Consider the following 55,157-nt stretch of genomic DNA (forward strand, 5'->3'; position numbering starts at 1 on the left):
TCGAGATCGTGATGCCACGTGCCTTTTCTTCCGGCGCGGCGTCGATCGCGGAGTAATCCTTGAACTCGCCACCGAAGCGCTCGGCGCCGATCTTGGTCAGTGCGGCGGTCAGCGTGGTCTTGCCGTGGTCGACGTGACCGATGGTGCCGACGTTGACGTGCGGCTTGGTGCGCTCGAACTTACCCTTGGCCATGGCTGCTTATCTCGAATCGTCTGAAGTGTGGTGCACTAGATGGTGCTCACGAAAGGAATCGAACCTTCGACCTCCTCCTTACCAAGGAGGTGCTCTACCGACTGAGCTACGTGAGCGAGTTTTGTATTATGGCACGAATTTGAATATATTCAAACTCATTCAATGGAGCGGGAGACGGGGATCGAACCCGCACCATCAGCTTGGAAGGCTGAGGTTCTACCATTGAACTACTCCCGCATCGGAAGCTCTTGCCACAACATGAAACTGGTGGAGGGAGGTGGATTCGAACCACCGAAGGCGTAAGCCAGCAGATTTACAGTCTGCCCCCGTTGGCCGCTTGGGTATCCCTCCTTACCACCCTGTCCCGTTGCGCCGAAGCGTTTTCGGTGTGGGGTGGAAGAGCCGTGAATTTTGGGGGTGAACGAGGGTTCTGTCAACAACCTTTTTGAATTTTTTCACACGAATTTCGAATTGCCCTGCGATTGCAGGCTATTGGCCTGGCAGCGGCAGTGGTTCGTCGGCAAAGATCGCCACGTGCGGCACGCCGTCGGCGCCGATCCAGCCCCGGTACATGCCCTGCGTATTGAACGGCGTCGCGGCACGACCGTCGGCCGAGAGCACGATCGCGCCACCATCGCCGCCGAGCGCGGGAATGCGCTCATTGATCACCGCGCGCCCTGCCTCGTCCGGGCCCTGCTTGAGGTACTGCATGCGCGCACAGATGTCGTGGGCCGCCGCCGTACGGATGTAGAACTCGCCCCAGCCCGTACCCGACACCGCGCAGGTCGCGTTGGCGTATGTGCCGGCACCGATGATCGGCGAATCGCCGACCCGGCCATAGCGCTTGTTGGTCATGCCGCCGGTGGACGTGCCCGCCGCCAGACTGCCCTGGGCGTCCAGCGCCACGGCGCCGACGGTACCGAAGTGACGTGCGGTCTCCAGATCGGCATGCGCCTGGCCGGCCGCGTCCTCGCGGAGCGCCTTCTGCAGCTGCTGCCAGCGTTTTTCAGTGCGGAAGTACGACGGATCGACCAGTGCGATGTGCTGGGTGGCGGCGAAGGTCTCGGCGCCCTCGCCCACCATCATCACGTGGGGGGAATGCTGCATCACCGCGTTGGCCAGCAGGATCGGATTGCGTACCCGGTGCACGCCCGCGACGGCGCCGGCCTTGAGGGTGGCGCCGTCCATCAGCGAGGCGTCCAGCTCGTTGCGCCCGTCATGGGTGAACACGGCACCCTTGCCGGCGTTGAAGGTGGGGTCGTCCTCCAGCACCGTGATCGCGGCGGTGACCGCCTCCAGCGCCGGGCGACCCGCCGCGAGTGCCTGGTGTCCCTTCACAAGCGCCTGGCGCAGCGCCGTGCGCGCCGCCGCTTCCTCGGTGGGCGACAGATCCCCGCGCTCGACCCCTGCCCCACCGTGGATCACCAGGACAGGCTCGGCCGCCGATGCAAGCGGGCTCGACAGGCACAACGACAGCAGCAACGCGGTTCGGCGGGTCATGACAGGGTCTCCGGCAGGCAAGACCCCCATCATGGCGTCAGCGGGGCTGCAGTTCCAAGGCCCCGTCGCGGATATCGGCGGTGATCTGGAACGCCGGATCGTCGACCCGGAACCCGTCCAGGTGCAGACGGCTGGCACTGCCCACACCGGTGACGGGGATCGCGTGGAAGTCCAGCGGCTCGCCATCGCGCAGGCGGTCGGCGGTGTGGCGCGGCATGACCAGCCAGGCGTACCCGTCGTCGTTGCTGAACACACGGCCGCGACCATCGGCCTCGACGCACAGGGCGGTGTCTTCGTCCACGCCGATGCCGACCATGTCCGGCCGCCCGCTCTGCCGCGCGGCACGAGCGACGAAGACGATCAGGCGACCGAGCCGGTCACGCTTGCCGAAATGGGTGTCGGTGACCACGTTCGACAGGTACGGCATGGTCAGGAAATCGTTGTCCAGCGTCACCGCACTCCCCATCGGGTCCTGCAGCGCCCGGTCCGAAGTGATGCTGCCGCCATCCAGAGCGCCGTAGCTGTAGCCACCGAGAATGGCCAGGCCGGCACTGGTGCCGGCGATGGGACGGCCGGCGCGCACATGGGCGTTGAGGGCGTCATTGAGGGCGGTGCCCTTCCAGAAGCGGATGTAGCGCGACTGGTCGCCACCGGCGATGAAGATCGCATCGGCTGCGGCCACCACCTGCAGAACATTGGGGTCATCGGCGGCGCGGCGGCTGTCGAAGACCAGGGTCTGGACGGTGCTGACACCGCCGATGTCGCGGTAGAGGCGCTCCTGGAGCTCATCGCCGCCCGACGCGCGCAGGATCACCACCCGACCGTGGCCGGCGCGCTCCAGCCACCACGCGAAGGCGGCCGGCACCCACTCGCCGCCGCCCATGAGCATCATCGCCGGCTCGGTCCGGTCGGCCCGCGGCGCGTCCAGGTCACCGATCTCGTAGTAGCGGTAGCCCGGCTCCTGCAGGCTGCGTGACGACTGGCCCTGGGCCGGCAGCGCCAGGACAGCCAGCAGCAGCCAGAGGAGCGGTCTGAAACGGCGGAAAGCCTTGTGCACGTTGATCTCCCTGAACAGATCGGGGGTGTAAGCGCTTTCACTCTTTGCCAGAGAACATGGCAGTGGTCAACCCCATGAAAAAGGCGTTAAATGCGCGCCGTCCATTCGCGAAATGTGAATGGGGGACAGGCCTCCCTCGAGGCCGACACTTTCTTCTCGAGAATTCTCATGCGTAAACAGGCGATGGCGTGGTCGATCCAGCTGGCGTTGATGGGTGTGGCCGCGACTGCGGCGGCCCAGTCGGCCGCCCCCGGAGTGCAGCAACTGGACACGGTGCAGGTCACCGGCTCGCGCATTCCGCGCGCGCAGGTGGAAGGACCCGCACCGGTCACGGTGATCACCGCCGAGCAGATCCAGGCCAGCGGCTTCACCAGCGTGCCGGACGTGCTCCGTTCCATGACCCAGAACGGCGGTGAGACCCAGAGCCAGCAGTCCTCCAGCGGCGCGGACTTTTCGCCCGGCGCGCAGCAGGTCGATCTGCGCGGCCTCGGCCCCAACCACACCCTGGTGCTGGTCAACGGCCGCCGCATCGCCGACTTCCCGATGCCCTTCCAGGGCCGCAGCAACTTCACCGACGTCTCCAACATTCCGATCGGGATGATCGAGCGGATCGAAGTACTGACCGGCAGCGCCTCGGCGATCTACGGGTCGGACGCGATCGCCGGCGTGGTCAACTTCATCCTCAAGAAGCGGGTGGATGGCACCACGGTGGACGTGCGCATGGGCACGACCAGCGAAGGCGGCGGCGAGTCGTTCGACATGAGCATTGCCAGCGGCTTCGACGCCGGTCGCTTCAGCGCGGTGTACAGCCTGGAACTGCAGTCGCAGACACCGCTGTGGGCCTATGAGCGCGAGCAGCAGGACTCCACCCTGGACGCGCCGACCGACAGCGCCCGCGCCGCGCGCCGTGCCTACCTGCGCACCGACTGGAACGACGACTACCTGGACCCGGGCCAGGCCACCTGCGATGCACTGGCCGGCCAGAACAACGGCAGCACCCACTACGCCGAACGCGCGCGCTACGGCTTCTACTGCGGCAGCGACCGCTCGATCGGCTACGGCACGATCCTGAGCAAGCGTCGCGGCGCCAATGGCTACGCGTCGCTGAACTACGCCTTCGACAATGGCGCCAGCTGGTTTGCCGACGTGCAGATGGGCTACCACGACATCGCGCTGATGCGCGATGTGACCCAGTGGGGCCGCATGGCCGCCGACGGCAATGAGGACGGCTACTTCTACAACCAGGCCACCGACCAGGTCGAGTTCTGGCAGCGCCAGTTCTCGCCCGAAGAAATGGGCGGGCTGCGCAACGGCATGATCCGCAGCACGCAGAAGACCTTCAGCGTCACCACCGGCTTCAAAGGCAGCCTGAACGGGGCGTGGGACTACGAGGCCTCGTTGAGCCATTCGCAGTACCAGTCGTCGATCCGCTGGCCGCAGATCGTTGCGGCCAAGGCCAACGCGCTGTTCCTTGGCGAGCAGCTCGGCGAGTACACCGACGATGACGACAACGTCTTTCCGATCTTCAACGCCGACCCGGCACGTCTTTACCGCCCGCTGAGCCGCGCCGAATACGATTCGATTGCCGCGCGCACGACCTATACGCCGAAGTCGCGCACCGACACCGCCGCCCTGACGCTGACCAACGGCGAACTGTTCGAGCTGCCGGGCGGCAAGGCCGGTTTTGCGGCCACCGCGGAGTTCGGCAACCAGTCCTACGCCCTCAACCCCGATCCGCTGGCCACGCAGTACTACTACTACAGCTGGAAGGACTCCGACGGCCACGGCAGCCGCAACCGCTGGGCCACCGCTGCCGAACTGCGCCTGCCGCTGCACGACACGCTCAATGTGAGCGTGGCCGGTCGCTACGACCAGTACCGCTACTCGGGCAACAGCATCGGCAAGGCGACCTGGAGTGGCGGCATCGAGTGGCGCCCGATCGATACGCTGCTGGTGCGCGGCTCCTACGGCACGGCGTTCCGCGCGCCGGACCTGCACTACGTGTATGCCGGGCCGGGCAACGACGAGACCAGCAACAACGACTACTACACCTGCCAGCTGGACCAGGCCGACGACTGCTCGGACTACGAGGAAGACCTGATCCGCACGCGCGAGGGCAATCGCAGGCTCGACCCGGAAACCAGCACGTCGTGGAGTGCCGGCTTCGTGTGGTCGCCGGCCATCGGGCTGGATCTGTCGGTGGACTGGTTTGACATCGATATGCGCGACCAGGTGCAGGACATGGACGTGGGCACCATCCTGCGCGACGAGGCGGCCTGCCGTCTGGGCGGCGCGGACCCGACCTCGCCGACCTGCGTGGATGCGATCGCTCGGGTCACCCGCACCAGCGACGGCCGCCTGTACGGCGTGCACGTCAACCCGATCAACATCGCACGCGAAACCACCCGCGGTATCGATGTGGGCCTGCGCTACCGCCTGCCGACGTCCATCGGCGACTTCACCCTCAGTGGCAACCACACCTGGGTGAAGACGCACGATTTCCAGCAGTTCGACGGCGACGTGGTCGAAGACCAGTTCGCGGTCAACAGCGGCTTCGACATCCCGCGCACCAAGACCAGCGCCAGCATCACCTGGGAAAAGGACGCCTGGTCGGCCACCGTGTACGGCTCGCGCCTGGGCAGGCTGCCCACCTACGACAGCTACGATCAGAGCTTCGATCCGGACAGCGGCGACAGCCCGTGGATCGGCGCGACCTACCGCTACAACGTGTCGGTGCAGTACCGCTTCGACGACCACGCACGCCTGTCGCTGTCGGTGGTCAACGTGGGCAACAAGATGCCGCCCAAGGACGCGACCTACACCCCGTACCCGTATTACGACGTGTCCTGGTTCGACACCGTCGGCCGCACGATCAACCTGCAGTACACCCACAAGTTCGGCGGTACGCCGCTGTAAGGCGCCTGCCAGGGGACGCAGCAGGAAGGACGGAGGCACTGCCTCCGTCCTTTTTTTTGGGGGCGCTGGCCCCGAGTGGAGAACGTGCGCGGGTTTTCCACATGACACGTGGAGAGCCGTGGGGGTTTGCTGTGGACAAGCCGGTGCGAGCGTTGCGCCGCGGGCGTTTCCGCGGGTGGTCAATTATTGTCCAGCGCTGGCGCGACGTGATCGCCGTCCGGTCGAACACGTTTTCCACACGCGGCGTGGAAAGCCGTGGGAGTTTGTTGTGGACAACCCTGTGTGAGCGTTGCAGCGCAGCGGTTCTGGAGGGTGATCAATTATTGTCCAGGCCGGGCTCCGTGCCGACCAGCGGCCGGCGCCCGCCGGTTTGCCACGTCCAGCGCATCACCGAACGGGGTTCTCCACATGGCACGTGGAAAGCCGTGGGGGTTTGCTGTGGACAAGCTGGTGCGAGCGTTGCGCCGCAGGCGTTTCCACGGATGGTCAATTATTGTCCAGCACAGAAAGCGTGCCGGCCAATGGTCGGCACCTGCTGCTCCGGCACCACCTGCAAACGCAAACGCCCCGCACAAGGCGGGGCGTTTGCGGGCGTACAACGCAGATGCGATCAGACGTTGAAGCGGAAGTGCAGGATGTCGCCTTCCTGGACGCGGTATTCCTTGCCTTCCAGACGCAGGCGGCCGGCTTCCTTCGCACCGGCCTCGCCCTTGTACTTGATGAAGTCGTCATACGCGATGGTTTCGGCGCGGATGAAGCCCTTCTCGAAGTCGGTGTGGATGACGGCGGCCGCCTGCGGTGCGGTGGCGCCCTTGCGCACGGTCCACGCGCGGACTTCCTTCACGCCTGCGGTGAAATAGGTCTGCAGGCCGAGCAGGTTGTAGGCGGCGTTGATGACGCGGTTCAAGCCCGGCTCGGACAGGCCCAGGTCGGCCAGGAAGGTGTCGCGGTCGTCGTCGTCGAGCTGGGACAGCTCTTCTTCGATGGCGGCCGAGACCGGCACCACCTGTGCGCCTTCTTCGGCAGCGCGGGCGCGCACGGCGTCCAGGTGCGGGTTGTTCTCGAAGCCGTCTTCCAGCACGTTGGCGATGTACATCACCGGCTTGAGGGTGAGCAGGAACAGGTCGCGGACCAGCGCCTTCTCTTCCTCGTCCAGGCCGGCAGTGCGGCCGGCCTTGCCGTCGGACAGCGCGGCCTGCAGCTTGGCCAGCACCGGCTTGCGGGCAGCCGCGTCCTTGTCGCCGCCCTTGGCCGCGCGCTCGGCACGGTTCAACGCCTTCTCGACGCTGTCCAGATCGGCCAGGGCCAGCTCGGTGTCGATGGTGTCGATGTCCGAGATCGGGTCGACCTTGTTGTTGACGTGGATGACGTCGGCGTTCTCGAAGCAGCGCACGACGTGGGTGATCGCATCCACTTCGCGGATGTGGGCCAGGAACTTGTTGCCCAGGCCTTCACCACTGGCGGCACCGGCGACCAGGCCGGCGATGTCGACGAACTCCACGGCGGTCGGGATGACCTTCTGCGGGTTGATGATCGCCGCCAGTTCGTTCAGGCGCGGATCGGGCACCGGCACGATGCCGACGTTCGGTTCGATCGTGCAGAACGGGAAGTTGGCCGCCGCGATGCCCGCCTTGGTCAGCGCATTGAACAGGGTCGATTTGCCGACGTTGGGCAGACCGACGATGCCGCATTTGATACCCATCTTTGACAACCTCTGGGGTGAAAGTGATTGGTAAAAGGGCGCGCTGCCGGGCACCGTTTTACCGATCATTTTCCGTACCGACCAACGGTCGGTACCTACCGGATTGCTGCGTGCCTACCGGGCGATCATTTCGGGGTATGCAGGCGTTTCATGGCCTCGCTGTAGTCGCCCTTTACGGCCAGCGGCAGCACGTCGATGGCGTCGTTGATGGCATGGCCGATCAACACGTCGTCATCCTTGCCGGCGCGGCCGAGCACCCACGGAACCACGCGGTCCTTGTGACCGGGATGGCCGATGCCGATACGCAGGCGGTGGAATCTGCCATGCCCCAGCAGACGGATGGTGTCGCGCAGTCCGTTCTGGCCGCCGTGACCGCCATCGAACTTGAGCCGTGCCACGCCGGGCGGGAGGTCCAGCTCATCGTGCGCCAGCAGGGTTTCTTCGGGCTCGATCTTCCAGAAGCGCTGCGCGGCGGTAACCGACTTGCCGCTGAGGTTCATGAAGGTGGCGGGCTTGAGCAGCCACACCGGTTGCCCGGCGATGTCGACCTTGGCGGTCTCGCCGAACAGCTTGCTGTCCACGCTCCAGCGCGCGCCGGCCTGTTCGACCAGGGCGTCAATGAAACGAAACCCGGCGTTGTGCCGGGTCTGGGCGTGCTCGGGTCCGGGGTTGCCCAGACCAACGATCAATCGCAATCCTGTCATCACTCTTCTTCGTCGGTACCGACCCTGTGCCGGCACATACAGAAACGGCGCCTGCCCCGAAGGACAGGCGCCGCAACCACTTACTCTGCGGCCGGCGCTTCGTCGGCAACGTCTTCCTTGCCGTGCTTGGCGGTGACGATCGCGTCGTCGTGGTCCTTGCCCTGGGCCAGGGCCGGGATCTCGACGCCCTTCGGCAGCTTGATGTCCGACAGGTAGATCACGTCACCGGCCTTCAGGTCGGCCAGGTCGACGTCGATCGATTCCGGCAGGTCCTTCGGCAGGCAGGAGATGGTCACTTCCTTCAGTTCGTGGGTGACCACGACGTCGGCAGCCTTGCCAGCCGGCGAGGTGTCTTCGTTGATGAAGTGCAGCGGGACGTTGGCGGTCAGGGCCTCGTTCTCGTTCACGCGCAGGAAATCCAGGTGGATGATCAGCTGCTTGAACGGGTGGCGCTGCATGTCACGCAGCAGCACCTTGGTGACCTGGCCGTCCAGGTTCAGGTCCAGGATCGAGGAGTAGAACCACTCGTTCTGCTGGGCCAGCCAGATCTGGTTGTGGTCCAGGTTGATGTTGATCGGAGCGGCGCCGCCGCCGTACACAACGGCCGGGATCACGCCGGCGTGACGCAGGCGGCGGCTCGCACCCTTGCCCTGCACGTCACGAGCGGTGACCTTGATTTCATGAGTCTTCGACATGTTTGCACTACCAGTAGTTGCCTTGCCCGAAGGCGTGGCGGTTGAAGGTACGTCCGCGACCAGACGTACCCAGGACCCGACTGCCGTTGCCGGCAGCCGGAGATTTCATTGCGACAGCATCAATCCACGTACAGCGAGCTGACGGACTCGCCGAAGGCGATGCGGCGCATCGTTTCGGCCAGCATCTCCGCCACGCTGAGCTGACGGATCTTGCTGCACACCCGCGCCGCTTCATTGAGCGGAATGGTGTCGGTCACCACCAGCTCATCGAGCTGGGAGTTGTTGATGTTGTCCACCGCCGGGCCCGAAAGCACGGCGTGGGTGCAGTACGCGGCGACCTTGAGGGCGCCGCGCGCCTTCAGGGCAGCAGCGGCCGCACACAGGGTGCCGGCGGTATCGACGATGTCATCGACCATCACGCAGGTCTTGCCTTCGACGTCACCGATGATGTTCATCACGGTGGAGACGTTGGCGCGCGGACGGCGCTTGTCGATGATCGCCAGGTCGGCATCGTCCAGGCGCTTGGCGACGGCGCGCGCACGCACCACACCGCCCACGTCCGGGGACACCACGATCAGGTTTTCAGTGCCGTAGGCACGCCAGATATCGGCGAGCAGCAGCGGCGAGGCATACACGTTGTCGACCGGCATGTCGAAGAAACCCTGGATCTGGTCGGCATGCAGGTCCACCGTCAGGACCCGGTCGGCCCCCACGGCGCTGAACATCTTGGCGGCGACCTTGGCCGTGATCGGCACGCGCGAGGAGCGCATGCGGCGATCCTGGCGCGAGTAGCCGAAGTACGGCACCACCGCGGTGACGCTGTTGACCGAGGCGCGCTTGAGCGCATCGATCAGGACCAGCAGCTCCATCAGGTTCTCGGCGCTGGGGGCACAGGTCGGCTGGATCACGAAGACGTCCTGCTTGCGGACGTTCTCTTCGATTTCCACCTGCACTTCACCATCGGAGAAGCGCGAGACCAGTGCCTTGCCCGGTCGCACCCCCAGTTCCTTGCAGATGCTCTGCGCAAGGCGCTTGTTGGCGTTGCCGGAAAATACCAGCAGGTTGGGGGATTCTTGCATCATGGGACGGTCTCGGGCGGGAGCGATTGGCGGAGAACTCTGCCGCAGGCACCCGGAGGCGTCGGCGGTGACGACACTGCGGAGGTTCGACCGCGCCCGCGCAGATCGCGTGCGCAAGGGTTCGCGGCAAAACATCCGCAAGTGGCAGGGGCGGGAGGATTCGAACCTCCGAATGCCAGGATCAAAACCTGGTGCCTTGGGCCTCTTGGCGACGCCCCTGCATCAAAAATCAATAACGCTCGAGTACATCAAGCAGTGGCGAGCGCTCCACGCCCGCAGCCACCCATGCCCGCAGTCCTTCCGGCAACTCCGCCAACGCCTGCTCGGCGGCAGCGCGCGTGGTGAACTCGACGAAACAACCGCTTCCCGACCCGGTGAGTCGTGCCCGGCCGATACTGCTCAACGCCACCAGCGCCGCCTCTACGGCAGGCTCGTGACGGCGCAGGACCGGCTCGAACGCATTCCCGAGCAAAGACCCGGAAGCGAAGTCCTCTATTTTCGCCACTGGGGCATCGCGCGTCAAATCGGGTGATGCAAAAAGCGCAGCCGTCGGGACGTGAACGCCCGGATCGGCAAGCACATACCAGGCCGGCGGCAGGTCCATCGGGGTCAACTGCTCCCCCACTCCCTCCGCCCAGGCATTGTGGCCGCGCACAAACACCGGCACATCCGCACCAAGCTGCAGGCCCAGCGCGGCCAGCGCATCCACGTCCAGACCCGCCCTCCACAAGCGGTTCAGGGCCACCAGCACGGTGGCCGCGTCGGACGAACCGCCGCCGAAGCCACCGCCTGCCGGAATGCGCTTTTCGATGCCGATATCCGCACCTTGAGAGCTGTTGGTCGCACGTTTGAGCAACAACGCCGCGCGCACGGCAAGGTCGTCAGTCTCGGCCACACCCGCCACCGATGGCCCGTCACGACGCACCTGGCCATCCTCGCGTACCCGCAGGCGGAGCCGGTCGCCCCAGTCGAGCAGGCGGAACACGGTCTGCAGTTGGTGATAACCGTCAGCACGACGACCGGTGATGTGCAGGAACAGGTTCAGCTTGGCCGGGGCCGGCCAGTGCGACCAGCCTGCGTTCAGGTCCGGCGCGCTCATGGGGTGCCGACCACCCAGCTGTCGACCACCAGGCGCACTTTGGCGTCGCCGTTGACCGCTTCGATGCGCCGCGGCAGCACCGGGCGATCGCCCTCGGCCGGGTACCAGTCCAGGTACTGGATCTGCCAGCCCATCTGCTGCACGCGACGCGGGCGGCCGTCGCCATCGCGCTCGACCTGCTCGGCCGGGCCCGCCGCGTCGGCCACCAGGCCACGCACCCAGTCGGGCAGCTGGTTGACCGGAATGTCCCAGCCCGTCGCCTCCAGCAGCACCTGCTGGGCGTCGTCACCCTGGCGCGGTCCGCCGTCCAGCCCTTCCAGCCGCCCGCCGGCGTGCCGGGTATCGCCGGTCAGTTTCCAGCTCTGGCGGGTCACCGGCGCGCTCAGCTCGACCACGTACTGGCGGGCCTGCTGCTGCCAGTCGATGCGGCCATTGCCGCCGTTGCGGCCCTTGTTGATGGCTACCCGCCCTTGGAACGCCCACTGCGGCTGCGCCCGGACAGCGGCGACGCGATCGCTTTCTGCCTGCTGCGCTTCGACCGACACCGTGGTCACCACCGCCGGCGCCGACGGGGCCTTGCGCTCGTCCAGCGACACGCACGCCGACAGCGAGAGGGCCGCGACAAGGGCCGCGGCAGATTTCAGGAACTGCAGGTTCATACGCCGTATTTCTCGATCACGCGCTGCAGGGCGCGGTTGTCAGGGTCCAGCTTGCGGGCTTCGTCGAAGAACTGGCGGGCCTCGTCCTTGCGGCCGAGCACCCACAGCACTTCGCCGACATGGGCGGCGATCTCGGCATCCTTGGCCAGGCTCCAGGCGCGGCGCAGCTGCACCAGCGCCTGCTCGTTGCGCCCCAGGCGGTAGAGCACCCAGCCGTAGCTGTCGACGATGGCGGCGTTGTCCGGCTCGGCCACGCGGGCGCGGTCGATCAGTTCCAAGGCCTCCTGGTAGCGCTGGGTGCGATCGGCCAGGGTGTAGCCCAGCGCATTGAGCGCGGCCACGTTTTCCGGATCGGTCACCAGCACCTTGCGCAGGTCGGCCTCGGCGCGCGCGATGTCGTCGCGGCGCTCCCAGGCCAGCGCGCGGGCATACAGCAAGGCGTTCTCGTCGGGATAGGCGGCCAGGCCGCGGCCGAGTGCATCCAGTTCGCCGGCATCGTCGTTGCCGCGCTGGCGCAGCTCCGCTTCGAGCAGGTAGGCGTCGCGACGCGCTTCGTCATCGACGGTCGCGTCGGACTGGATCGCATGTACTTCAGCCAGCGCCTTGTCGGTGCGGCCCAGTTCGTACTGGGCGTTGGCGGCGCGCAGGCGGGCTTCGTCGCGTTCCGGACCACCAGGCACACCGTGGTACCACTCCACCGCTTCGGCCGGACGCTTGAGGTACTCGGCAATCTTGCCGAGCAGCAGGCGCTGGGCCGGATCGGGCTTGGTCGCCTTGCCGGAAAGTTCGGTGTAAAGCGCCAGCAGCGCTGCGGTGTCGTTCTGCTTGGCCAGCAGCGAGGCGCGCATGCCGTAGGTCTGCACGTCCTGCGGGCCGACCGACAGCACGCGCTCGGCGGCCCTGGATTCGCCCATCGCGTCGTAGGTGATCGCCACCGCGTTGCGCAGTTCCGGGTCCTGTGTGGTCCTGGGCTCCACGCCGCGCAACAGCGCCAGCGCCTCGTCGGTCTTGCCGGACTGGCTCAACTGGCTGGCATGCAGCAGGGCCACGCGCGGCTCATCAGGGAAGCGGCGGACCACTTCATCGACCATGCGTCGGGCCAATTCGGGCTTGTCCATGCGCAGCGCCAGGCGACCAAACTCCTGCCAGGCCTCCAGGGTGTCGGGGATCGCGTTGGCGTCCACCAGCCCGTCCAGCACCTGGGCCGGCACGGCCGGATCGCGGCCGCCCCCCACCAGGGCGGCGATGGCGAACTTCCAGCCCTGCGGATCCGGATCGCGCAGTATCGCCACCAGTTCGGCCTGGGCGGTCTTCACCTGGTTCTGGCGCATGGCCAGGGCCGCAGCACTGCTGCGCATGGCCAGCGAGCGCGGCGCGCGCGCCTCCCACAGCTTCAGCGCCCGGGCGGCACGGACATCATCGTTGGCCAGCATGGCGATGCGCGTGGCGCGCTCGGCCAGCCCGGCGTCGTCACGGCCGGCCTCGGCTGCATCCAGATACCAGCGCGCGGCGTCCTCCAGTTTGCCGGCCTGGAGGGCGAATTCGCCGGCCAGGACCGGGGTCAGCGAGGCAGGCTCGGCGGCGCGGTCCCTGCCCGCCGGAACCGTGGCAGGACGGGCTGCCAGGGCATTGGCGGTGAACAAAGACAGCAGCAGAACGCTGGAGATGCGAATCAATGCGGGCATCGGGGGCATCTGAGCCTTAAAATGACGACTTGAATGGCCAGCAGCTTATCGCAAGCAACTGAACAATGACCCTGTGGGTGCTCGGACTGAACCACCAGACCGCGCCAGTGGAACTGCGCGAACGCGCGTCCTTTGGCGGCGATGCGCTGCCGCGGGCGCTCGCCTCGCTGCGTGACACCCCGCAGGTGGCCGAAGCGGTGCTGCTGTCCACCTGCAACCGCACCGAACTGTATGCCATCGCCGAGTCCGGACAGGCCCTGGCCGACTGGCTGGAGGCGCACGCCGGCCAGCTCCAGGGTTACCTGTACCAGCATGCCGACGCGGACGCCGTACGCCACCTGTTCCGGGTCGCGACCGGGTTGGACTCCATGGTGCTGGGCGAACCGCAGATCCTGGGCCAGGTGAAGGACGCCTGGGCCACCTCGCGCGATCACGGGCTGCTCGGCCAGCGCCTGGACCGCCTGTTCCAGCAGACCTTCTCGGTGGCCAAGCGGGCCCGTACCGATACCCGCGTCGGCGCCAATCCGGTGTCGGTGGCCTCCACGGCGGTGCGCCTGGCGCAGAACTCGTTCGCCCGGCTGGAAGATTCCACCGTGCTGCTGGTTGGCGCCGGCGAGACCATCGAGCTGGCGGCGCGGCATCTCAGCGAGGGGCGCGTGCGCCGGCTGCTGATCGCCAACCGCACCCTCGCCCACGCCCAGGACCTGGCCAGCCGCCACGGCGGCGTCGCCCTGCCCCTGACCGAGCTGGAGCGCCACCTCGGCGAGGCCGACGTGGTGTTTTCGGCCACCGCCGCGCGCGAGCCGGTGATCGCCAAGGCACATGTCGCCGCCGCGCTGCGGGCGCGCCGGCACAAGCCGATGCTGCTGTTCGACCTGGCCGTGCCGCGCGATATCGAATCGGGCGTGGGCGACCTCAGCGATGCCTTCCTGTACACCGTGGACGATCTTGAGCGGGCGGTCGAGGACAATCGCCGCAGCCGCCGCGAAGCCGCCGCCGAGGCCGAGGCGATCATCGACCTGCAGGTTGCCCGGTTCGTGGAGACCCTCCACGCCGGCGCGCACCAGGCGCCGCTGCTGCAGCTGCGCGCCTACGGCGATGCGACGCGGACGGAGATGCTGGAAAAAGCCCGACAGCAGCTGGCCAACGGCAAGCCGGCCGAGGACGTACTGGAACTGCTCGCGCACGGCTTGACCAACCGCCTGCTGCACCCGCCAACGGCCGCGCTGCGCGCGGCGGCGTTGAGCGGCGATACTGAACTGACCCGCGCCGCCGAGCGCCTGTTCCCGGCCAAGCCCGGCTACCAGCACCCTGTTGTGAGGAATGATGACGCCGACCCTGCGCCGTAAGCTGGAAGCGCTGGCCGAGCGCCGCGAAGAACTTGAACGCCTGCTTGCCGATCCGGGTGTGGTCGGCGACAACGAACGCTTCCGCGCGTTCTCGCGCGAGTTCTCGCAGCTGCAGCCGATCGCCACCGCACTGGCCGACGAAGCCCGGGCCAAGGCCGACCTGGCCGCCGCCGAGGCGATGCGCGCCGAGCCGGACCTGCGCGAGCTGGCCGAAGAGGAAATCACTGCGGCCCAGCAACGCCTGGAACAGCTTGACCAGGACCTGGCGCTGCTGCTGGTGCCGCGCGACCCGCGCGACGACGGCAACCTGTTCCTGGAAGTACGCGCCGGCACCGGCGGCGACGAGGCGGCGATCTTCGCCGGCGACCTGTTCCGGATGTACGCGCGTTATGCCGAGCGCCAGGGCTGGAAGGTGGAGGTCGAATCGGACAGCCCCGGCGAACATGGCGGCTACAAGGAAATCGTGGCCCGGGTGGTCGGTCGCGGTGCCTACTCGAAGCTGAAGTTCGAATCGGGCACGCACCGCGTGCAGCGCGTGCCGGCGACCGAATCGCAGGGACGCATCCACACCTCGGCGGCCACCGTGGCGATCATTCCCGAAGCCGACGATGTGGACGAAGTGACGATCAACCCGGCCGACCTGCGGGTGGATACGTTCCGCTCGTCCGGCGCCGGCGGCCAGCACGTCAACAAGACCGAATCGGCGATCCGCATCACCCACCTGCCGACCGGCGTGGTGGTGGAGTGCCAGACCGAGCGCAGCCAGCATGCCAACCGCGACAAGGCCATGAAGCGCCTGAAGGCGCAGCTGCTCGACGCCGAACGCAGCCGGCAGGCCGCCGCCACCGCCGAGAGCCGCCGCCTGCAGGTGGGCAGCGGCGACCGCAGCCAGCGCATCCGCACCTACAGCTTCCCGCAGGGCCGGATCACCGACCACCGCGTGGAAGGACTGACGCTGTACGACCTGCCCAACATCATTGCCGGCGAGCTCGATCCGCTGGTCGAACGGCTGATACACGAACATCAGGCCGACGAACTGGCGCAGCTGGCTGCCGGACCCTGAGCGTGGGCGCACCGGACCAGGAACGCCGGCAGCTGCGCGAGGCCGTGCAGCGCCAGCCGAGCGACTTCATCGCGTGGGTCATGCTGGCAGACGCCGAACTGGAAGCCGGCGACGTCGCCCGTGGCGCGGCCGCCGCCACGCAGGCGCTGCAGTTGCGCGACGATCATCCCGAAGCCCTGGCCCGGCTCGGGCGTGCCCGCTGGATGCAGGGCCAGCCCGGCCACGCAGCCGTCCTGCTGCGCCGTGCGGCTGAGCAGGTACCGCAGCATCCCGGCATCGCCCTGTGGCTCGGCCATGCGCTGGAGGATGCCGGCCAGCCCGAGGCCGCCGCCGATGCCTATCGCCATGCGCACCGGCTGCTGCCGGGTGAGCCCTACATCACCGCGCAACTGCTCAACTGGCAGCGCCGCCTGTGCGACTGGCGCGATCTGGACCGGCTGTCGGCGCTGGTCCGTCGGGCCGTGGCGCAAGGCCAGGCGGTGGTCGAGCCGTTCGCCTTCCTCAGTGAAGATGCCAGCGCCACCGAGCAGCTGACCTGTGCGCGGCAACGCGCGGCAGCGATCGGGACGGATCTGCCCGCCCTGCCCCCGACAACCGTGCGGGACCACGGAAGACTCCGCGTCGGCTTCCTCTCCAATGGCTTCGGCGCGCATCCGACCGGGCTGCTGACGGTGGCCCTGTTCGAGCAGCTGGCCCTCGCCGATCGGCTGGACCTGCATCTGTTCGCGCTCAACGGCGATGACGGCAGCGACATCCGCGTCCGCCTCCAGGCGGCGGCCAGCGTGCTGCACGAGGTGGGCGGACAGCCGCACGACCGTGTTGCCGCGCGCATCCGCGACGCCGGCATCGATGTGCTGTTCGACCTGCGCGGCTGGGGCGGCGGCGGCACGCCGCAGGTGCTGGCGATGCGTCCGGCACCGATACAGGTGAATTGGCTGGCGTATCCGGGCACGTCCGGGGCGCCGTGGATCGACCACGTGCTGGCCGATGCCTTCGTGCTGCCAGATGCGCTGGCATCGGCCTTCAGCGAGCGCATCTGGCGCCTGCCACGCGCGTTCCAGCCGTCGGACAACACGCGCGAGGTTGCGACGCCACCGTCGCGCGTCGCCTGCGGCCTGCCGGCGCAGGGGGTGGTGCTGTGCTGTTTCAACAACAGCTACAAGCTCACCCCGCGCAGCATGCAGCGCCTGTTCGCGGTCCTGCAGGGCGTACCGGGCAGCGTGCTGTGGCTGTTGTCCGGCCCGGGCAACGCCGATGCGCGGCTCCGTGCGGCGGCCCGCCAGGCAGGGCTGGAGCCGGCGCGCCTGGTGTTCATGCCGCGCCTGCCCCACGCCGAGTACCTGGCCCGGTACCAGCACGCTGATCTGTTCCTTGATACACACCCCTACAACGCCCACACCACCGCCTCCGACGCGCTGTGGGCCGGCTGCCCCGTACTGACCTGCCCGGGCACCACGTTTGCCGCGCGCGTGGCCGGCAGCCTCAATCACCATCTGGGACTCACCCGGATGAATGCTGCCGATGACCGTGCCTTCATCGCCACGGCAATCCGGCTCGGCAACGATGCCCCGGCGCTGCAGGCGCTGCGCGCCGAACTGGCCGTGCAACGCACGCGCAGCGGGCTGTTCGACATGGCGGCGTTCGCCGTCGATTTCACTGCTGCGGTCGAGGGCATGGCGCACGAGCGCGGCTGGCAGGTCGCACACACGCCCTGATCCTGCCATGCGCTAGGCTCGAGCCTCCACGACAGAACCGGGGCGGCGGATGGGCAAGCTCAAGCGCAAGGCATACCAGGAACAGCTGGAACCGATGCAGTTGGAACTCGCGGCAATGGCGCGCTGGGTGCAGCACACCGGCCAGCGCGTGCTCGTGCTGTTCGAAGGCCGCGACACCGCCGGGAAGGGCGGCGCGATCCAGGCGATCGCCGAACACCTCAATCCCCGCCAATGCAGGGTAGTGGCACTGCCCAAGCCCACCGACCGCGAAAGCACCCAATGGTATTTCCAGCGCTACGTGTCGCATCTGCCGGCCGCTGGCGAGATCGTGCTGATGGATCGCAGCTGGTACAACCGCGCCGGCGTCGAGCATGTGATGGGCTACTGCACCGAAGCGCAGTACCGCGCGTTTCTGGCGCAGACGCCGGTGTTCGAAACGCTGCTGGTGGACGACGGCATCCTGCTGTTCAAGTACTGGCTGACGGTGGACCAGGCGCAGCAGGAGAAGCGTTTCGCCGAGCGCCACCTCGATCCGCTCAAGGGCTGGAAACTGTCACCGGTGGACCTGAAGTCGCGCAGCAAGTACAGCGCCTACACCGAAGCGCGCGAAGCGATGCTGCGCGCCACCCACCGCGAAGCAGCGCCCTGGACGCTGGTTGATTTCAATGACCAGAAGCGCGGGCGGCTGGGATTGATCCGCAATCTGCTGGACCGCCTGCCCGACACCCGCGTGGACGAGCCCGTGCTGGCACTGCCACCGCTGAAAGGCAAGCTGCACACAGAGCATTTCGGCGTTCTGAAACCGATCGAAGACATCGACACCCCGTAGTGCCGGGCTCTGCCCGGCAACGGGCGCTTGCGCGGTACAGGCCGCGTGCGCGGGCGGGAGGTACGGGGGCGGATCGGCGAGCAGCCGGGCAGAGCCCGGCTCTACGAGGTGCGGTGTGATGATCGACGCATGTCCAACGCGATGCGGCGGTCAACGACACGTAGTGCCGGGCTCTGCCCGGCAACAGGCGCTTGCGCGGTACAGGCCGCGTGCGCGGGCGGGAGGTGCGGGGGCGGATCGGCGAGCAGCCGGGCAGAGCCCGGCTCTACGAGGTGCGGTGCGATGATCGACGCATGTCCAACGCGATGCGGCGGTCAACGACACGTAGTGCCGGGCTCTGCCCGGCAACAGGCGCTTGCACGGCAAAGGCCACGCGCGCGGGCGGGGGGTACGGGGGCGGATCGGAGAGCAGCCGGGCAGAGCCCGGCTCTACGAGGTGCGGTGCGATGATCAACGCATGTCCAACGCGATGCGGTGACCGACACGTAGTGCCGGGCTCTGCCCGGCAACAGGCGCTGGCGCGGTACAGGCCGCGCGCGCGGGCGGGAGGTGCGGGGTCGGATCGGCGAGCAGCCGGGCAGAGCCCGGCTCTACGGGACCTGCGTGACATGGTCATCAACGCCGGTCCAACGCGATGCGGTGTTGATCAACGCATGTCCAACGCGATGCGGTGACCGACACGTAGTGCCGGGCTCTGCCCGGCAACAGGCGCTTGCGCGGTACAGGCCGCGTGCGCGGGCGGGAGGTGCGGGGTCGGATCGGCGAGCAGCCGGGCAGAGCCCGGCTCTACGGGACCTGCGTGACATGGTCATCAACGCATGTCCAACGCGATGCGGTGTTGATCGACGCATGTCCAACGCGATGCGGTGACCGACACGTAGTGCCGGGCTCTGCCCGGCAACAGGCGCTGGCGCGGTGCCGCGCGCGCGGCTATTTGGCGGCAATGCGCTGTTCGATGTCGGCGGCGGTGACCGGGCCGAGGTACTCCTTGGCGACCGTGCCATCGGGTGCGATCAGGTAGGTCAACGGCAGGCCACGCGGAATCGCGAAGTCTTCCGGCGGGTTGTACGTATCGACGATGACGATCGGATAGGTTACCGGTCGCTTCTCCAGGAACGCCTTCATCTCGGCCGGTTCGATGTCTTCATAGGCCAGGCCCACCACCTCGATTTCGTCGCGCATGGCATGCAGCGCGGACAGTTCCGGCATTTCCTTGCGGCACGGCGCACACCAGGTCGCCCAGAAGTTCACTACCACCCATTTGCCACGATGCGCGGCCAGATCGTAGTCGCTGCCGTCCAGCGCCTTGAGTTTGAGCGTGGGGCGCTCCACGGTACGCCGGTCCGTATCGGGCGCGGCCGCAGGCGCGGGGGCCGCAGGGGCCGCAGGGGCTGGCGACGGCGTGGCGGCGGGCTCAGGCTGCGCGGTCGGGGCGGGCTTGTTGCACGCAGCCAGCGCCAGCAGGCCCAGCGCAAGCAGCAGGGGCTTGGCAGTCATGGTTTGTCTCCGAGGTTTGTATAGATGTCGCTGACGCGTCGCTTGAGCAGTTCGCGCAGCGGCAGGCGCAGCGCGTCCAGCGCGGCCACCGAGGCATCGCCCAGGCTGTCGTCGCGGTAAGGCAGGTACGCTTCCTTGACCGGGATGCGCATCTGGGTGGTTTCGTACAGATCCGACAGCGTCAGCTTGTCCAGGTCGCGCGCCAGCAGCCATTCGCCCTGTTCGTCGCGCCGCACCACGCGGATCGCTTCCAGGTCGCACAGCATGGTCTGCAGGAGCGAGTCGGTCAGCATCGGCTCCAGCCTGAGGATCTCGTCGTCATCCAGGCTGCGTCCGCTCTGCCGCGCCTGCTGGAACCGCCCGATCAATCGCAGCAGGCCGTAGAGCTCGTAGCCGGTGGGCAGGCGCAGGTCCGCCGGCTGGTAGCGGAAGGCGGCGATCGAGGACGCCAGCGACGCGCCCAGCAGCACCGACACCCAGCACAGGTAGATCCACAGCAGCAGGATCGGCACGAAGGCCACGGTGCCGTACAGCTTCTGGTAGGACTGGAAGCTGCCCAGGTAGGCGCCCATGCCCCACTTCACCAGCTCCAGCATCACCGCGGCCAGGATCGCGCCGGGGATGGCATGCCGCCATTTGACGGTGTGGTGCGGAACCACGCGGTAGACCAGCATGATGCAGACGAATTCGATCAGTACCGGTGCCAGCCCCAACGACAGATTGGCCAGCCATCGGCCTTCGCTGGTGCCGAACAGCGGCAACGCGAACACCCGCGCCGAGACCGCGAGCGAGGCGGCCGCCAGCATCGCGCCCAGGGTCAGCACCGTCCAGTAGACCAGGAAACGGGTCAGCTTGGGTCGCGCCGAGCTGACCCGCCAGATCTGGTTGAAGGTCTGCTCGACGCTGTTGAGCGTGATCAGCAGCGACACCACCAGCGCGATGAAGCCGGCGGCGGTGAGCTGGCCGGCACTGGCCGAGAACTGGCGCAGGTAGCCTTCGGCCGCGCGCGCCGCGTTGGGCACGAAGTTGGAGAACACGTAGTCGCTGAGCTGGTCGCTCCAGCGGTCGAACACCGGGAATGCCGAGAGCACCCCGAACACCACGATCGCCAGTGGCACCAGCGCGAACACGGTCGTGTAAGCCAGCGACGCGGCCGCCTGGAACAGACGGTCGTCGAGGAAGCGGTGCCACAGGAAGCGGCCGAAACTGGCGGCGCGCGCGCGATCCCGCACACGTTCCATCCACAGGTTGAGGGTGTCCAGAGGTTCCATCGGCGCAAGGGTACCCGATGCGGCGAAACGTGCACGCATCGGCCGCGCTCGCCCTGCGCCCGCCGCATCGCCATACTGGCCCCTGGCCCCAAGATGAGATGAAGGCGCGATGGCGGAGATTCTGGTGCTGTACTACAGCCGCGGCGGTTCGGTGGCCCGGCTTGCCCGCCAGATTGCGCGGGGCATCGGCGAAGTGCCCGGCATGGGCGCGCGTCTGCGCACGGTGCCGCCAGTGGCGGCGATCACCCAGACCGCGCGGCCGCCGGTGCCCGAGGAAGGCGCGCCGTACGTGAGCGTGGAGGATCTGGCCGAGTGCGACGGCCTGATCCTGGGCAGCCCGACCCGCTTCGGCAACATGGCCGCTCCGGTGAAGCACTTCCTGGATGGGCTGGGCGCCGAGTGGGTCAACGGCACACTCGCGGGCAAGCCGGCGGCAGTGTTCACCTCGACCGCGTCGCTGCACGGCGGCCAGGAGTCGACGCTGCTGTCGATGCAGGTGCCGCTGCTCCACCACGGCTGCCTGATCGTCGGCATTCCCTTCACCGAACCGGCCTTGAGCCACACCACCACCGGTGGCACGCCTTATGGCGCCAGCCATGTGGCCGGCGCCAACGATGACCCGACGCCCAGCGAGGACGAAGCGATCCTGGCCCGTGCGCTGGGCCGGCGCGTGGCCGACATCGCACGGCGGCTGGCATGAGCACGCGCGCGACCGCGGTCGTTCTCGCGCTGCTGCTGGCGGCGCTGGCCGCGCTGTATGCGCTGTGGTTCGCGCATGACAGGCACTGGCTGGCCACGCAACTGGTGTTCACCGCTCCGCCGCTGCTGCTGGCCGTGGGCGTGCTGGTGCGCCGGGGCAAGGCCGCGTTCTGGGCCGGCGTACTGGCGTTGTTCTGGTTCAGCCACGGGGTGATGAGCGCCTGGAGCCATCCGGAGATCGCGGTGTGGGCCTGGACCGAGCTGGTGCTGGCGCTGGCGGTGATTGCCGTGGCCAGCGCGCCGGGCCTGCGCCGGCGGTTCGGGAAGAAGCGCTGACGGCAGACGGGCGACGCACGGCTCTCCGGGATCGCGCGGTATCATGGCGCCAGGGCGCGGCGACGCCGCCCAGCTCACCGTCAACCCAGGATTGCTGCAATGGACGAACTACTGATCATCACCACCGGCGGGACGATCGACAAGATCTACTTCGACGACAAGTCGGACTACCAGATCGGCGATCCCCAGATCGGGATGATCCTGCGCGAACTGGGCGTGACCTTCCGTTTCAACGTGATTCCGATCCTGCGCAAGGATTCGTTGCACATCACCGATGACGACCGCGAACTGATCCGCGCGACCATCGCCGCCCAACCGACCCGCCACGTGCTGGTCACCCACGGTACGGACTCGATGGTGCAGACCGGCAAGGTGCTCAAGTCGATTGCCGACAAGACCATCGTCATGACCGGCGCGCTGAGCCCGGCGCGCTTCCGCGGCTCGGATGCGGAGTTCAACATCGGCTGTGCGATCGGTGCGGTGCAGTCGCTCGCCAGCGGCGTGTACATCGCCATGAACGGCCGCATCTGGAATCCCGAGCAGGTGCGCAAGAACGTGGCGGCCAACCGGTTCGAGGAAGCCTGACGCGCCACCGCCTGGCGGACATGAAGACGCCCCGGCATGCCGGGGCGTCTTTGTTGCAGCTCCCGATCAGTACTGCGCGGTCAGGCTCAGGCCGGAGAAGGTCGTGTAGGCCTTCACCCGCACGTGCCAGGTGCCCGCAGCCGGGGCATTGATGGTGCAGGTTTCATTGTTGCCGCTCAGGTACGGGCGGCAGTTGTACACGGTGTCGGTCGGAGCGCTGCCCGAGCGCACGTACAGGTCCGCATCGCCGCTGCCGCCGGCAATCGTGACCTTCAGCTGCGCGCTGCCCGAGGGCACGTTCACGGTGTAGGCCAGCGATGCACCGCTGGCGGCGCCGAGGCCGGTGACCGGAACGTTGTTCTGCAGCACCGTGCCGGTGCCCGGGCCGGGGCCGGTCCCGTTGAGCGCTGCGGTGACCGCGGCATCGGCATCGACGATGCCCGCGCCGCACCCGCCGGTGCAGGCACCCGGCAGTGCACGCGCGGTGTTCTTGAGCAGGGTCTCGACCGCGGCCGGCGACAGCGCCGTCGGTGCCACCGACTGCACCAGCGCGACCACGCCCGCCACGTGCGGCGCCGCCATCGAGGTGCCGTTGTAGGACGCGTAGGAGGCTGCGCCCGGCACCGTGGTGCCGCTGTTGAGGGTGGACAGAATCGCCTGGCCCGGTGCCGAGATGTCGATGCCGGCGCCATAGTTGGAGAAGCTGGCGCGGGCACCGGCCGAGGTGGTGGCGGCCACCGCGATCACGTTGGCGCAGTTGGCCGGCACCGACGAGGACACGTTGGTGTTGCTGTTGCCCGCGGCCACCACGACGGTGGTGCCGCGCGACACCGCGCCATTGATCGCGTTCTGGTAGGTGGTCGAGCAGCTGCCACCGCCCCCCAGCGACATGTTGATCACTTCGGCCGGGTTGGCATTGGCCGGAACGCCGCTGACGGTGCCGCCCGAGGCCCACACGATCGCATCGGCGATGTCGGAGGTGTAACCGCCGCACTTGCCGAGCACGCGCACCGGCACGACCTTGGCATTGAAGGCGGTACCGGCCACGCCGGTGCTGTTGTTGGTCACTGCGGCGATGGTGCCGGCCACATGGGTGCCATGCCAGCTCGAGTTGGATGCCGGGATGCCGGAGCCGCACTCGTTGGCGCCGTACCAGTCGCCTTCATCGTTGGCGTTGTTGTCGCGCCCGCCGCCATCGCGCGCCATCGCGGCGTCGCTGATGAAGTCGTAGCCCGGCAGGATGTTCGCGTTGAGGTCGGGATGGCTGGTGATGCCGGTATCGATCACCGCCACGACCACGCCGGCGCCGGTGGCCTTGTCCCAGGCCGGGCGCACGTTGATGGACGCGTTGCTGGTGCCGAAGCCCCACTGCTCGGACAGACGCGTATCGTTGGGCACCAGGGTGGCCTGCATCAGCTGGTCGACCTCGACGTATTCCACGTTCGGGTCGGCCGCAAGGCGGCGCATCAGCAGTTCGGATTCGGCCTGATCGAGCGGACGATCGGTCTTGACCACGGTCGGACCGATGGCGAGCTGACGCAGTTTCTGCAGGCCCAGCGCGCGCCCTTGGGCGGCGGGCACGGCGCTGGCGGCCGCCTTGAGCGAGCTGGCCAGTGCGGTGGGCGTGGCGATCGCGCTGCTGCCGTCCTTGTACTTCACGATGAAGCGCTGGTGGGTCGGCGCCGAGGACAGGCCGCTCAGCTGTACGTCACCTGCCAACGCCGGCGAGGCCAGCAGCAGCGAGGTGAGTACGGACGCGCCCAGTACAACCAATGCACGCTGACGCAAACGGTGTTGCGAATCATGAGACATCGGATTTCCCTTTCAGACTGAAGGATGCCGTCTATGCGGCGAAAATCCGGCGCGATCCGTGGCTACGGATCTATGGCAGTGATCGCGACCGGTTGTTGGATCGGTTTCCCCTAACAAAAACCGCCCGACGACGGACGCTATTGGTTTCGCCGCCACGCAACAACGTGTCAATGCCTTTTCAGTCTTGTGAACATTCCGATCTGAGACTTTTCGGGTCAACGGTTTGTGAATGTGAAGGAACTTTCACGACAGAAACCGCCACATGAACGGCTTTTTCAAGTCCACCCTCTGTCTTGCCCGACAAAAACCGGACATCCCGTTGCGCAACAACGACTTGCGTGGGGCCATCCACACAAAGGCCCGCCTGTTGCCAGGCGGGCCTTGGGAAACGCGCGATCAGGGCGCCAACCGGATCAGGCGTCCAGGCGCACCAGCCAGCCGTGGCGGTCCGGCAGGCGGCCGTACTGGATGTCGGTCAGTTCCTTGCGCAGGGACATCGTCACTTCACCGGCCGGCGCGTTGATGTCGCCCACCGCGAAGCCGTCGCCCTTGAGCTGGCCGATCGGGGTCACCACGGCGGCGGTACCGCAGGCGAACACTTCGGCGATGTCGCCGGAGGCCACGCCCTGCTTCCACTCGTCGATGCTCACCTTGCGCTCTTCAACCTTCATGCCGCGGTCGCGGGCCAGCTGCAGGATGCTCTCGCGGGTGATGCCCTCAAGGATGCTGCCGGACAGTTCCGGCGTCACCAGCGTGCCGTCCTTGTAGACCAGGAACACGTTCATGCCGCCCAGCTCTTCCAGGTACTTGCCTTCCACCGGATCCAGGAACAATACCTGCGAGCAGCCCTGGGCCTGCGCCTTCTGCTGCGGCAGCAGCGAGGCGGCGTAGTTGCCGCCGCACTTGGCCGCGCCGGTGCCGCCCTTGGCGGCGCGGGCGTATTCGGTGGACAGCCAGATCGACACCGGCGCCACGCCCTTGGCGAAGTACGGACCCGCCGGGCTGGCGATCACGTAGTAACCGGCCTTGTGTGCGCCGCGCACGCCGAGGAAGGCTTCATCGCCGATCATGAACGGACGGAAGTACAGGCTGGATTCGTCGGCCGACGGCACCCAGCTGGCGTCCACGGCGATCATCTGCCTGAGCGACTCGACGAAGATGTCCACCGGCAGTTCCGGCAGCGCCAGGCGCTGCGCCGAACGCTGCAGGCGCCGGCCGTTGGCATCCGGGCGGAAGGTCCAGATCGAGCCATCGGCGTGGCGGTAGGCCTTGATGCCTTCGAAGATCTCCTGGCCGTAGTGCAGCACTGCGGCGGCCGGGTCCAGCTGCAGCGGGCCATACGGGCGCACGCTGGCATCGTGCCAGCCGGTGTCCTTGTCCCAGCGCACTTCCACCATGTGGTCGGTGAAGTGCAGGCCGAAACCGGGCGCGGCCAGAATGCGATCGCGCTCCTCGCTGCTGCGCGGGTGGGCCGAACGGGTGGTGCTGAAGCTCACGGAAGACTGGGACACCGGATATTTCCTGTTCTGGTTACGGGGAACGCCACCACCACCAAACGCGCGGTGGAGCGGTTACAACATGCCGGTTTCAAGCCGGGCGGCCTCGGACATCATGTGGCGGCCCCACGGCGGATCGAACACCAGCTCGACGTCGGCCTCGGCCACCGTCGGGATCATTTCCAGCTTGCTGCGCACGTCGTCGACCAGGATCTCGCCCATGCCGCAGCCCGGCGCGGTGAGCGTCATCTTGATGTCCACCTCGCGCCGGCCATCGTCCAGGTGCTTGAGATCCACTTCATAGACCAGGCCCAGATCGACGATGTTGAACGGAATCTCGGGGTCGAAACAGGTGCGCAGCTGCTGCCACACCAGTTTTTCCACTTCCTCGTCGGAGGCGTTTTCGGGGAGTTCCAGCGCGGGCGGCGGTTCCTTGCCGATAGCGTCGCCGTCCTTGCCGGCGATGCGGAACAGATTGCCTTCGACAAACACGGTATAGCTGCCACCCAGCGCCTGGGTGATATAGCCATAGCTGCCGGCCGGCAGCGTCACCGTTTCGCCCTGCGGGACCATGACGGCCTCGCAGTCGCGTTCGAAGTGGACAGGTTCACTGCTACGGGAATACATGTGGATGGATATGGGGTCGCGGCCAATTCCCGCAAGGCCGCCATTTTAGCCCAGCCGCCGGCCACGCGCCGGTCACCACGCAAGCCGGTATCCTGTGGGGACTTACAGGAAGATCGAATGTCGCCCACGTCCGTGTCTGCCCGGCCCCGTCACTGGCTCTGGCCCCCGCTGTTGCTGCTTGGTATCGCCACGGCCACGCTGGCCTGGTTGTTCATCGCCCTCCTCAGCGGCCAGCAGGCCGGCTGGATGGCCGTTCTGGGAGCCCTGGACGTGGTGCTGATGCTGCGGCTGGGCACCTTCCGCCCGGGGGCAACCCGGGTCGTGGTGACCGTGCTGGCCACGGCAGTGGTGGCACTGGCGGCCAACTGGTTCATCGCCTCGGCCTACCTGGGCGGCTCGATGGGGCTCAACCCGTGGGAATCTGCGTTGCGCATGGGCCCATTCATGGCCAGCACGCTGATCCAGCTGGCCAACGGGCCGCTCGAAGCGATCTGGCTGGCCGTCGCGCTGGTGGTTGGCGGGTGGCTGGCGCGGTGATGCCGGCCGCTGGGCGGCACCACCGGTCGGGCCCGGTGGCGGTCAATGGCCGCCGTCGAGCGCCTTCAGTTCGCTGACCAGCGCACTGGCGGCACCGGCACCATCGCCGTACAGCATGCGCGCGTTGTCGGCATAGAAGAGCGCGTTCTCGATGCCGGCAAAGCCGGTGCCCTTGCCACGCTTGATCACCACCACGTTGCGCGCGTTGACCACATCCAGGATCGGCATGCCGTAGATCGGGCTCGCCGGGTCGGTGCGCGCGACCGGGTTGACCACGTCATTGGCACCGATCACCAGCACCACATCGGTGTTGGGGAATTCGGGATTGATGTCGTCCATGTCGGCGATCAGGTCGTAGGGCACGCCGGCTTCGGCCAGCAGGACATTCATGTGCCCGGGCATGCGCCCGGCGACGGGATGGATCGCGAACTTCACCTTGATGCCGCGTTCGATCAACCGCTGCGCCAGTTCCCACACCTTGTGCTGGGCCTGGGCCACGGCCATGCCGTAGCCCGGCACGATCACCACGCGTTCGGCGAAGGCGAGCATCGCCGCCACGTCGCTGGCCTCGATCGGTTTCTGCGCGCCACTGATCTCCTGCGCGGTACCGCCGCCGCCAAAGTTGGAAAACAGCACGCCGCTGATCGGGCGGTTCATCGCCTTGGCCATCAGGCGGGTCAGCAGGATGCCGGCCGCGCCGACCATCATGCCGGCGATGATCAGCGCCTCGTTGCCCAGCACATAGCCCTCGAACGCCACCGCCAGGCCGGTAAAGGCGTTGTAGAGCGAGATCACCACGGGCATGTCGGCGCCGCCGATCGGCAGGGTCATCAGAACGCCCAGGGCGAGCGCGACCACGAAGAAGGCGATGATCGCCACCGGGCTCAGGCTGACGCCGGCCCAGATGCCCAGCCCGACCATCGCCACGGCAACCGCCAGGTTGAAGGCCTGCTGCCCGGGGAAGGTCACGCGTCGGTCCAGCCGTCCGTCCAGCTTGGCCCAGGCGATGATCGAACCGGACAGTGACACCGCACCGATCGCCGAGCCGATGATCGCCAGCGCCAGCACCGTGGCCGAAGGCTGGCGCGCGGCCAGTTCAGCAATGGCCTGTTCGCTCCAGTGCGTGGTATCGCGATTGGCCAGGAAGGAGAAGCGCAGCAGCTCCACCGCACCGATCGCCGCGGCCGAGCCACCGCCCATGCCGTTGTAGAGGGCCACCATCTGCGGCATGTCGGTGATCGCCACGCGCTTGGCCGACCACCAGGCCACGCCGGTGCCGATCGCCACCGCCGCCAGGATCAACGGCACGTTGTGCAGCTCGGGCAGGAAGAAGGTTGCCACCGTGGCAATCAACATGCCCAGCCCGGCCCAGCGGATGCCGCTGCGCGCGGTCATGGGCGAGGCCATGCGCTGCAGGCCCAGCAGGAACAGCGTGGCGGCGACCAGGTAGCTGACCTGGACCAGCCACTGCAGCAGGTGTGCGGTGCTCACGTTCAAGGCGCCTTCTCCCCCGCGTCGCGCTTGGCGCTGGGCTTGAACATGTCGAGCATCCGCTCGGTGACCACATAGCCACCGGCCGCATTGCCGGCGCCGAGCACCACCGCGACGAAGCCGATGATCTTCTCCAGCGGTGTCTGCGCGTGGCCCAGCACCACCATCGCACCGATCAGCACGATGCCGTGGATGAAGTTGGACCCGGACATCAGGGGGGTATGCAGGATCACCGGCACCCGTGAAATGATCACATGGCCGGCGATGGCGGCCAGCATGAAGATGTACAACGCCACGAACCCGTCGCTCATTGCAGTCTGTCTCCCAGGCGGTGATCCCGTCCCGCCCATCATAACCATGCGCTGAACCGTTCTGCAGGCCGGTCAACCGATGGCGCACTGGTGCGTTCTCACGTTGTCCCCCTGCGCGAGCGCTACCCTGTGCTGGTGAGCCCCTCCCTACCGACGCTGCCCACCGAGGCCGATGCGCCGCTGCCGGTATCGCTGGACGCGTTTCTGGCCGGTATCGGCCCGCGCGCGTTCCGCTTCGCCGAAGCCGGCCTGCGCCAGCGCGACGACGCCCTCGATGCCGTGCAGGACAGCATGCTGCGGATGCTGTCCTACCGTGACAAACCCGCCGCCGAGTGGGCGCCGCTGTTCTGGAGCATCCTGCGCCGCCGGGTGGTGGACCTGCAGCGCCGCCGCGGGTTCCGCCTGCGCTTCTGGCGCAGCAGCGATGCGCCTGCGGAGGATCACAACATCGACTGGGCCGACAGCGCGCCCGGCCCGGCCCAGGCGCACGAGCAGCGCGATCAGTACACGCGTCTGGTCGCCGCGCTGCGCCAGCTCCCGGCCCGCCAGCGCGAGGCCTTCACCCTGCGCGTGCTGCAGCAGCTCGACGGCGCCACCACCGCCCGGGCGATGGGCTGCAGCGAAGGCGCGGTCAAAACCCATCTTTCGCGCGCACGCGCAGCCCTGCAGCAGCACCTGGAGATCGAACTGTGAGCCGCCCGCCTCTTCCTTCCAGCACCGACGCGGCCCTGCAGCAGTTGCATGCGCAGGCGGTTGCGCGGCTTTCCCCGGCCACCCTGGCGCGGCTGCATGGCGCGCGCCACGCCGCGCCGCAGCGCACCCGCGCGCATGGCTGGTGGCTGGCCACGGCCTGCTCGGCGGTCGCCGCACTGGGACTGGGCTACAGTTTCACGGTCAGCCCGCCGCGTCCGGCCGCGCTGCCGGTCACCGCGACACTGGATGACGGCATCGACGTACTCGACGAGAATCCCGATCTGTACGTGTGGCTGGCCGGCACCGATCTGGCAATGGAGTGAATCGATGAAACCGCGACTGATGCTGGGACTGGCACTGCTGACGCTGACGGCGACCGGCTGGGCACAGACGTCCCCGTTACCGAACTGGGACCAACTGACCCCGCAGCAGCGCGAGGCGTTGATCGCGCCGGTGCGTGACCGGTGGAACGATGCGCCGCCGCCACAACGCGAGCGGATGCTCCAGCATGGGCAGCGCTGGCAGGAGATGACCCCGGAACAACGCGATCTGGCGCGCCGTGGCCGACACCGCTTCGAAAACATGTCGCCCGAGCAGCGCGAGCAGGCCCGCGCGCTGTTTGCGCAGATGCGCACGATGAACCCGGCCCAGCGCGACGAACTGCGCGCCCGCTGGGCGCGCATGACCCCTGACCAGCGCCAGGACTGGCTCAAGGCCAACCCCATCGTCGAGCCGCCCGCCGCGCCCAGAAAGCCCTGAGCGCCGCGCCGCCGGGCCATGCTCAGCCGGCGGCGTCCGCGCCCTGCCAGCGGGTTCTGGCCTGCAGTTCGTCGGTCCAGTCGAAGGCGATCGCACCGTCCTTGAGGAACAGCGCGACGAAGTTGTACAGGTTGCGCGCGTACATCTCGCTGGCGTGCACGGCACCCTGGCTGGCCAGGTTGAGCGGACCGTCGACGGTGATGCCGTCCAGGTCGATGGTCTGCCCCGGCACGGTCGCTTCGCAGTTGCCGCCGGTCTCGGCGGCCAGGTCCACCACCACGCTGCCCGGCTTCATGCCGCGCACCATCGCGGTGCTGAGGATCCGCGGTGCAGGGCGACCCGGCACGGCCGCCGTGCACACCACGACGTCCACCAGGCGCAGATGGTCGCCGAGCCGGCGCTGCTGTTCGGCCCGCTCGTCCTCGGTCAGCGCGCGGGCATAGCCGCCTTCACCGGCGGCGCTGACTCCCAGGTCAAGGAATTTGCCGCCCAGCGATTCGATCTGCTCGCGGGTTTCCGGGCGCACATCGAACCCTTCGACCTGCGCGCCGAGCCGGCGCGCGGTGGCGATCGCCTGCAGTCCGGCCACACCGGCGCCCACCACCAGCACCCGCGAGGGGCGGATGGTGCCGGCGGCCGTGGTCAGCATCGGGAAGAAGCGCGGCGCGCGCTGGGCCGCGATCAACATGGCCTTGTAGCCCGCCATGCCGGCCTGGGAACTGAGCACGTCCATCGACTGCGCGCGCGTGGTGCGCGGCAGACGCTCCAACGGAAAGGCATGCAGCGCGCGCGATTGGATGGTCGCCGCACGGCCTGCGTCAGCCTGCGGGTAAAGCATGCCCACCAGGGTGGCGCCGGTCTTGAGCTGGGCCCACTGGGCCGGGGATGGCGGCTGCACGCACAGCACGATATCGGCCGTGGACAGGCCGCCGGCGTCGGCCACCTGCGCGCCGGCGTCCAGATACGCCGCATCCGGGAAACCGGCCGCCTGTCCGGCACCGGCCTCAAAACGAACGGTCGCGCCGAGCGCAGCCAGCTTGCGCGCCGTCTCCGGCGTCATTGCCACGCGCCGTTCCCCCGGCGCGCCTTCCTTGACCACCAACACCTCGACAGCCATGCCTGTCCCCGTCGTTCAGCGGATAGTGCCGTGATCGTAACCTGATCGGTGGGCGCCGGGTCGGCCTAGTGGACGGTGGCGCTCTTGGTGTCCAGGCGGTCGATCACGCCCTGCATGGCGCTGTCGAAGGCGCCATCGTCGATATGCGCGCGCAGGCGGCCCAGCCGCACCATCACCGCCAGTTCTTCCGGCGAGGCCACGCAGAAGCGCACGCCGCGGCGGTTGACGAACAGCAGACGCGAGGAGATCGGGCTGACCCAGGACAGCTTGCCGGCCTGCACCTTGCCGTCCTTGTCGACGAAGTCCAGCCAACTGCCGATCTCCATGCCGCGGAAGCGGTCGGCATCGGCGTTGTCGAAGTCGCTGACATCCACCTTGCTGCCCAGCTCCACGGCCGGGGCTTCCTGCGCGGGCGGTGCCGGCAGCACCACCTGCGGCAGTTCCGGCAGCGCGCGCTCCAGTTCCGGGCGCGATTCGGCGATGCCCTGCAACGTGTCATGCAACGCGTCGATGGCGCTGGTGGCGGCATCGGCGTGCACGCCCACACTGGCAAACACCTTGCGCAGCGCCGGGTGCCAGGCCTGCAGCCAGGGCTTGCCGACGATCTTGCGGCGCGCTTCGGCCACCTCTTCCAGCAGCCCGTCGGCCAGGGCCAGCGCCTCACCCACCGACGCGCCGTCTTCGCCTTCGCGCAGCACACTCAAGGTGAGGTGGTGCTGCCACGGCTGGCGCAGGAACTCGCCGATGGCCTGCGGCAGGGTGGCATCGGCAATGCGACGGTCCAGTTCGGCGGCCGCCCGGGTGCGCGCCATTTCCAGCTTTTCCTGACCGCGCTGGGTCTCGGCCGCACGCCGCTCGGCGATTTCGATCCGGCGCCGATGCTGGGCCAGGAAATCGCGGAATTCTTCTTCCAGCGTAAGGAAGATGGCGAGGTTCTCGTTGAACTCGGCCACCAGCCGCTCGATGATCTCCTCGACCTTGCCCATCAGCACGCGCTCGGCCTGGCTTTCGCCGGTATTGCCTTCGCACGCTTCGGCCAGCGAGTTGAGCAGCTTGCGCGCCGGGTGGGTCTTCTGCACGAACATGCGGCGGTCGAGCATGGCGACCTTCACGAACGGCACCACCAGCCGACCGATCAGCTCGCGCGAGCGACCTTCCAGGTCGCGCTCGTCCAGCATCACATCAAACAGCATGCCGACCAGGTCGATCGCGTCCTCGTCCTGCGGGTCCAGCCGGGCTTGGCCCGGGTCGACACCGAGGCGCGTGGCACCGGACAGCACTTCGCTCTTCAGGCGCTGGGCCAGCGATTCGCCGTCCTCGCCGATCGCCGCGCGCAGGGTGGCGCTGGGCGTGGCCTGGAGCAGCGACAGCACCGACATCATTTCGCGTTGGCTGAGCGGACGCTGCTGGCCCACCGCCACACTCGCGGCGGAGGTGGCGTCTTCGCGCACATGGCGGGTCTGCTGCAGCAGTTCATGCAGCGCTTCCAGCAACATGCCCTGGTTGCCGCTCAGACCCTCGGCGCCGTCCGCACCGCCGGCATGGCTGCTGGCGCCGTGCGAGGACTGCATGCGGCCACGGCTTTCGGCCCAGCGGTCGGCAAACCGCCTGGCCCAGGCCGGCGCGGTCGCGTCGTCATTGCCGTGCTGCGCCGTGTCCAGCGCGTCGACCAGTTCGTCCAGCTCGTCGCGCGGCGTCGGCGGGCGCGGGGCCGGGCGACGCGGCGCGGCCATCTGCGGCATCACGCCGGCAGCGGCCAGTTGTTCGTCCACTTTTTCGTAGCGCTTGCCGATCGGGGCGTGCAGGTCGCGCTCGCACAATTTGATCAGCACCAGCCGCACTTCCGGGGCCAGCTCACAGCCGGCGAAGGCCTCGTGGATGGCCACACCGATGTGTTCCGGGCTGATCGGGTTGGTGTCCGCGTTCAGCTCCAGGCCCCCGGCAATCATGCCCAGGCGGCGGTCCAGACGGGCCAGCACCGGCTTCCAGTCGCGCAGCAGCACGGTGGCGAAATTGCGCACGGCCAGCCGCGATTCCAGCACGTGCTCGGGCACCAGGCTCAGGCCGTCCTCGATCTGACCGGCCAGCGTGGCCTCGGCCGACAGGGGCTCGCCCTGCTCCAGCGCCGACCAGGCGCGGGCCAGATGGGTGCGGAAGCCGACCACGATGTCGTCGCGGCGGCGGCGCAGTTCGCGCATGCCGTCCAGGAACAGCAGCTGCGACGCGCCTGCGGTGCCGGCACGGTCGAACAGCACATCGTCAAAGCGCGCCAGTACGGTCGCGAACGACTCGGCCAGCGCGGGCAGCGCCGCGTCGCGCGCAAGCGTCAGCAGCGCGGCGTTGCGACCCGGATGGCCCGTAGCAGTGGGCGTGGCGATCATGCGAAAAGGCTCCCCACCCTCGCAGGCACTCTAAGCAGCGTGAATACAGCCGACGCAGGTACACCCCATGCACCCGCATACGGATCGTAGGCCGGCCGGCCGGTAGCGGACAGTGAAGCAGTCCTCACTTCATACCTCATGACCGGGGCGCCGGCAGGCCTTGTATCGTACGGGGAGCGGTCGCGGGAAGCGAGTACAGCCACGTGAACGACTTCCGTTAATTAGGTGATGTTCATCACGTTTTGTCGCAAATTGCACCGAGAACGCCCAAAGCCGTGTCACAAACTGCCGCGACTATACTGAGAGGCCCGTGAAAGCCGATCGAGATCCCATGCTGCTTCCCGCTGCGCTGCAGGCGCTGGACATGCGCCGTTCCGTCCCCGCCCGACACCTGGGCGAGCCCGGGCCGGACCCGCAGACGCTGGCGCGGATGCTCGCCTCGGCGGTGCGGGTGCCCGATCACGGCAAGCTGGTGCCGTTCCGCTTCCTGCGGATCACTGGCGATGCACGTCACACTCTGGGCACCTTCCTGGCCGAACGCAGCCGCGAGCGCGACCCCAACGTGGCCCAGGCCCAGCTGGAGAAGGACCGTCAGCGGTTCTCGCACGCCCCGCTGGTCATTGTGGTGGTCACCCGTCACACGCCCAGCCCCAAGGTGCCCGCGCAGGAACAGCTGATGACCGCCGGCTGCGTCTGCTTTGCCCTGCTGCAGGCCGCGCAGGCGTTCGGCTTCGGCGCCCAGTGGCTGACGGCCTGGATGGCCTTCGACCCGGCCGTCCATGCCCACCTGGGGCTGGCCGACAACGAGGGCATCGCCGGTTTCATCCATATCGGCACGCCGAAGACCGAGGTGCCCGAGCGCGACCGTCCGGACCCGGCCGCCCTGCTGCAGGACTGGAATGGCTGAGATGAGCGTTCCGTCCCCCGTGGTGGCACCGCGCCCGCCGCTGTATCTGGTGGATGCCAGTCTCTATGTGTTCCGCGCCTGGCACTCGATGCCCGACGAATTCCAGGACCAGCAGGGCTGGCCGACCAATGCCGTGCACGGTTTTGCCCGCTTCCTGCTCGACCTGCTTGAACGCGAACGCCCGCGGCATATCGCCATTGCCTTCGACGAGGCGCTGGACAGCTGTTTCCGGCACCGCCTGTATGCCGCCTACAAGGCCAACCGCGACCCGGCACCGGATGCGCTGCGCCGCCAGTTCGCGCACTGCAAAGCGCTGTGCGTGGCGCTTGGGCTGGCGGTACTGGCCCACCATGAGTACGAAGCCGACGACCTGATCGGCAGCGCCCTGCACGCGCGCCGCGAGGCGGGCATGCGCGGGGTGATCGTCTCCGCCGACAAGGACCTGTCGCAGCTGCTGTTCGAGCACGACGAACAGTGGGACTACGCACGCAACCAGCGTTGGGGCATGGCCGGGGTCAAGGCCCGCCACGGCGTCCATGCCCACCAGATCGCCGATTACCTGGCGTTGTGCGGCGACGCGGTCGACAACATCCCCGGCGTGACCGGCGTGGGCGCCAAGTCCGCGGCGGTGCTGCTGGCCCACTTCGGCAGCCTGGACACGTTGTACGAACGCATCGACGAAGTGCCGTTCCTGCGCCTGCGTGGCGCCGCGCAGATGGCGGTGCGCCTGCGCGAGCAGCGTGAGCACGCCTTGTTGTGGCGGCAGTTGACCACCATCGCGCTGGATGCGCCGCTGGACGGCGGCCCTGCCGACTTCAGCCGGGTCAGCGCCGATGCGCAGATGCTGCAGGGCCTGTGCGATGCGCTGCGGTTCGGGCCACTGACCCGTCGCCGCCTGTTCGCCGCCGCCGGCCTGTCCGATTCCCCTTCCGTAGCCAGCGAGATCGCATGAGCCCCAACACGCAAGCCCCCAAGGTCGTCTACGAAGGCAAGTACCAGCGCATGGTCGTGCGCGGTACGTGGGAATACAGCGAGCGCACCCACGCCGGCGGCCTGGCCGCGATCATCATCGCCGTCACGCCCGAGGACAACGTGCTGTTCGTCGAACAGTTCCGGGTGCCGCTGCAGGCCAACACCATCGAGATGCCGGCCGGCCTGGTCGGCGACATCGACGCCGGCGAGTCGATCGAAGTCTCGGCGGTGCGCGAGCTGGAAGAAGAAACCGGCTGGACCGCCGCACATGCCGAGGTGCTGATGATCGGCCCGACCTCGTCGGGTGCGAGCAGCGAGCAGATCGCGTTCGTGCGCGCCACCGGCCTGCGTCGGGTCGGTGCCGGTGGTGGCGATGACAGCGAGGACATCACCGTGCACGAAGTCCCGCGCGCCCGCGCGGCGGCGTGGCTGGTCGAGAAAATGGGCCAGGGCTACGCATTGGACGCCAAGCTGTGGGCCGGGCTGTGGATGATCGAGCACCACCTGGACGGTACCCCGCGTGGCTGATGCGTTTGTCCCGCCGCTGCACGCCGCCACGCTGCTGGGACCGTCGGATCCCGCGCCGTTCACGGTGCACCCGGCCCGGGGCCGCTCGCCGTTCGTGTTGATTGCCGACCATGCCGGCCAGCAGGTGCCCGCGGCGCTGGCCGATCTGGGGCTGCCGCAGGCCGAGCTGGACCGGCACATCGGCTGGGACATCGGCATCGCCGGGGTCACCCGTGCCCTGGCGGGCCTGCTGGGTGCCTGGGCCATCGAGCAGACGTACTCGCGGCTGGTGATCGACTGCAACCGCCCGCCCGGCGCGCCGGGCCGGTTCGCGCCGGTCAGCGACCACACCGTGGTGCCCGGCAACCAGCGCCTGGACGCCGCCGCGCAGGAGGCTCGGGTACGCGAGATTTTCGACCCCTATCACCAGCGCATCAGCGCCGAGCTGGATGCGCGCTCTGTCGCCGGCACCCGGACGATTCTGATTGCCATGCACAGCTTCACTCCGGCAATGCAGGGCGTGGCGCGGCCCTGGCACGCCGGCGTGCTGTACCAGCGCGATGCGCGCTTCGCGCATGCACTGCTGCACGCGCTGCAGGCCGAGGGGGATCTGGTGGTGGGTGACAACCAGCCCTATGCGGTCAGCGACGCCACCGACTATGCGATCCCGGTGCATGCCGAAGCGCGTGGTCTGGCGCACGTGGAACTGGAAATCCGCCAGGACCTGATTGCCGACAGCGCCGGGCAGCTCGCCTGGGCGCAACGTCTGGCACGCGTCTTCAACCAGCTCGAACCCGCCTTCCGCTGACACCCGGCGCTGCTCCGCTCCGACAGCACCCCGCATTGCGCCCGTAGAGCCGGGCTCTGCCCGGCTGCTCTCCGTTCCGGCGTCGGCAACCCCGCGCTTCGCGCGCCAGCCGACCAACGGTCGGCGCTACCCGGAAGCTGCGGCTACGCGGTAGCGCGTTGATCGGCCGGGTCTTCCTGCGGCCGCAGCCACAGCGCCACCGCGACGCCCAGCAGCGCAAAGGCGGCCGCGCCGTATTGCGCGTTCACCAGCCCCTGCAGTGCGTCCGGGCCGGTGCCCGCCGCCGATGCGCTGCGTCCGGCATTGGCCAGCATCACCAGCAGCGCCAGGCCCAGCGCGCCACCGATCTGCTGGGCAGTGGCCGCCATGCCGGAGGCCACGCCCTGCTGCGCAGCCGGCACGCCCTGCCCGGCCACAATCCACATCGCCGTCCAGGTCATGCCCTGCCCGAGGCTCAACACCACGATGCCCGGCAGCAGCGGCCAGTATGTCGCCCCATAGGGCAGCGCGACCGCCACGGCCGCGATACCGATCGCGCCGGCCGCCATGCCCCGTGCCAGCACCTGGCGGGGCGAGCGACGGGCGAGCATGCGTTCAGTGATGCGGATGCCGACGGTGCACACCAGCGTCGGCGGCAGGAATGCCAGCCCCGCCTGCAGCGCGCTCCAGCCATAGCCATCCTGGTAGTACAGCGCCAGGAAGTAGTACTGCACGCCGAAGCTGCTCATGAACACGAACGTCAGCAGCATCGCGGCCCGCAGGCTGCGCAGACGCAGCAGGGCGAACTGCATCAACGGATCGCGGCTGCGCTGCTCGATCTGCACGAAGGCGACCAGCAGCACCACCGACAGCGCCAGGCAGCCCAGCGTGCGCGGCGCCAGCCAGCCCCACTCCGGCCCCTGCACCAGGGTGGTCACCAGCAGGCTGCCGCCCAGGGTGACGGTGAGGCAGCCGGCCAGGTCGAACGAGCGCCCGGCCTGCGGCGCGGAGTCGCGCGGCAGCCACCACCCGCCCAGCAGCGCACAGGCGCTGGCGAACGGCACGATCACCAGCAGCACCGAGGCCCAGCCGAAGCTCTGGGTGAGCACTCCGCCGAGCAGCGTGCCCAACGCCAGGCCACCGGCGCTGGCCATCGACCAGATCGCCAGCGCACGGTTGCGTGGCGCACCCTCGGCGTACAGCGTGTTGATCAGCGACAACGTGGCCGGGAACAGCAACGCCGCGCCGATGCCCTGCACCGCCCGGGCCGCGATCAGCAGCCACGCACTGGTGCTGAAACCACCGACCAGCGAGGCCAGCGCGAACAGCGCCATGCCGAGCCGATAGACCCGGCGGCGCCCGAGCAGATCGGCCGCGCGGCCGCCGAGCAGCAGGCAGCCGCCGAAGGCCACGGTGTAACCGCTCACGATCCATTGCAGCTGCTGCGCATTGATCCGCAGCTGCACCCCCATCTCGTGCAGGGCCACAAAGATGATGGTCGCGTCGAGCGCGATGATCAGCTGGGCCATTGCCAGCAGGGTCAGCGCCAGGCGCGGCGGGAAGGAACGGGGAGCGTCGGTCATGCCAGTCGGTACGGGGGAAAGGCGGGCAGTCTCATTGATGACGCAAGACAAATAAACCCGGATACTTCGATTTCTGTCATGCATTTTCGCATCAATCGAGGGCGGACATGGATCTCAATGCGGTGCGCATGCTGGTACAGGTCGCCGAGGCGCGCAGTTTCACCCTCGCTGCCGGCCAGCTCGGGGTCAGCCAATCGGGGCTGTCGCGCGCGATCAGTCGGCTGGAAGGCACGCTCGGTGTGCGCCTGCTCCACCGCAACACACGCAACGTCAGCCTGACCCCCGACGGGCAGCAGTTCGTGGCGCACTGCGCGCCCCTGCTGAGTGGCCTGGAGGATGCCGAGCGGCGCCTCGGCGACCGCCCGTGCACGCCGTCGGGCGTACTCAAAGTCACCGCCCCCTCGATGTTCGGTCGCAAAGTGCTGGTGCCGCTGGCCGGCCAGTTGATGGGTGCGCATCCGCACCTGCAGTTCGACCTGGTGCTCAACGACCGCCTGGTCGACCTGGTCGAGGAAGGCTTCGATGCCGCCCTGCGCACCGGCCCGATCAGCGACGTGCGCATGGTGGCGCGGCCGTTGCGGCCGTTGCACTGGGTGACGGTGGCCTCGCCGGCTTACCTGGCCCGGTGCGGTGCGCCGGCCACGGTGGACGATCTGCACGGGCATGCCTGCCTGGCGGTGCGCAACCTGCGCAGCGGGCGGCTGGTGGACTGGCAGTTCCGCGACGGCGACGGGCTGCGTGACGTCACCCCACCGGCGCGGATGGTGTTCGACAGTGGTGATCCGCTGGTCGAAGGCGCACTGGCCGGCGTCGGGATCGTGCAGGTGATGGACTTCGCGGTGGCCGATGCCCTGGCTGACGGCCGCCTGCAGCGCGTGCTGCAGCCTTTCGAGGGCCGCAGCCGCGCGTTGTCACTGGTGTACCCGCCGTCGCGGCAGGCCTCACCGAAGCTGAAGGTGCTGGCCGAGGCGCTGCTGGCCGGCCACTGGTAGCAGCAGCGCGTGCCGCCCCACCGATGAGGCGCATGCCCCACCGGTGGGACCGGCCGATCAGCCGGCGAAACGGTCGGTGGCGCGCACCAGCGCGTCCACATTCTCCGCTTCGAACGCCGAGTGGCCCGAGGCCGGGCTGATTTCCAGCGTCGATGCCGGCCACGCCTTGTGCAGCTCCCAGGCATTCTGCAACGGGCACACGACGTCATAGCGCCCGTGCACGATCACGCCGGGAATATCGGCGATGCGGTGCGCGTCGCGCAGCAGTTGCTCTTCCACCTCGAAGAAGCCGCCGTTGACGAAGTAATGGTTCTCGATGCGGGCGAACGCCAGCGCGAACTGCGGGTCTTCATGGCTGTTCACGAAGTCGTCGTCCACGTGCAGGAAGCTGGTTGCCCCTTCCCACACGCTCCACGCCTTGGCGGCGGCCAGGCGGGTGGCTTCGTCGTCACTGGTCAGGCGGCGGTGGAAGGCCGAGATCAGGTCGTGGCGCTCCACGGCCGGAATCGGCTTGAGGTAGTGCTCCCACGCGTCCGGGAACAGGCGGTTGGCACCTTCCTGGTAGAACCACTCCAGCTCCCAGCGGCGCAGCATGAAGATGCCGCGCAGCACCAGTTCGGTCACGCGCTGGGGGTGGGTCTGGGCGTAGGCCAATGCCAGGGTGGAGCCCCAACTGCCGCCGAACACCTGCCAGCGATCCACCTTGAGGTGCTCGCGCAACGTCTCGATATCGGCCACCAGGTCCCAGGTGGTGTTGTCCACCAGGTCGGCGTGCGGCGTGGAACGGCCGGCACCGCGCTGGTCGAACAGGATGATGCGGTACTTGGCCGGGTCGTGGAACTGGCGCATTTTCTCGCTGCAGCCACCGCCCGGGCCACCATGCAGCATCACCACCGGCTTGCCGTCGGGGTTGCCGCACTGCTCGAAGTACAGCGTGTGGCGATCATCGACCTTCAGGCTGCCGACGTCGTAGGGGGTAATGGCGGGGTACAGCGTACGCATGACGGAACTCCGTTGTTGGGGACAGGCACGCACGGGCGGGTTCACCACTCGCGCGGGCTGATCAGGTCTTCGACATCCACATCGAACCCGTAGCTGCGCGCGATGAAATCGACATCGCTGCCGATGTTGTCGCGTGCCACGGATTCCAGTTCGCTGCCCTGCGCCTCGAATGCTTCGCCGAGCACGTTGAATTCAAGCGTGGCGGCGTGGGTCAGCGCGCACAGCGCCGCCGCATCGGCGGGCGGCTCGCGCTCGATGCGCTCGCACAGGCGCAGCAGGATCTGCCGGCCCTGTTCAACCAGGGGCGCGGGAAAATAGCTGTCCTGGCGCATGTCGTGCAGGAACGGGTGGGCCATAACCTTGGCATTGCGAAGCAGCATGGCGCGTCCTTTCGGGTGGAACGCCATTCTACCCACGGCATTGTTGCCGCCGGGTTCAAACCCCGCCGGGCAGACAGCCGCAGGTCACGCGCTCGCGCTGTTCGAGATCGCGGACGGTGGACACGTGATCGAAGCCAGCCTGTTCGAACAGCGCGCGGATCGCGTCGCCCTGATCCCAGCCATGTTCGATGAGCAGCCAGCCGCCGGGCAGCAGGTGCGCGCCGGCGCCGGCGACGATCACGCGGATGTCGTCCAGACCATCGGCCCCGGATGCCAGCGCGCTGGCCGGTTCATGGCGCAGATCGCCCTGCAGCAGGTGCGGGTCGCCGCTGGCGATGTACGGCGGGTTGCTGGCGATCAGCGCAAAGCGCTGACCGGCCAACGGTGCATACCAGGACCCTGCGACGAACACCACGTTGTGCACGCCGTTCGCTGCCGCGTTGCGGCGCGCCATCTGAAGGGCCTCGGCGCTGGCGTCGGTGGCGGTGATGCGGGCGTGCGGCCGTTCGCTGGCCAGCGCCAGGGCGATCGCGCCGCTGCCGGTACCGAGGTCGGCCACCTCCAGGGCGGTCTCCCGCGGCAGCCGATCCAACGCCAGCTCGACCAGCAGCTCGGTTTCCGGGCGCGGAATCAGCGTGGCCGGGCTGACCGCCAGATCCAGCGTCCAGAAACCGCGTCGGCCAAGCAGGTAGGCAACCGGCTCGCCGGCCTGGCGGCGGGCCAGCAGGGCCTGGAAGGTCGCTACGGCGTCGGCGTCGAGCAGATCGGTGGCATGCGCGAACAGCCAGCCGCGCTCCCGCCCGAGCACATGCAGCAGCAGCAGTTCGGCCTCGTGCCGCCCCTCCACGCCGGGCAGGGTGGCGGCGGCTTCGGCCAGCAGCTGTCGAACGTCGCGCGGGGCGGCAGTCATGGCGGGGATCGTGCAGGAACGGGCGCGCAGTGTAGTGCACCGTCACCGCGCGCCTGCAGCCGGTGGCGACGCCGCCTCCCCGTGCGCCACAGGCGGGCTGACCGAGCGGTTCGTTCAGGTTTCACCTTGGGCGGATACACGCGGGCTATGGCACCGATCAGCCGCGGCGGCGGCGATGTCATTGCGCTGCAATGCATTCGGGCGATATCGACCCAAGGGTTCATCTCTGGATCAGCTCATTTTGATAGACTATGTCTATCGTATAGATGCAATCAATGGATTGTCCTTATGGGAACGGAGCCGCTAACCTGTGTTGGTCGCTTCACCCACCCCTTCACCAAGAGGAACAACGATGTCGCTCATCAACACCCAGATCCAGCCGTTCGAAGCCAACGCCTACCAGAACGGCGAGTTCATCAAGGTCTCCGACAGCACCCTGAAGGGCCAGTGGTCCGTGCTGATCTTCATGCCGGCCGCGTTCACCTTCAACTGCCCGACCGAAATCGAAGACGCCGCCGACCATTACGCCGAGTTCCAGAAGGCCGGTGCCGAGGTGTACATCGTCACCACCGACACCCATTTCTCGCACAAGGTGTGGCACGAAACCTCGCCGGCCGTCGGCAAGGCCCAGTTCCCGCTGGTGGGTGACCCGACCCACGCCCTGACCAACGCCTTCGGCGTGCACATCCCGGAAGAAGGCCTGGCCCTGCGCGGCACCTTCATCATCAACCCGGAAGGCGTGATCAAGACCCTGGAGATCCACTCCAACGAGATCGCCCGTGACGTCTCCGAAACGCTGCGCAAGCTCAAGGCTGCCCAGTTCACCGCCGCCAACCCGAACCAGGTGTGCCCGGCCAAGTGGAAGGAAGGCGAGAAGACCCTGACCCCGTCGCTGGATCTGGTCGGCAAGATCTAAGCAACGCCTCATCCCCATTCCCGCTTCGACGGGAGTGGGGGTGAACCCAAGCCGGTGCCGCCACGCGCCCGCTTCGGTTCACCCCCCTGCTGCGCAGATGCACCTTCGGGGTTCGTCGACGCTGTCCCCTTGCCTGAATCAAGGAGTTTTTTCGATGTTGGATGCCAACCTCCAGTCCCAGCTCAAGACCTACCTGGAACGCGTCACCCGTCCGATCCAGATCACGGCCCACGTGGACGATGGCGCCAAGTCGCAGGAGATGCTGGAGCTGCTCAACACCCTGACCACCCTGTCGGCGCAGATCCAGCTGGACGTGCGCCGCGATGGCAGCGAGCGCACCCCCTCCTTCGCGCTGACCACCCCAGGCCAGGACATCCACCTGGCCTTCGCCGGGCTGCCGATGGGGCACGAGTTCACCTCGCTGGTGCTGGCCCTGCTGCAGGTGGGCGGACACCCGTCCAAGGCCACTGCCGAGCTGATCGAACAGGTGCGCAACCTGGACGGCGACTACCGCTTTGAAACCTATTTCTCGTTGTCCTGCCAGAACTGCCCGGACGTGGTGCAGGCGCTGAACCTGGCGGCGGTGCTCAATCCGCGCATCCAGCATGTGGCGATCGACGGCGCGCTGTTCCCGGCCGAGGTCGAGGCGCGTCAGATCATGTCCGTGCCCACCGTGTATCTCAATGGTGACGTGTTCGACCAGGGCCGCATGAGCCTGGAACAGATCGTGGCCAAGCTGGACACCGGCTCGGGCAAACGCGACGCCGAGAAGATTGCCGCCAAGGCGCCGTTCGACGTGCTGGTCGTCGGCGGTGGCCCGGCCGGTGCCGCAGCGGCGATCTACGCCGCGCGCAAGGGCATCCGGACCGGCGTGGCCGCCGAGCGTTTCGGTGGCCAGGTGCTGGATACGATGGCCATTGAGAACTTCATCTCGGTCAAGGAAACCGAAGGCCCCAAGCTCGCCGCCGCCCTGGAACAGCATGTGCGCGAGTACGAGGTGGACATCATGAACCTGCAGCGCGCCACCGCACTGGTGCCGGCCGGTGATGACGGCCTGGTCGAGGTCCAGCTGGAGAACGGCGCGTCGCTGAAGTCGCGCTCGGTGATCCTGTCCACCGGCGCACGGTGGCGCCAGATGAACGTGCCGGGCGAGGAGCAGTACCGCAACAAGGGCGTGGCGTATTGCCCGCACTGCGACGGTCCGCTGTTCAAGGGCAAGCGCGTGGCGGTGATCGGCGGCGGCAACTCCGGCGTCGAGGCGGCCATCGACCTGGCCGGCATCGTGTCGCATGTGACCCTTCTGGAATTTGATGACAAACTGCGCGCCGATGAGGTCCTGCAGCGGAAGCTGCGCAGCCTGGGCAACGTCACCATCATCACCAGCGCCCTGACCCAGGAAGTCCTGGGCGATGGGCAGAAGGTGAGTGGTCTGGTATATCAGGATCGTATCGGCGGCGATGCGCATCGGATCGAACTGGAAGGTATTTTCGTGCAGATCGGCCTGCTTCCCAACACCGAGTGGCTGAAGGACACCGTGGCGCTCTCTCCGCGCGGCGAAATCCTCATCGACGACCGTGGCCAGACCAGCGTTCCGGGCGTATTCGCAGCAGGAGATTGCACCACCGTTCCGTACAAGCAGATCGTCATCGCGATGGGGGCCGGCTCGACCGCCGCACTGAGCGCCTTCGATCACCTGATCCGCACCTCCGTTCCCAAGAGCAGCGGCGCTGTCGCCGAAGCTGCCTGATTTGCGTCGCTCCCGGCTGCATCGGGAGCGTCTTCTGCCCGCTGGGTAAACCACGCCATCACCCGGTCCATACCCCTAGAGGTCTAAGGATGAACCTACGTGATCTGAAGTATCTTGTGGCCCTGGCCGACCATCGCCACTTCGGCCGCGCCGCTGCCGCCTGTTTCGTCAGCCAACCCACGCTTTCCACCCAGATCCGCAAGCTGGAGGACGAGCTGGGGTTGCCACTGGTCGAGCGTGCGCCGCGAAAGGTCATGCTGACCCCGGCCGGCGTGGAAGCGGCAGCGCGTGCACGCACGATCGTTGCCGAAGTAGAGCAGATGAAAGAGGCTGCACGACGCAGCCGCGACCCTGAAGCGGGCACCGTTCGTCTGGGCATCTTCCCGACCCTTGGCCCGTACCTGTTGCCGCACGTCATCCCCAACATCCGCGAGCGCTTCCCGCACCTGGAACTGCTCCTGGTGGAAGAGAAAAGCGACGAGCTGCTGACCCGCCTGCGCGAAGGCAAGCTGGATGCGGCCCTGCTGGCGCTGCCGCTGGACGATGACCAGCTGCACGCCGAGTTCCTGTTCGAGGAACCGTTCCTGCTGGCGGTATCGGGCAAGCATCCGCTGGCACGGCGCCACCACCTGGATGTGCAGGAGCTGTCGGCGCAGAAGCTGCTGCTGCTCGAAGACGGCCACTGCCTGCGCGACCAGGCGCTGGCGGTGTGCCGCCTGTTCGGTGCCAACGAAAAATCCGAGTTCCGTGCCACCAGCCTGGAGACCCTGCGCCAGATGGTGGCCGCCGATGTGGGCATCACTCTGATGCCGACGCTGTCGGTCAAGCCGCCGGTACCGCGGTCGGAGAACATCCGCCTGCTGGATTTCAACGGCGACGACCGCCCCAGCCGTCGCATCGCGATGGCCTGGCGCCGCAGCTCGGCCATGAGCGGCTTCCTGGATCAGCTCGCCCAGCAGTTCAAGCGGTTGCCGCAGGAGCTGTTCACGCTGCAGGCCGGCGACAGCGGCGTGCTGCCGGCCGTCGTCCCGCAGCGGCCGGCCTGAGGCTGGCTGAACCACCCGACGGGCAGGTGGATCGGCACGGGTCGCATCCGCCTGCGATTGTCAGCACAATAGAACCAGGCGGCGCCAGCAGGCGCCGCCTTTTGCATGGGCCATTCACAAATACGCAAGGAGCTTCACCATGTCCACATCCAGCGGACTGCCGCCGTCGATCATTGTTTCCAGCCACGATATGGATCGCCTGGAAGCCATGCTTGACTCCCCCGCCGTCGGCCAGACGCCGGCCGCGCTCGCGCTTGCCCAGGAGCTCAACCGTGCCACGGTGGTGGCAGCGGACGCGATGCCCGCAGGCACCGTCATGATGCATTCGCGCGTGGAGTGCGAAGATGAGCTGCAGAACGAAAAGCACGTCCTGACGCTGGTCTACCCCCGCGAAGCCGACGTGGAACAGGGCAAGGTCTCGATCCTTGCGCCGGTGGGCACCGCCCTGCTGGGCCTGTCGGTCGGCCAGAGCATGGACTGGGATGCCCCGGGCGGCCGCAAGCTGCGCCTGCGCGTCACCGCCGTCCACAACCCGAATTCCTGAACCGCGCTGCGTTGCGCGCCGGTTCTTCCGTCCCCTCCAGGAGTGGCAATGAACACCGTTTCTCCGTCCAAACTCACCCAGCTGCGTGATCTCTCCGTCGTCGTGGCCGATACCGGCGACTACGAGGCGATCAAGCGCTTGAAGCCGGTCGACTGCACGACCAACCCGACGCTGGTGAAGAAGGCGCTGGACCTGCCGGTGTACGCGGACCTGATCGAACGCGAGCTGGCCTGGGGCCGTGAGCAGACCGGCGAGCGCGAGACCATCGTGCATGCCGTCGCCGACCGTCTCACCGTGGGCGTGGGCACGCTGCTGAGCACGCTGGTGCCGGGCCGGGTGTCGACCGAAGTCGATGCCGACCAGGCCCACGACACGGCGGCCACGGTGACCAAGGCACGCCAGTTCATCGCGATGTACGAGGCCGCCGGCGTGCCGCGCAGCAAGGTGCTGATCAAGATCGCCGCGACCTGGGCCGGCGTGGAAGCCGCGCGCCAGCTGCAGAGCGAAGGCATCGACTGCAACCTGACGCTGATCTTCAATCCGACCCAGGCGCTGGCCTGCAGCGAGGCCGGCGCGTTCCTGATTTCGCCGTTCGTCGGCCGCATCCTGGATTGGTACGTCGCCAACGGGCAGACCCCGGCCACGATCGACGACGATCCGGGCGTGGTGTTCGTGCGCGGCGTCTACGCCGAGTTCAAGCGCCGCGGCTCGCCGACGGTGGTGATGGGCGCGTCGTTCCGTTCGACGGCGCAGATCGAGGCACTGGCCGGGTGCGACCGCCTGACCATCTCGCCGGACCTGCTGGAGAAGCTGGACGCCGACCACGGCGACCTGCCGCGCAGGCTCGTCGCCGGCGCGGTCGAAGCGGTCACCGCGCCGCCGATCGACGCCACCCGGTTCGCGACCGACCTGGCCGCCGACCCGATGGCCACCGAGAAGCTGGCCGCCGGCATCGATGCGTTCGCCAAGGACCTGGAGGCACTGCGCCAGACGATCCGCGACCGGCTGTAAGCGGCGTGTTGTTCGGGTGGTTCAAGGACGGGACGGATGCAGTGATTGCATGCGTCCGGCTTCTTTTTTGAGATCCTGGCAACAGCGGCGCTTTGGTTCATATCGGCCGGGGCAGCCGGCGCGCCGCCCCCATGCATGATCGCGAGGCGGCCAGGAAAACGTGGTGCCGGCCGCTGGCCGGCTCCCCGGAAGAATTCATCGGGTGCGGTAACGAAGACGCCGTTGACGTTGACGTTGCATCGGCTCTTCCCGTGGCAACCAGCCAACCATCAAAGGCGGGTCGGGGCGGGTTTGCGGGGGAATGAGCAGCATGGATGCTGCGACTTAGCCTCCACGGACGGATTCACGGCGTCCCCCGCAAACCCGCACCGTCCCGCCAACGCCAGGGAACCATTGGCAACGGGCTGTTGGCCAAACTGCATGAAGCAGCCGGGCAGAGCCCGGCTCTACGCGTCCAGCCCGATCGGGCAGCTGACGCCGGTGCCGCCGATGCCGCAGTAGCCGTTCGGGTTCTTGGCCAGATACTGCTGGTGGTAGTCCTCGGCGTAGTAATACGCAGGGGCGGGAAAGACGATGTCGGTGGTGATCGCGCCAAACCCGGCCTCGGTCAGCCGCTGCTGGTAGGCGGCGCGGCTGGCCAGCGCCGCCTCGTGCTGGGCCTGGCTGGTGGCGTGGATCGCCGAACGGTACTGGGTGCCGGTGTCGTTGCCCTGGCGCATGCCCTGGGTCGGGTCGTGGTTCTCCCAGAACACCTGCAGCAGCTCAGGCAGGCTGATGATGGCGGAATCGAACACCACCTCCACGATCTCCGTGTGCCCGGTCAGGCCGGAACAGACCTCTTCGTAGGTCGGGTTCGGGGTCACTCCGCCGGCATAGCCCACCGAGGTGGAGTACACGCCCGGCAAGGTCCAGAACGTGCGCTCGGCCCCCCAGAAGCAGCCCATTGCCACGCGGATGCGCTGCAGGCCGGCAAAGCCGTCCTTGAGCGGGTGGCTGTTGACGTAGTGCTGGTTGTGCAGCGGCAGGGGATGCTCCCGGCCCGGCAGGGCCTCGTCCGGGCGCGGCAGGCGCTGTTTGAACGCGCCGATGCCCAACAGGCCCTTGGCAATTCCCAACATGGCGGTCTCCTAGGCCGGCAAGAGACCGGCGCTTTCGTCATCGTCGAATATGGGGTCGTGCTGCGGTCCGCCCAAGTCCAGGCCGGCCACGATCGCCTCGGCCTCCGGGCGGGCCAGGTCCGGCACGCAGACCCGCAGCACTCCGAACAGCGGCAGCTCGCCCATGCCGCCCAGCAGTGATTCGCCGAACACGAAGGCCGGAATGCCGGCGTCCTCCAGGGCATGCTTGACCAGGTGGGCATCGAACAGGTTGTCGGCCTGGTAGATCACGTGCATGGGCGGGCTCCGGCGGGGTCGGCCCAGCATACCCCCGAGGGCTGAAGCCGTGCCGACCAACCGTCGGCACCTGCCGTTTAGCCTGTCGCCGTGCGACAGGCTAAACTGTTGGTCTTTCTGCCTTTCAGACTGCGACCGCGCATCATGTCCGAGCCTACCGCCGCCCCCACCGACGCCCTTCCGGAAACCCACGAAAAGCGGGATTTCATCCGTCAGATCGTCCGCGAGGACCTGGCCGCCGGCAAGCATGCCGCGATCAAGACGCGCTTCCCGCCCGAGCCCAACGGCTACCTGCACATCGGCCATGCCAAGTCGATCTGCCTGAACTTCGGCATTGCCGGTGAGTTCGGCGGCGTGTGCAACCTGCGTTTCGACGATACCAACCCGGCCAAGGAAGACCCCGAGTACGTGGCGGCGATCCAGGACGACGTGCGCTGGCTGGGCTTCGAGTGGAACGAGCTGCGCCACGCCTCGGACTACTTCGATGCGTACTACCTGGCCGCACAGAAGCTGATCCGCGACGGCAAGGCCTATGTGTGCGACCTGTCGGCCGAGGAAGTGCGCGCCTACCGCGGCACTCTGACCGAGCCGGGCCGCCCGTCGCCGTTCCGCGAGCGCAGCGTGGAAGAGAACCTGGACCTGTTCGCGCGCATGCGCGCCGGCGAGTTCCCGGACGGTGCGCGCACCGTGCGGGCCAAGATCGACATGGCCAGCGGCAACATCAACCTGCGCGACCCGGCGCTGTACCGGATCAAGCACGTCGAGCACCAGAACACCGGCAACGCTTGGCCGATCTACCCGATGTACGACTTCGCGCATGCGCTGGGCGACTCGCTCGAAGGCATCACCCACTCGCTGTGCACGCTGGAGTTCGAAGACCATCGCCCGCTGTACGACTGGTGCGTGGACAACGTGGACTTCGCGCACGACGACGCGCTGACCGCGCCGCTGGTGGAGCGCGGGCTGCCGCGCGAAGCGGCCAAGCCGCGCCAGATCGAATTCTCGCGCCTGAACATCAACTACACGGTGATGAGCAAGCGCAAGCTGATGGCGCTGGTCACCGAGCAGCTGGTCGATGGCTGGGAAGACCCGCGCATGCCGACCCTGCAGGGCCTGCGTCGCCGCGGTTACACCCCGGCCGCGATGCGCCTGTTCGCCGAACGGGTGGGCATCAGCAAGCAGAACTCGCTGATCGATTTCAGCGTGCTCGAAGGCGCTCTGCGTGAAGACCTCGACGGCGCCGCGGCGCGTCGCATGGCGGTGGTCGATCCGGTCAAGCTGGTACTGACCAACCTGCCGGAGGGCCACACCGAAACGCTGACCTTCTCCAACCACCCCAAGGACGAGGCCTTCGGTACCCGCGAGGTGCCGTTCGCGCGCGAGCTGTGGATCGAGCGCGAGGACTTCGCCGAGATTCCGCCGAAGGGCTGGAAGCGCCTGGTGCCGGGCGGCGAAGTGCGCCTGCGCGGTGCGGGCATCATCCGCTGCGATGAGGTGATCAAGGATGCCGACGGCGCCATCATCGAGCTGCGCGGCTGGCTGGACCCGGAATCGCGTCCGGGCATGGAAGGCGCCAACCGCAAGGTCAAGGGCACCATCCACTGGGTCAGCGCGGTGCACGCGGTGCCGGCGGAAATCCGCCTGTACGACCGCCTGTTCTCGGTCCCCAACCCGGACGACGAATCCGACGGCAAGACCTACCGCGATCACCTCAATCCGGCATCGCGCCGCACCGTTGCCGGCTATGTCGAACCGGCCGCGGCCAGCGCCGCTCCGGAGCAGTCCTTCCAGTTCGAGCGCACCGGCTACTTCGTTGCCGATCGCCGCGACCACACCGCGGCCACCCCGGTGTTCAACCGCAGCGTGACCCTGCGCGACACCTGGTCGGCGTAAGCCATCCGCGCCGGTGCCTGGCACCGGCCTCCGTCCAGCGGCGCCCTGCACCGGCAGGGCATCCGCCCCGGCATCCCCGCAACCGGCGCACCCTCGGCGCCGGCAGGCCCGTGGCCGCGTTCAGCGCGGACACGGCATCCCTACGCACGGCCCGATACACTGCCGCTGCTCCATCCCAGAAGAGGCCCACGCCCCGATGCTGTACGCGCAAGTCCACCTCACCCTGCCCGCCTGGATCCACGACCGGATCGATCTCAGCCGCGCCTATCCCGGCGATGCCGACAAGGTCGCGCTGGCGATCGAGCTGTCGCGCCTGAATGTCGAGGCGCAGACCGGCGGTCCGTTCGGCGCGGTGGTGTTCGGCCCGGACGACCGCGTCATCGCCGCCGGCGTCAACCGCGTGGTGCCGCACAACACCTCGCTGGCGCATGCCGAAAACATGGCCTACATGCTGGCCCAGCAGCGCCTGCAGACCCCGCGGTTGAACGACGTACTGAGCCCGGTCACGCTCGCCACGTCGTCCCAGCCCTGTTGCCAGTGCTATGGCGCGACCGTATGGGCCGGCATTGACCGCCTGCTGATCGGTGCCAGCGCACAGGATGTGGAAGAACTCACCGCGTTCGACGAAGGTCCACTGCCGGCAGACTGGGTGGGCGAGCTCAACCAGCGCGGCATCGAGGTTGTGCGCGACATCGAGCGCGACGCGGCGCGCGCCGTGCTGCGCCAGTACGGGGAGACCAACGGTGCGCATTACTGACCGCCGCGCTTCGGGCGCGATTCGATGACCGGCCTGCTGTGTCTGTGCCGCCAGGGCTTCGAGCCTGAACTGGCCGCTGAACTGTCCGAGCGCGCCGCCCATGCGGGCATCGCCGGGTATGCGCGTACCCAGCGCAACGATGGCTACGTGCTGTTCGCCACCGGGGAAGGCGCCGCCCTGTCCAAGGCGTTGCCGTGGCGTTCGCTCATCTTCGCGCGGCAGAAGCTGGTGGTGCTGGCCGAGCTGCCGCAGCTGGACGCGGCCGACCGCATCACCCCGATCATGGCCGCGCTGCAGGGCCAGCAGCGGTTCGGTGACATGTGGGTGGAGCACCCGGATTCCGATGAAGGCAAGCCCTTGGCCGGCCTGGCCCGCGCGTTCGGCAATGCGCTGCGCCCCGCACTGCGCAAGGCCGGCCTGTTGACCGACAAGGCCAACACCGCACTGCCGCGCCTGCACATCGTGTTCGTGGACGGGCGCCATGCCTTTGTCTGCGTCGCCGACACCCGCGACAGCGCGCCGTGGGCGCTGGGCATCCCGCGCCTGAAACTGCTGCCCGATGCGCCCTCGCGCTCGGCACTGAAGCTGGATGAGGCGCTGCTCACCCTGATGACGCCGGAAGAGCGCGAGAAGCTGGTGGTGCCGGGCATGCGCGCGGCCGACCTTGGCGCCGCACCCGGCGGCTGGACCTGGGTGTTGACCCGCCAGCACGTCCACGTGATCAGCGTCGACAACGGCCCGCTGCGCGACCATGTGCTGGAGACCGGCCTGGTCGAGCACCTGCGCGCCGACGGCTTCCACTGGCAGCCGGAGACGCCGCTGGACTGGATGGTCTGCGACATGGTCGAACAACCGCGCCGGGTCGCCGAACGCATGGCCACCTGGTTCCGCGAGGGCTGGTGCCGGCATGCGATCTTCAACCTCAAGCTGCCGATGAAGAAGCGCTGGGACGAGACCCGCATGTGTCTGGAGCTGTTCCAGGCGCAGGCAGACAAGCCGCTGGTGGTGCGTGCCAAGCAGCTGTACCACGACCGCGAGGAAATCACGGTGCTGGCGTCGCCGTTGCGCTGACCCGCGCGGCGGCCCCCTTTTCTTGGAGATCGCGATGCGACGTCTTTACAGCCTGGTCCTGTTTCTGTGGGTGCCAGGCGTAGTGTTTGCCCAGACCCCTGCTCCGCCGCCGGCCATCAGCGAACCGCTGCGCGACGTGCCGGTCAGCGTGCGCACCCAGCCGCTGGCACAGGGCAAGGTCACCCATCAGGTGACGCTGCCTGCGCCGGCCGGCGAGGCCGAGATCACCGTGCGGTCGGTGCAGCCGGTGGCCGTGATTGGCCAGTACCGGTTTGCTGTTCAGGCACTGGACAGCGATGGCGACGGTTTCATCAGCCGCGAGGAGGCACAGGCCAATCCCGCGCTGGCCGATGAATTCAGCGCCCTGGATGTAAAGCGTCGCGGCAAGCTCGACCGCGCCGACCTTGCCGGCTGGCTGGCCGACTAGGCCCCCGCTCACGCGGCCGGCGTCACACCCCGGCCGCGCGCTTCCAGAACATCGATACCAGTGGCGGCAGCTTGCCGGCACACCCCAGCGCGCGGCCGCGCGCCAGGGTGAGATGCATCTCATCGTTGGAGAACACCGTGTTGATGGCATCGAAGCCATAGGCGGCGACGGTGTTCTCGCTGCGTCGTTCGCGTGCCCACCGCTGCAGCCGGTGCGGCGACATCCCGTCCTGGCGGCGCTGCCGCGCATCGCGGAACAGGGCGCGCAGCGCGGCCACATCGCGCAGGCCCAGATTCACCCCCTGCCCGGCCAGCGGATGCACCACGTGTGCCGCATCGCCCAGTGCGAGGATGCGGCCGGTCATGTAGGCGGTCGCCAACTGGCGGCGCAACGGGAAGGCCACACGCCGCGAGGCCGGCTTCATCCACCCGAGTCGACCGGCGAAGGCCGCAGTCAGTTCCTGCCCGAACGCCGCGTCGCCCAGGGCCAGCACACGCTCGGCCTCTGCGTCGGGCAAGGTCCAGACGATCGAACTGCGGTGGGTACCGATCGGCAGTACGGCCAGCGGACCGGTCACCAGGAAACGCTGCCAGGCCGTGGCCTCGTTGTCGTGTTCGGTGTCCACATAGGCCACCACGCCGCGCTGGCCGTAGTCCTGGCGGGCGACCTCCAGCCCCGCCAGCCGGCGCAACGTGGACTCGGCGCCATCGGCGGCGATGGCCAGCGAAGACTCCAGGCGACGGCCGTCCTCCAGCCGCAGCCGCACGCCCTGTGCGTCCTGCTCCAGTGCTTCCACGCGCGCGGGACAGCAGACCTCCACGCCAGCCGCCGGCAGCGCCGCCCACAGGCGGTCGACCAGCAGATCGTTCTCGACGATCCAGCCCAGTTGCGGCCGGCCGAGGCGATCGGCATCGAACCGCAGCTCGTCGCCACCGGCCGCGTCCCAGACCCGCATGCGCCGATAGGCACACGCCCGCGCACGGCTGACCGCTGGCCACACGCCCAGCGACTGGAGCAGCTGCGCGTTGTCGGGCGCAAACGCGTACACGCGCAGGTCCGGCTGCTGCGGCTGCCACTGTGCCGGCTCGCGTCCTTCGACCAGGGTCACCTCCAGCCCGGCATCGGCCAGCGCCAGCGCGCAGGTCGCCCCGACCACGCCGCCGCCCACCACGATCACATCGCGCGCGCGCCGGCTCATGCGGCGCCCTCCCGGCACAGCGCCGGCACCTCGCCGCGGAACCCCATCGCGCCGCCGACCAGCATCGACTGCATCGGCGTGGCCTGCGCGGCCAGCAGGCCGAGGCTGCGCAACGGCCGCATCAACGGCGCCGGGTTGCTGGTCAGCCGGGCCAGCCCACCGGAGAAGGCGATGGTCTGCGCGCGGTCTTCCGCGCGGCGGGCCACGTGCGCGGCCAAGAGGGCATCGCTGCCCGGATCACCGGCAGCGCCCACCAGTTCGGCCAGGGTCAGCGCATCGCGCAGGCCCAGATTGAAGCCCTGCGCGCCGAGCGGGTGGATGGTCTGCGCGGCATTGCCCAGCAGCACCGCCCGCTCATCCACCAGCGACTGCGCCAGTACCTGGATCAGCGGGTAGGCGCTGCGCGGGCCGCTCTCCAGCAGCCGTCCGGCCCGCCAGCCGATCGCGTCCTGCAGGCGCTGCAGCCAGGCGGCATCGTCCAGCGCCAGTACCGCCTCGGCCTGCGCGCGGGCCACCCCGTGCACCGCACCGTAGTGGCGGTCGCCGCGCGGCAGCAGCGCCGTGGGGCCGGTGTCGGTGAAACGCTCGTAGGCCGTGCCGTCCGGCGCGCGCGCCGCGCGTACCCGTGCGACGAACAGGGTCTGCTCGAAATCATGATCGTCCACGCCGATGCCCAGCGCGTCGCGGACGCCGCTGCGGGTGCCATCGGCGCCGACCACCAGCCGCGCCAGCAGGCAGCGCTCGCCGCCGTCATCGGCGATGAAGACCTGGCGGTGGCCGTCGACCGTTTCGCCAAGGCGGATGAAGCGGGCCGGCCGGTAGCGGGTCAGGCGGGTCAGTTCGTCCAGGCGGATTTCCAGCGCCTGGCCGAAATCACGCGCCACCACCACCTGACCGAACCACGGGCGCTGGTACTGCGCCGCCTCCATCTGCACGCGGCCGAAATCGCCCGCGCGGCTGACGTGGATGCGGGTGATCGCGCCGGTGCCGGTGGCCAGCCGCTGCATCACGCCCAATGCGGTCAACGCGTTGATCGTGGCGGCGGCAAAACTCAGGTTGCGCTGGTCGAACACGGCCGGCAGCGTCCCCGCAGGCGTAGCTTCCACCAGGCCGACGTCGCGTCCGGCGCGGTCCAGCGCGATGGCCAGACTGGCACCGACCAGCCCACCGCCTACGATCACCACATCATGTCGTTCACTCATGCCGCCATGATAAGCGGCCACTGCGGTCCGCGCCGCTCCGCCGTAGCGGCCATC

Annotated in this window: 53 protein-coding genes and 4 tRNA genes; 26 read left to right on the forward strand and 31 right to left on the reverse strand. The window is 68.1% G+C overall.

Going from position 1 to position 55,157, the window contains the following annotated elements:
• From GDJ08_RS10850 to GDJ08_RS10875, 6 genes are all read right to left on the reverse strand, one after another.
• Nucleotides 1-193, reverse strand: a 193-nt coding sequence (locus tag GDJ08_RS10850; RefSeq protein ID WP_229296507.1) for a GTP-binding protein, incomplete at its 3' end; no start/stop codon positions are given.
• A gap of 40 nt (nt 194-233) precedes the next feature.
• Nucleotides 234-309, reverse strand: a tRNA-Thr gene (locus GDJ08_RS10855).
• A gap of 47 nt (nt 310-356) precedes the next feature.
• Nucleotides 357-430, reverse strand: a tRNA-Gly gene (locus tag GDJ08_RS10860).
• Between the two features lie 28 nt (nt 431-458).
• Nucleotides 459-544, reverse strand: a tRNA-Tyr gene (locus GDJ08_RS10865).
• 138 nt (nt 545-682) lie between these two features.
• Complete coding sequence (locus tag GDJ08_RS10870) at nt 683-1,693, reverse strand: isoaspartyl peptidase/L-asparaginase family protein (protein WP_153164875.1); 1,011 nt, start codon at nt 1,691-1,693, stop codon at nt 683-685.
• Between the two features lie 37 nt (nt 1,694-1,730).
• Entirely contained in the window at nt 1,731-2,750 is a 1,020-nt protein-coding gene (locus GDJ08_RS10875; protein WP_017356359.1) for a cyanophycinase, read from the reverse strand.
• Between the two features lie 168 nt (nt 2,751-2,918).
• Between GDJ08_RS10875 and GDJ08_RS10880 the strand changes: the two genes are divergently transcribed.
• On the forward strand, nt 2,919-5,666 hold the full coding sequence (locus tag GDJ08_RS10880; protein ID WP_153164876.1) for a TonB-dependent receptor plug domain-containing protein: 2,748 nt from the start codon (nt 2,919-2,921) through the stop codon (nt 5,664-5,666).
• A gap of 610 nt (nt 5,667-6,276) precedes the next feature.
• Here the strand turns inward: GDJ08_RS10880 and ychF are convergent.
• The 8 genes from ychF to GDJ08_RS10920 all read right to left on the reverse strand — a co-directional run bounded on the left by ychF (nt 6,277) and on the right by GDJ08_RS10920 (nt 13,289).
• A complete protein-coding gene (gene ychF / locus GDJ08_RS10885; RefSeq protein WP_017356357.1) occupies nt 6,277-7,368 on the reverse strand; it encodes a redox-regulated ATPase YchF in 1,092 nt (363 codons plus the stop codon).
• Nucleotides 7,369-7,493: 125 nt separating this feature from the next.
• On the reverse strand, nt 7,494-8,072 hold the full coding sequence (pth, locus tag GDJ08_RS10890) for an aminoacyl-tRNA hydrolase (protein ID WP_017356356.1): 579 nt from the start codon (nt 8,070-8,072) through the stop codon (nt 7,494-7,496).
• A gap of 80 nt (nt 8,073-8,152) precedes the next feature.
• Nucleotides 8,153-8,767 carry a 50S ribosomal protein L25/general stress protein Ctc gene (locus GDJ08_RS10895; protein WP_017356355.1) on the reverse strand — a complete coding sequence of 205 codons (615 nt, stop codon included), beginning with the start codon at nt 8,765-8,767 and terminating at the stop codon, nt 8,153-8,155.
• A 119-nt stretch (nt 8,768-8,886) separates the two neighbouring features.
• The gene (locus tag GDJ08_RS10900) at nt 8,887-9,846 is read right to left on the reverse strand and encodes a ribose-phosphate diphosphokinase (RefSeq protein WP_026070818.1); all 960 of its coding nucleotides are present in this window, start codon (nt 9,844-9,846) and stop codon (nt 8,887-8,889) included.
• A gap of 142 nt (nt 9,847-9,988) precedes the next feature.
• Nucleotides 9,989-10,065: transfer RNA gene (locus tag GDJ08_RS10905), tRNA-Gln, on the reverse strand.
• Nucleotides 10,066-10,075: 10 nt separating this feature from the next.
• A complete protein-coding gene (gene ispE, locus GDJ08_RS10910) occupies nt 10,076-10,945 on the reverse strand; it encodes a 4-(cytidine 5'-diphospho)-2-C-methyl-D-erythritol kinase (protein WP_017356353.1) in 870 nt (289 codons plus the stop codon).
• Nucleotides 10,942-11,604 carry a lipoprotein insertase outer membrane protein LolB gene (gene lolB / locus GDJ08_RS10915; protein ID WP_153164877.1) on the reverse strand — a complete coding sequence of 221 codons (663 nt, stop codon included), beginning with the start codon at nt 11,602-11,604 and terminating at the stop codon, nt 10,942-10,944. Before lolB ends, ispE begins: the two co-directional genes overlap by 4 nt.
• A complete protein-coding gene (locus GDJ08_RS10920; protein ID WP_206147340.1) occupies nt 11,601-13,289 on the reverse strand; it encodes a tetratricopeptide repeat protein in 1,689 nt (562 codons plus the stop codon). The genes lolB and GDJ08_RS10920 overlap by 4 nt, the downstream gene beginning before the upstream one ends.
• Before the next feature lie 65 nt (nt 13,290-13,354).
• Between GDJ08_RS10920 and hemA the strand changes: the two genes are divergently transcribed.
• Genes hemA through ppk2 form a run of 4 tightly spaced genes read left to right on the forward strand, consistent with a single transcriptional unit; the run spans nt 13,355 to nt 18,245 of the window.
• A complete protein-coding gene (hemA, locus tag GDJ08_RS10925; RefSeq protein ID WP_017356350.1) occupies nt 13,355-14,638 on the forward strand; it encodes a glutamyl-tRNA reductase in 1,284 nt (427 codons plus the stop codon).
• Nucleotides 14,616-15,701, forward strand: coding sequence for a peptide chain release factor 1 (gene prfA / locus GDJ08_RS10930; protein ID WP_017356349.1), 1,086 nt, complete (start codon nt 14,616-14,618; stop codon nt 15,699-15,701). Before hemA ends, prfA begins: the two co-directional genes overlap by 23 nt.
• Before the next feature lie 2 nt (nt 15,702-15,703).
• On the forward strand, nt 15,704-17,416 hold the full coding sequence (locus GDJ08_RS10935; protein WP_153164878.1) for an O-linked N-acetylglucosamine transferase, SPINDLY family protein: 1,713 nt from the start codon (nt 15,704-15,706) through the stop codon (nt 17,414-17,416).
• A 49-nt stretch (nt 17,417-17,465) separates the two neighbouring features.
• Entirely contained in the window at nt 17,466-18,245 is a 780-nt protein-coding gene (gene ppk2, locus GDJ08_RS10940; protein WP_017356347.1) for a polyphosphate kinase 2, read from the forward strand.
• A gap of 930 nt (nt 18,246-19,175) precedes the next feature.
• Here the strand turns inward: ppk2 and GDJ08_RS10945 are convergent.
• Both GDJ08_RS10945 and GDJ08_RS10950 read right to left on the reverse strand, forming a co-directional pair.
• Nucleotides 19,176-19,742, reverse strand: coding sequence for a TlpA family protein disulfide reductase (locus GDJ08_RS10945; RefSeq protein ID WP_017357597.1), 567 nt, complete (start codon nt 19,740-19,742; stop codon nt 19,176-19,178).
• A complete protein-coding gene (locus GDJ08_RS10950) occupies nt 19,739-21,013 on the reverse strand; it encodes a YihY family inner membrane protein (protein ID WP_026071033.1) in 1,275 nt (424 codons plus the stop codon). The genes GDJ08_RS10945 and GDJ08_RS10950 overlap by 4 nt, the downstream gene beginning before the upstream one ends.
• A gap of 109 nt (nt 21,014-21,122) precedes the next feature.
• On the opposite strand from GDJ08_RS10950, the gene wrbA reads away from it, so the two are divergent.
• The 3 genes from wrbA (at nt 21,123) to GDJ08_RS10965 (ending at nt 22,633) form a co-directional block, all read left to right on the forward strand.
• Nucleotides 21,123-21,713 (forward strand): NAD(P)H:quinone oxidoreductase, encoded by a 591-nt coding sequence (gene wrbA / locus GDJ08_RS10955; RefSeq protein ID WP_017357595.1) that lies wholly within the window; start codon nt 21,123-21,125, stop codon nt 21,711-21,713.
• On the forward strand, nt 21,710-22,048 hold the full coding sequence (locus tag GDJ08_RS10960) for a DUF2069 domain-containing protein (RefSeq protein ID WP_153164879.1): 339 nt from the start codon (nt 21,710-21,712) through the stop codon (nt 22,046-22,048). Before wrbA ends, GDJ08_RS10960 begins: the two co-directional genes overlap by 4 nt.
• A gap of 99 nt (nt 22,049-22,147) precedes the next feature.
• Entirely contained in the window at nt 22,148-22,633 is a 486-nt protein-coding gene (locus GDJ08_RS10965) for an asparaginase domain-containing protein (RefSeq protein ID WP_017357593.1), read from the forward strand.
• Between the two features lie 66 nt (nt 22,634-22,699).
• On the opposite strand, the gene GDJ08_RS10970 is transcribed toward GDJ08_RS10965, so the two are convergent.
• The 3 genes from GDJ08_RS10970 to sufT all read right to left on the reverse strand — a co-directional run bounded on the left by GDJ08_RS10970 (nt 22,700) and on the right by sufT (nt 26,568).
• On the reverse strand, nt 22,700-24,445 hold the full coding sequence (locus GDJ08_RS10970) for a S8 family peptidase (protein WP_136003756.1): 1,746 nt from the start codon (nt 24,443-24,445) through the stop codon (nt 22,700-22,702).
• Between the two features lie 413 nt (nt 24,446-24,858).
• Nucleotides 24,859-25,956, reverse strand: a complete 1,098-nt coding sequence (locus tag GDJ08_RS10975; RefSeq protein WP_017357591.1) for a branched-chain amino acid aminotransferase — start codon at nt 25,954-25,956, stop codon at nt 24,859-24,861.
• Nucleotides 25,957-26,016: 60 nt separating this feature from the next.
• Nucleotides 26,017-26,568, reverse strand: coding sequence for a putative Fe-S cluster assembly protein SufT (gene sufT, locus GDJ08_RS10980; RefSeq protein WP_017357590.1), 552 nt, complete (start codon nt 26,566-26,568; stop codon nt 26,017-26,019).
• A 117-nt stretch (nt 26,569-26,685) separates the two neighbouring features.
• On the opposite strand from sufT, the gene GDJ08_RS10985 reads away from it, so the two are divergent.
• Nucleotides 26,686-27,105: a hypothetical protein gene (locus tag GDJ08_RS10985; protein ID WP_017357589.1), complete on the forward strand. Its 420-nt coding sequence runs from the start codon at nt 26,686-26,688 to the stop codon at nt 27,103-27,105.
• 42 nt (nt 27,106-27,147) lie between these two features.
• On the opposite strand, the gene GDJ08_RS10990 is transcribed toward GDJ08_RS10985, so the two are convergent.
• Together GDJ08_RS10990 and GDJ08_RS10995 are read right to left on the reverse strand one after the other, a co-directional pair.
• Nucleotides 27,148-28,602: an NAD(P)(+) transhydrogenase (Re/Si-specific) subunit beta gene (locus tag GDJ08_RS10990; RefSeq protein ID WP_136003752.1), complete on the reverse strand. Its 1,455-nt coding sequence runs from the start codon at nt 28,600-28,602 to the stop codon at nt 27,148-27,150.
• On the reverse strand, nt 28,599-28,907 hold the full coding sequence (locus GDJ08_RS10995) for an NAD(P) transhydrogenase subunit alpha part 2 (protein ID WP_136003750.1): 309 nt from the start codon (nt 28,905-28,907) through the stop codon (nt 28,599-28,601). The genes GDJ08_RS10990 and GDJ08_RS10995 overlap by 4 nt, the downstream gene beginning before the upstream one ends.
• 129 nt (nt 28,908-29,036) lie before the next feature.
• Here GDJ08_RS10995 and GDJ08_RS11000 point away from each other — a divergent pair, with 129 nt between their 5' ends.
• From GDJ08_RS11000 to GDJ08_RS11010, 3 genes are read left to right on the forward strand one after another with little or no spacing between them, the layout of a single operon-like run.
• Nucleotides 29,037-29,600, forward strand: a complete 564-nt coding sequence (locus GDJ08_RS11000; protein WP_153165005.1) for an RNA polymerase sigma factor — start codon at nt 29,037-29,039, stop codon at nt 29,598-29,600.
• Nucleotides 29,597-29,923 carry a hypothetical protein gene (locus tag GDJ08_RS11005; protein ID WP_136003748.1) on the forward strand — a complete coding sequence of 109 codons (327 nt, stop codon included), beginning with the start codon at nt 29,597-29,599 and terminating at the stop codon, nt 29,921-29,923. The genes GDJ08_RS11000 and GDJ08_RS11005 overlap by 4 nt, the downstream gene beginning before the upstream one ends.
• Before the next feature lie 4 nt (nt 29,924-29,927).
• The gene (locus GDJ08_RS11010; RefSeq protein ID WP_136003746.1) at nt 29,928-30,359 is read left to right on the forward strand and encodes a DUF3106 domain-containing protein; all 432 of its coding nucleotides are present in this window, start codon (nt 29,928-29,930) and stop codon (nt 30,357-30,359) included.
• 22 nt (nt 30,360-30,381) lie between these two features.
• Here GDJ08_RS11010 and GDJ08_RS11015 read toward each other — a convergent pair whose 3' ends face one another.
• Complete coding sequence (locus GDJ08_RS11015; RefSeq protein ID WP_017356620.1) at nt 30,382-31,476, reverse strand: NAD(P) transhydrogenase subunit alpha; 1,095 nt, start codon at nt 31,474-31,476, stop codon at nt 30,382-30,384.
• Between the two features lie 65 nt (nt 31,477-31,541).
• Entirely contained in the window at nt 31,542-33,857 is a 2,316-nt protein-coding gene (locus tag GDJ08_RS11020; RefSeq protein ID WP_153164880.1) for a DUF1631 domain-containing protein, read from the reverse strand.
• 331 nt (nt 33,858-34,188) lie between these two features.
• On the opposite strand from GDJ08_RS11020, the gene GDJ08_RS11025 reads away from it, so the two are divergent.
• From GDJ08_RS11025 to GDJ08_RS11040, 4 genes are read left to right on the forward strand one after another with little or no spacing between them, the layout of a single operon-like run.
• Nucleotides 34,189-34,764, forward strand: a complete 576-nt coding sequence (locus tag GDJ08_RS11025; protein ID WP_017356618.1) for a nitroreductase family protein — start codon at nt 34,189-34,191, stop codon at nt 34,762-34,764.
• Nucleotide 34,765: 1 nt separating this feature from the next.
• On the forward strand, nt 34,766-35,716 hold the full coding sequence (locus GDJ08_RS11030) for a 5'-3' exonuclease (protein WP_136003744.1): 951 nt from the start codon (nt 34,766-34,768) through the stop codon (nt 35,714-35,716).
• The gene (locus GDJ08_RS11035; RefSeq protein ID WP_136003742.1) at nt 35,713-36,264 is read left to right on the forward strand and encodes an NUDIX hydrolase; all 552 of its coding nucleotides are present in this window, start codon (nt 35,713-35,715) and stop codon (nt 36,262-36,264) included. The genes GDJ08_RS11030 and GDJ08_RS11035 overlap by 4 nt, the downstream gene beginning before the upstream one ends.
• A complete protein-coding gene (locus GDJ08_RS11040; RefSeq protein ID WP_136003740.1) occupies nt 36,257-37,051 on the forward strand; it encodes an N-formylglutamate amidohydrolase in 795 nt (264 codons plus the stop codon). The genes GDJ08_RS11035 and GDJ08_RS11040 overlap by 8 nt, the downstream gene beginning before the upstream one ends.
• 143 nt (nt 37,052-37,194) lie before the next feature.
• Here the strand turns inward: GDJ08_RS11040 and GDJ08_RS11045 are convergent, their stop codons facing one another.
• Nucleotides 37,195-38,613, reverse strand: a complete 1,419-nt coding sequence (locus GDJ08_RS11045) for an MFS transporter (RefSeq protein WP_017356614.1) — start codon at nt 38,611-38,613, stop codon at nt 37,195-37,197.
• Nucleotides 38,614-38,720: 107 nt separating this feature from the next.
• Here GDJ08_RS11045 and GDJ08_RS11050 point away from each other — a divergent pair, with 107 nt between their 5' ends.
• Nucleotides 38,721-39,605 (forward strand): LysR family transcriptional regulator, encoded by an 885-nt coding sequence (locus GDJ08_RS11050; protein WP_017356613.1) that lies wholly within the window; start codon nt 38,721-38,723, stop codon nt 39,603-39,605.
• 57 nt (nt 39,606-39,662) lie between these two features.
• On the opposite strand, the gene pip is transcribed toward GDJ08_RS11050, so the two are convergent.
• The 3 genes from pip to prmC are packed head-to-tail and all read right to left on the reverse strand — an operon-like array spanning nt 39,663 to nt 41,897.
• Nucleotides 39,663-40,607 carry a prolyl aminopeptidase gene (pip, locus tag GDJ08_RS11055; protein WP_017356612.1) on the reverse strand — a complete coding sequence of 315 codons (945 nt, stop codon included), beginning with the start codon at nt 40,605-40,607 and terminating at the stop codon, nt 39,663-39,665.
• A 41-nt stretch (nt 40,608-40,648) separates the two neighbouring features.
• Nucleotides 40,649-40,987 carry a DUF5713 family protein gene (locus tag GDJ08_RS11060; RefSeq protein ID WP_136003738.1) on the reverse strand — a complete coding sequence of 113 codons (339 nt, stop codon included), beginning with the start codon at nt 40,985-40,987 and terminating at the stop codon, nt 40,649-40,651.
• Nucleotides 40,988-41,042: 55 nt separating this feature from the next.
• Complete coding sequence (prmC, locus tag GDJ08_RS11065; protein ID WP_017356610.1) at nt 41,043-41,897, reverse strand: peptide chain release factor N(5)-glutamine methyltransferase; 855 nt, start codon at nt 41,895-41,897, stop codon at nt 41,043-41,045.
• A 352-nt stretch (nt 41,898-42,249) separates the two neighbouring features.
• On the opposite strand from prmC, the gene ahpC reads away from it, so the two are divergent.
• The 5 genes from ahpC to GDJ08_RS11090 all read left to right on the forward strand — a co-directional run bounded on the left by ahpC (nt 42,250) and on the right by GDJ08_RS11090 (nt 47,161).
• Nucleotides 42,250-42,813, forward strand: a complete 564-nt coding sequence (ahpC, locus tag GDJ08_RS11070; RefSeq protein ID WP_017356609.1) for an alkyl hydroperoxide reductase subunit C — start codon at nt 42,250-42,252, stop codon at nt 42,811-42,813.
• Nucleotides 42,814-42,967: 154 nt separating this feature from the next.
• Nucleotides 42,968-44,560, forward strand: coding sequence for an alkyl hydroperoxide reductase subunit F (gene ahpF, locus GDJ08_RS11075; RefSeq protein WP_017356608.1), 1,593 nt, complete (start codon nt 42,968-42,970; stop codon nt 44,558-44,560).
• Between the two features lie 89 nt (nt 44,561-44,649).
• Nucleotides 44,650-45,606, forward strand: a complete 957-nt coding sequence (oxyR, locus tag GDJ08_RS11080; protein WP_017356607.1) for a DNA-binding transcriptional regulator OxyR — start codon at nt 44,650-44,652, stop codon at nt 45,604-45,606.
• Between the two features lie 139 nt (nt 45,607-45,745).
• The gene (gene rnk / locus GDJ08_RS11085; protein ID WP_017356606.1) at nt 45,746-46,150 is read left to right on the forward strand and encodes a nucleoside diphosphate kinase regulator; all 405 of its coding nucleotides are present in this window, start codon (nt 45,746-45,748) and stop codon (nt 46,148-46,150) included.
• Between the two features lie 48 nt (nt 46,151-46,198).
• On the forward strand, nt 46,199-47,161 hold the full coding sequence (locus GDJ08_RS11090; RefSeq protein ID WP_136003735.1) for a transaldolase: 963 nt from the start codon (nt 46,199-46,201) through the stop codon (nt 47,159-47,161).
• Nucleotides 47,162-47,607: 446 nt separating this feature from the next.
• Here the strand turns inward: GDJ08_RS11090 and msrA are convergent, their stop codons facing one another.
• Together msrA and GDJ08_RS11100 are read right to left on the reverse strand one after the other, a co-directional pair.
• Nucleotides 47,608-48,258, reverse strand: a complete 651-nt coding sequence (gene msrA / locus GDJ08_RS11095; RefSeq protein ID WP_153165006.1) for a peptide-methionine (S)-S-oxide reductase MsrA — start codon at nt 48,256-48,258, stop codon at nt 47,608-47,610.
• A 30-nt stretch (nt 48,259-48,288) separates the two neighbouring features.
• Complete coding sequence (locus tag GDJ08_RS11100) at nt 48,289-48,555, reverse strand: putative signal transducing protein (RefSeq protein ID WP_017356603.1); 267 nt, start codon at nt 48,553-48,555, stop codon at nt 48,289-48,291.
• A 144-nt stretch (nt 48,556-48,699) separates the two neighbouring features.
• Here GDJ08_RS11100 and GDJ08_RS11105 point away from each other — a divergent pair, with 144 nt between their 5' ends.
• The 4 genes from GDJ08_RS11105 (at nt 48,700) to GDJ08_RS11120 (ending at nt 52,703) form a co-directional block, all read left to right on the forward strand.
• Complete coding sequence (locus GDJ08_RS11105; RefSeq protein ID WP_017356602.1) at nt 48,700-50,448, forward strand: glutamine--tRNA ligase/YqeY domain fusion protein; 1,749 nt, start codon at nt 48,700-48,702, stop codon at nt 50,446-50,448.
• 196 nt (nt 50,449-50,644) lie between these two features.
• The gene (locus GDJ08_RS11110; RefSeq protein WP_017356601.1) at nt 50,645-51,205 is read left to right on the forward strand and encodes a nucleoside deaminase; all 561 of its coding nucleotides are present in this window, start codon (nt 50,645-50,647) and stop codon (nt 51,203-51,205) included.
• 24 nt (nt 51,206-51,229) lie between these two features.
• Complete coding sequence (gene rlmM / locus GDJ08_RS11115) at nt 51,230-52,276, forward strand: 23S rRNA (cytidine(2498)-2'-O)-methyltransferase RlmM (RefSeq protein ID WP_017356600.1); 1,047 nt, start codon at nt 51,230-51,232, stop codon at nt 52,274-52,276.
• Between the two features lie 34 nt (nt 52,277-52,310).
• On the forward strand, nt 52,311-52,703 hold the full coding sequence (locus GDJ08_RS11120) for an EF-hand domain-containing protein (protein ID WP_165699796.1): 393 nt from the start codon (nt 52,311-52,313) through the stop codon (nt 52,701-52,703).
• 22 nt (nt 52,704-52,725) lie between these two features.
• Here GDJ08_RS11120 and GDJ08_RS11125 read toward each other — a convergent pair whose 3' ends face one another.
• Both GDJ08_RS11125 and ubiH read right to left on the reverse strand, forming a co-directional pair.
• Entirely contained in the window at nt 52,726-53,901 is a 1,176-nt protein-coding gene (locus GDJ08_RS11125) for a UbiH/UbiF family hydroxylase (RefSeq protein ID WP_153164882.1), read from the reverse strand.
• Entirely contained in the window at nt 53,898-55,103 is a 1,206-nt protein-coding gene (gene ubiH, locus GDJ08_RS11130; protein ID WP_153164883.1) for a 2-octaprenyl-6-methoxyphenyl hydroxylase, read from the reverse strand. Before ubiH ends, GDJ08_RS11125 begins: the two co-directional genes overlap by 4 nt.
• Between the last annotated feature and the right edge of the window lie 54 nt (nt 55,104-55,157).

This window comes from Stenotrophomonas nematodicola, assembly GCF_009467805.1.
Taxonomy (GTDB): domain Bacteria; phylum Pseudomonadota; class Gammaproteobacteria; order Xanthomonadales; family Xanthomonadaceae; genus Stenotrophomonas; species Stenotrophomonas nematodicola.

What these genes read in the sequence shown, in the direction of transcription:
- ubiH (WP_153164883.1), bottom strand. Translation starts at nt 55,103, where the DNA reads ATGAGTGAACGACATGATGTGGTGATCGTAGGCGGTGGGCTGGTCGGT.
- GDJ08_RS10970 (WP_136003756.1), bottom strand. Translation starts at nt 24,445, where the DNA reads ATGTCTCATGATTCGCAACACCGTTTGCGTCAGCGTGCATTGGTTGTA.
- GDJ08_RS11015 (WP_017356620.1), bottom strand. Translation starts at nt 31,476, where the DNA reads ATGGCTGTCGAGGTGTTGGTGGTCAAGGAAGGCGCGCCGGGGGAACGG.
- GDJ08_RS11035 (WP_136003742.1), top strand. Translation starts at nt 35,713, where the DNA reads ATGAGCCCCAACACGCAAGCCCCCAAGGTCGTCTACGAAGGCAAGTAC.
- pth (WP_017356356.1), bottom strand. Translation starts at nt 8,072, where the DNA reads ATGACAGGATTGCGATTGATCGTTGGTCTGGGCAACCCCGGACCCGAG.
- ispE (WP_017356353.1), bottom strand. Translation starts at nt 10,945, where the DNA reads ATGAGCGCGCCGGACCTGAACGCAGGCTGGTCGCACTGGCCGGCCCCG.
- rnk (WP_017356606.1), top strand. Translation starts at nt 45,746, where the DNA reads ATGTCCACATCCAGCGGACTGCCGCCGTCGATCATTGTTTCCAGCCAC.
- prfA (WP_017356349.1), top strand. Translation starts at nt 14,616, where the DNA reads ATGACGCCGACCCTGCGCCGTAAGCTGGAAGCGCTGGCCGAGCGCCGC.
- ppk2 (WP_017356347.1), top strand. Translation starts at nt 17,466, where the DNA reads ATGGGCAAGCTCAAGCGCAAGGCATACCAGGAACAGCTGGAACCGATG.
- GDJ08_RS10965 (WP_017357593.1), top strand. Translation starts at nt 22,148, where the DNA reads ATGGACGAACTACTGATCATCACCACCGGCGGGACGATCGACAAGATC.
- pip (WP_017356612.1), bottom strand. Translation starts at nt 40,607, where the DNA reads ATGCGTACGCTGTACCCCGCCATTACCCCCTACGACGTCGGCAGCCTG.
- GDJ08_RS11050 (WP_017356613.1), top strand. Translation starts at nt 38,721, where the DNA reads ATGGATCTCAATGCGGTGCGCATGCTGGTACAGGTCGCCGAGGCGCGC.
- GDJ08_RS10900 (WP_026070818.1), bottom strand. Translation starts at nt 9,846, where the DNA reads ATGCAAGAATCCCCCAACCTGCTGGTATTTTCCGGCAACGCCAACAAG.
- GDJ08_RS10995 (WP_136003750.1), bottom strand. Translation starts at nt 28,907, where the DNA reads ATGAGCGACGGGTTCGTGGCGTTGTACATCTTCATGCTGGCCGCCATC.
- GDJ08_RS10945 (WP_017357597.1), bottom strand. Translation starts at nt 19,742, where the DNA reads ATGACTGCCAAGCCCCTGCTGCTTGCGCTGGGCCTGCTGGCGCTGGCT.
- GDJ08_RS11010 (WP_136003746.1), top strand. Translation starts at nt 29,928, where the DNA reads ATGAAACCGCGACTGATGCTGGGACTGGCACTGCTGACGCTGACGGCG.
- GDJ08_RS10950 (WP_026071033.1), bottom strand. Translation starts at nt 21,013, where the DNA reads ATGGAACCTCTGGACACCCTCAACCTGTGGATGGAACGTGTGCGGGAT.
- GDJ08_RS10985 (WP_017357589.1), top strand. Translation starts at nt 26,686, where the DNA reads ATGTCGCCCACGTCCGTGTCTGCCCGGCCCCGTCACTGGCTCTGGCCC.
- GDJ08_RS10895 (WP_017356355.1), bottom strand. Translation starts at nt 8,767, where the DNA reads ATGTCGAAGACTCATGAAATCAAGGTCACCGCTCGTGACGTGCAGGGC.
- GDJ08_RS11090 (WP_136003735.1), top strand. Translation starts at nt 46,199, where the DNA reads ATGAACACCGTTTCTCCGTCCAAACTCACCCAGCTGCGTGATCTCTCC.
- GDJ08_RS11020 (WP_153164880.1), bottom strand. Translation starts at nt 33,857, where the DNA reads ATGATCGCCACGCCCACTGCTACGGGCCATCCGGGTCGCAACGCCGCG.
- GDJ08_RS10880 (WP_153164876.1), top strand. Translation starts at nt 2,919, where the DNA reads ATGCGTAAACAGGCGATGGCGTGGTCGATCCAGCTGGCGTTGATGGGT.
- GDJ08_RS11125 (WP_153164882.1), bottom strand. Translation starts at nt 53,901, where the DNA reads ATGAGCCGGCGCGCGCGCGATGTGATCGTGGTGGGCGGCGGCGTGGTC.
- prmC (WP_017356610.1), bottom strand. Translation starts at nt 41,897, where the DNA reads ATGACTGCCGCCCCGCGCGACGTTCGACAGCTGCTGGCCGAAGCCGCC.
- GDJ08_RS10870 (WP_153164875.1), bottom strand. Translation starts at nt 1,693, where the DNA reads ATGACCCGCCGAACCGCGTTGCTGCTGTCGTTGTGCCTGTCGAGCCCG.
- ahpC (WP_017356609.1), top strand. Translation starts at nt 42,250, where the DNA reads ATGTCGCTCATCAACACCCAGATCCAGCCGTTCGAAGCCAACGCCTAC.
- GDJ08_RS10960 (WP_153164879.1), top strand. Translation starts at nt 21,710, where the DNA reads ATGAGCACGCGCGCGACCGCGGTCGTTCTCGCGCTGCTGCTGGCGGCG.
- oxyR (WP_017356607.1), top strand. Translation starts at nt 44,650, where the DNA reads ATGAACCTACGTGATCTGAAGTATCTTGTGGCCCTGGCCGACCATCGC.
- ahpF (WP_017356608.1), top strand. Translation starts at nt 42,968, where the DNA reads ATGTTGGATGCCAACCTCCAGTCCCAGCTCAAGACCTACCTGGAACGC.
- GDJ08_RS10920 (WP_206147340.1), bottom strand. Translation starts at nt 13,289, where the DNA reads ATGCCCGCATTGATTCGCATCTCCAGCGTTCTGCTGCTGTCTTTGTTC.
- rlmM (WP_017356600.1), top strand. Translation starts at nt 51,230, where the DNA reads ATGACCGGCCTGCTGTGTCTGTGCCGCCAGGGCTTCGAGCCTGAACTG.
- ychF (WP_017356357.1), bottom strand. Translation starts at nt 7,368, where the DNA reads ATGGGTATCAAATGCGGCATCGTCGGTCTGCCCAACGTCGGCAAATCG.
- GDJ08_RS11120 (WP_165699796.1), top strand. Translation starts at nt 52,311, where the DNA reads ATGCGACGTCTTTACAGCCTGGTCCTGTTTCTGTGGGTGCCAGGCGTA.
- GDJ08_RS11100 (WP_017356603.1), bottom strand. Translation starts at nt 48,555, where the DNA reads ATGCACGTGATCTACCAGGCCGACAACCTGTTCGATGCCCACCTGGTC.
- GDJ08_RS11030 (WP_136003744.1), top strand. Translation starts at nt 34,766, where the DNA reads ATGAGCGTTCCGTCCCCCGTGGTGGCACCGCGCCCGCCGCTGTATCTG.
- hemA (WP_017356350.1), top strand. Translation starts at nt 13,355, where the DNA reads ATGACCCTGTGGGTGCTCGGACTGAACCACCAGACCGCGCCAGTGGAA.
- sufT (WP_017357590.1), bottom strand. Translation starts at nt 26,568, where the DNA reads ATGTATTCCCGTAGCAGTGAACCTGTCCACTTCGAACGCGACTGCGAG.
- GDJ08_RS11060 (WP_136003738.1), bottom strand. Translation starts at nt 40,987, where the DNA reads ATGCTGCTTCGCAATGCCAAGGTTATGGCCCACCCGTTCCTGCACGAC.
- GDJ08_RS11105 (WP_017356602.1), top strand. Translation starts at nt 48,700, where the DNA reads ATGTCCGAGCCTACCGCCGCCCCCACCGACGCCCTTCCGGAAACCCAC.
- GDJ08_RS11110 (WP_017356601.1), top strand. Translation starts at nt 50,645, where the DNA reads ATGCTGTACGCGCAAGTCCACCTCACCCTGCCCGCCTGGATCCACGAC.
- lolB (WP_153164877.1), bottom strand. Translation starts at nt 11,604, where the DNA reads ATGAACCTGCAGTTCCTGAAATCTGCCGCGGCCCTTGTCGCGGCCCTC.
- wrbA (WP_017357595.1), top strand. Translation starts at nt 21,123, where the DNA reads ATGGCGGAGATTCTGGTGCTGTACTACAGCCGCGGCGGTTCGGTGGCC.
- GDJ08_RS11025 (WP_017356618.1), top strand. Translation starts at nt 34,189, where the DNA reads ATGCTGCTTCCCGCTGCGCTGCAGGCGCTGGACATGCGCCGTTCCGTC.
- GDJ08_RS11045 (WP_017356614.1), bottom strand. Translation starts at nt 38,613, where the DNA reads ATGACCGACGCTCCCCGTTCCTTCCCGCCGCGCCTGGCGCTGACCCTG.